This is a genomic window from Nonomuraea sp. SBT364, from assembly GCF_001083785.1.
In the GTDB taxonomy this organism is placed as follows: domain Bacteria; phylum Actinomycetota; class Actinomycetes; order Streptosporangiales; family Streptosporangiaceae; genus Nonomuraea.
In genome coordinates this window covers 1-50,679 of sequence record NZ_LAVL01000053.1, presented here as the reverse complement: position 1 = coordinate 50,679, position 50,679 = coordinate 1, and the positions used below count along the sequence as shown (strand labels likewise).

Annotated in this window: 51 protein-coding genes; 24 read left to right on the top strand and 27 right to left on the bottom strand. The window is 71.7% G+C overall.

The genetic code is table 11. The annotated features are described in order from the left end of the window. The first annotated feature begins 103 nt into the window (after positions 1-103). Entirely contained in the window at positions 104-1,042 is a 939-nt protein-coding gene (locus ADY59_RS23620) for a ribose-phosphate diphosphokinase (protein ID WP_049565608.1), read from the top strand. On the opposite strand, the gene ADY59_RS23615 is transcribed toward ADY59_RS23620, so the two are convergent. The 3 genes from ADY59_RS23615 to ADY59_RS23605 form a co-directional block, all read right to left on the bottom strand. Then, positions 1,043-1,921, bottom strand: a complete 879-nt coding sequence (locus tag ADY59_RS23615; RefSeq protein WP_049565605.1) for a hypothetical protein — start codon at positions 1,919-1,921, stop codon at positions 1,043-1,045. Continuing rightward, a complete protein-coding gene (locus tag ADY59_RS51605; RefSeq protein ID WP_442937712.1) occupies positions 1,918-2,241 on the bottom strand; it encodes an NPCBM/NEW2 domain-containing protein in 324 nt (107 codons plus the stop codon). Before ADY59_RS51605 ends, ADY59_RS23615 begins: the two co-directional genes overlap by 4 nt. Positions 2,242-2,761: 520 nt before the next feature. After that, the gene (locus ADY59_RS23605; protein WP_049565597.1) at positions 2,762-3,517 is read right to left on the bottom strand and encodes an SDR family oxidoreductase; all 756 of its coding nucleotides are present in this window, start codon (positions 3,515-3,517) and stop codon (positions 2,762-2,764) included. Between the two features lie 93 nt (positions 3,518-3,610). On the opposite strand from ADY59_RS23605, the gene ADY59_RS23600 reads away from it, so the two are divergent. From ADY59_RS23600 to ADY59_RS23590, 3 genes are all read left to right on the top strand, one after another. Beyond that, entirely contained in the window at positions 3,611-4,342 is a 732-nt protein-coding gene (locus ADY59_RS23600) for a nucleotidyltransferase domain-containing protein (protein WP_049565594.1), read from the top strand. Positions 4,343-4,382: 40 nt separating this feature from the next. After that, positions 4,383-5,012 (top strand): maleylpyruvate isomerase N-terminal domain-containing protein, encoded by a 630-nt coding sequence (locus ADY59_RS23595; RefSeq protein ID WP_049565593.1) that lies wholly within the window; start codon positions 4,383-4,385, stop codon positions 5,010-5,012. 72 nt (positions 5,013-5,084) lie between these two features. After that, positions 5,085-5,921: an NmrA family NAD(P)-binding protein gene (locus ADY59_RS23590; RefSeq protein ID WP_049565592.1), complete on the top strand. Its 837-nt coding sequence runs from the start codon at positions 5,085-5,087 to the stop codon at positions 5,919-5,921. Here the strand turns inward: ADY59_RS23590 and ADY59_RS23585 are convergent. The 6 genes from ADY59_RS23585 to ADY59_RS23560 form a co-directional block, all read right to left on the bottom strand. Further along, a complete protein-coding gene (locus tag ADY59_RS23585) occupies positions 5,900-6,904 on the bottom strand; it encodes an ABC transporter ATP-binding protein (RefSeq protein ID WP_049565591.1) in 1,005 nt (334 codons plus the stop codon). The two genes, ADY59_RS23590 and ADY59_RS23585, sit on opposite strands and share 22 nt — an antisense overlap. Continuing rightward, on the bottom strand, positions 6,901-7,875 hold the full coding sequence (locus tag ADY59_RS23580) for an ABC transporter ATP-binding protein (protein WP_049565590.1): 975 nt from the start codon (positions 7,873-7,875) through the stop codon (positions 6,901-6,903). The genes ADY59_RS23585 and ADY59_RS23580 overlap by 4 nt, the downstream gene beginning before the upstream one ends. Continuing rightward, the gene (locus ADY59_RS23575) at positions 7,872-8,753 is read right to left on the bottom strand and encodes an ABC transporter permease (RefSeq protein WP_049565589.1); all 882 of its coding nucleotides are present in this window, start codon (positions 8,751-8,753) and stop codon (positions 7,872-7,874) included. The genes ADY59_RS23580 and ADY59_RS23575 overlap by 4 nt, the downstream gene beginning before the upstream one ends. Then, positions 8,750-9,796 (bottom strand): ABC transporter permease, encoded by a 1,047-nt coding sequence (locus ADY59_RS23570; protein WP_082310345.1) that lies wholly within the window; start codon positions 9,794-9,796, stop codon positions 8,750-8,752. The genes ADY59_RS23575 and ADY59_RS23570 overlap by 4 nt, the downstream gene beginning before the upstream one ends. Then, complete coding sequence (locus tag ADY59_RS23565; RefSeq protein ID WP_049565587.1) at positions 9,793-11,598, bottom strand: ABC transporter substrate-binding protein; 1,806 nt, start codon at positions 11,596-11,598, stop codon at positions 9,793-9,795. The genes ADY59_RS23570 and ADY59_RS23565 overlap by 4 nt, the downstream gene beginning before the upstream one ends. Positions 11,599-11,718: 120 nt before the next feature. Further along, on the bottom strand, positions 11,719-13,347 hold the full coding sequence (locus ADY59_RS23560; protein WP_049565586.1) for an ABC-F family ATP-binding cassette domain-containing protein: 1,629 nt from the start codon (positions 13,345-13,347) through the stop codon (positions 11,719-11,721). A 28-nt stretch (positions 13,348-13,375) separates the two neighbouring features. Between ADY59_RS23560 and ADY59_RS23555 the strand changes: the two genes are divergently transcribed. The 3 genes from ADY59_RS23555 to ADY59_RS23545 all read left to right on the top strand — a co-directional run bounded on the left by ADY59_RS23555 (position 13,376) and on the right by ADY59_RS23545 (position 15,901). After that, positions 13,376-13,729: a ribosomal maturation YjgA family protein gene (locus ADY59_RS23555; protein ID WP_197093812.1), complete on the top strand. Its 354-nt coding sequence runs from the start codon at positions 13,376-13,378 to the stop codon at positions 13,727-13,729. 9 nt (positions 13,730-13,738) lie between these two features. Further along, positions 13,739-14,275 (top strand): type 1 glutamine amidotransferase domain-containing protein, encoded by a 537-nt coding sequence (locus tag ADY59_RS23550; RefSeq protein ID WP_049565584.1) that lies wholly within the window; start codon positions 13,739-13,741, stop codon positions 14,273-14,275. A 96-nt stretch (positions 14,276-14,371) separates the two neighbouring features. Next, positions 14,372-15,901, top strand: coding sequence for an amino acid permease (locus ADY59_RS23545; protein WP_049565583.1), 1,530 nt, complete (start codon positions 14,372-14,374; stop codon positions 15,899-15,901). Positions 15,902-15,908: 7 nt separating this feature from the next. On the opposite strand, the gene lipB is transcribed toward ADY59_RS23545, so the two are convergent. From lipB to ADY59_RS23525, 4 genes are all read right to left on the bottom strand, one after another. Beyond that, positions 15,909-16,541, bottom strand: a complete 633-nt coding sequence (lipB, locus tag ADY59_RS23540; protein WP_053175075.1) for a lipoyl(octanoyl) transferase LipB — start codon at positions 16,539-16,541, stop codon at positions 15,909-15,911. A gap of 19 nt (positions 16,542-16,560) precedes the next feature. Then, the gene (locus ADY59_RS23535; protein ID WP_049565582.1) at positions 16,561-16,743 is read right to left on the bottom strand and encodes a PspC domain-containing protein; all 183 of its coding nucleotides are present in this window, start codon (positions 16,741-16,743) and stop codon (positions 16,561-16,563) included. Positions 16,744-16,805: 62 nt separating this feature from the next. Then, complete coding sequence (locus ADY59_RS47625; RefSeq protein WP_063780752.1) at positions 16,806-17,312, bottom strand: HAD domain-containing protein; 507 nt, start codon at positions 17,310-17,312, stop codon at positions 16,806-16,808. Further along, the gene (locus ADY59_RS23525; protein ID WP_049565579.1) at positions 17,309-18,229 is read right to left on the bottom strand and encodes an AraC family transcriptional regulator; all 921 of its coding nucleotides are present in this window, start codon (positions 18,227-18,229) and stop codon (positions 17,309-17,311) included. Before ADY59_RS23525 ends, ADY59_RS47625 begins: the two co-directional genes overlap by 4 nt. A 74-nt stretch (positions 18,230-18,303) precedes the next feature. Here ADY59_RS23525 and ADY59_RS23520 point away from each other — a divergent pair, with 74 nt between their 5' ends. Continuing rightward, a complete protein-coding gene (locus ADY59_RS23520) occupies positions 18,304-19,110 on the top strand; it encodes an NmrA family NAD(P)-binding protein (RefSeq protein WP_049565576.1) in 807 nt (268 codons plus the stop codon). On the opposite strand, the gene ADY59_RS23515 is transcribed toward ADY59_RS23520, so the two are convergent. Together ADY59_RS23515 and ADY59_RS23510 are read right to left on the bottom strand one after the other, a co-directional pair. After that, entirely contained in the window at positions 19,095-19,838 is a 744-nt protein-coding gene (locus ADY59_RS23515; RefSeq protein ID WP_049565573.1) for a hypothetical protein, read from the bottom strand. The genes ADY59_RS23520 and ADY59_RS23515 overlap by 16 nt on opposite strands. After that, entirely contained in the window at positions 19,835-20,323 is a 489-nt protein-coding gene (locus ADY59_RS23510) for a SigE family RNA polymerase sigma factor (protein ID WP_049565571.1), read from the bottom strand. The genes ADY59_RS23515 and ADY59_RS23510 overlap by 4 nt, the downstream gene beginning before the upstream one ends. 208 nt (positions 20,324-20,531) lie before the next feature. On the opposite strand from ADY59_RS23510, the gene ADY59_RS23505 reads away from it, so the two are divergent. Beyond that, positions 20,532-21,362, top strand: a complete 831-nt coding sequence (locus ADY59_RS23505) for an undecaprenyl-diphosphate phosphatase (RefSeq protein ID WP_082310343.1) — start codon at positions 20,532-20,534, stop codon at positions 21,360-21,362. Positions 21,363-21,457: 95 nt separating this feature from the next. Here the strand turns inward: ADY59_RS23505 and ADY59_RS23500 are convergent, their stop codons facing one another. After that, entirely contained in the window at positions 21,458-21,865 is a 408-nt protein-coding gene (locus tag ADY59_RS23500; RefSeq protein ID WP_156325681.1) for a hypothetical protein, read from the bottom strand. Positions 21,866-21,882: 17 nt separating this feature from the next. Continuing rightward, entirely contained in the window at positions 21,883-23,010 is a 1,128-nt protein-coding gene (locus ADY59_RS23495) for an MFS transporter (RefSeq protein ID WP_049565565.1), read from the bottom strand. Positions 23,011-23,093: 83 nt separating this feature from the next. On the opposite strand from ADY59_RS23495, the gene ADY59_RS23490 reads away from it, so the two are divergent. The 3 genes from ADY59_RS23490 to ADY59_RS23480 are packed head-to-tail and all read left to right on the top strand — an operon-like array spanning position 23,094 to position 26,417. Next, complete coding sequence (locus ADY59_RS23490) at positions 23,094-23,417, top strand: ArsR/SmtB family transcription factor (protein WP_049565563.1); 324 nt, start codon at positions 23,094-23,096, stop codon at positions 23,415-23,417. Then, positions 23,410-25,773 carry an ATP-dependent helicase HrpB gene (hrpB, locus tag ADY59_RS23485; protein ID WP_049565560.1) on the top strand — a complete coding sequence of 788 codons (2,364 nt, stop codon included), beginning with the start codon at positions 23,410-23,412 and terminating at the stop codon, positions 25,771-25,773. The genes ADY59_RS23490 and hrpB overlap by 8 nt, the downstream gene beginning before the upstream one ends. Further along, positions 25,770-26,417, top strand: a complete 648-nt coding sequence (locus ADY59_RS23480; RefSeq protein ID WP_049565555.1) for a hypothetical protein — start codon at positions 25,770-25,772, stop codon at positions 26,415-26,417. Before hrpB ends, ADY59_RS23480 begins: the two co-directional genes overlap by 4 nt. Here ADY59_RS23480 and ADY59_RS23475 read toward each other — a convergent pair. Beyond that, positions 26,394-27,542: a threonine synthase gene (locus ADY59_RS23475; RefSeq protein ID WP_049565553.1), complete on the bottom strand. Its 1,149-nt coding sequence runs from the start codon at positions 27,540-27,542 to the stop codon at positions 26,394-26,396. The two genes, ADY59_RS23480 and ADY59_RS23475, sit on opposite strands and share 24 nt — an antisense overlap. A gap of 56 nt (positions 27,543-27,598) precedes the next feature. On the opposite strand from ADY59_RS23475, the gene ADY59_RS23470 reads away from it, so the two are divergent. Genes ADY59_RS23470 through ADY59_RS23465 form a run of 3 tightly spaced genes read left to right on the top strand, consistent with a single transcriptional unit; the run spans position 27,599 to position 30,121 of the window. Continuing rightward, complete coding sequence (locus tag ADY59_RS23470) at positions 27,599-28,450, top strand: SPFH domain-containing protein (protein ID WP_049565551.1); 852 nt, start codon at positions 27,599-27,601, stop codon at positions 28,448-28,450. Further along, positions 28,443-28,610, top strand: a complete 168-nt coding sequence (locus tag ADY59_RS51600; protein ID WP_197093811.1) for a hypothetical protein — start codon at positions 28,443-28,445, stop codon at positions 28,608-28,610. The genes ADY59_RS23470 and ADY59_RS51600 overlap by 8 nt, the downstream gene beginning before the upstream one ends. 20 nt (positions 28,611-28,630) lie before the next feature. Next, on the top strand, positions 28,631-30,121 hold the full coding sequence (locus ADY59_RS23465) for an amidase (RefSeq protein WP_049565548.1): 1,491 nt from the start codon (positions 28,631-28,633) through the stop codon (positions 30,119-30,121). Between the two features lie 18 nt (positions 30,122-30,139). Here the strand turns inward: ADY59_RS23465 and ADY59_RS23460 are convergent, their stop codons facing one another. From ADY59_RS23460 to ADY59_RS23445, 4 genes are all read right to left on the bottom strand, one after another. Beyond that, positions 30,140-30,985: an aldehyde dehydrogenase family protein gene (locus ADY59_RS23460; RefSeq protein ID WP_049565545.1), complete on the bottom strand. Its 846-nt coding sequence runs from the start codon at positions 30,983-30,985 to the stop codon at positions 30,140-30,142. Further along, positions 30,978-31,175 carry a hypothetical protein gene (locus ADY59_RS23455; RefSeq protein WP_049565542.1) on the bottom strand — a complete coding sequence of 66 codons (198 nt, stop codon included), beginning with the start codon at positions 31,173-31,175 and terminating at the stop codon, positions 30,978-30,980. The genes ADY59_RS23460 and ADY59_RS23455 overlap by 8 nt, the downstream gene beginning before the upstream one ends. Continuing rightward, a complete protein-coding gene (locus ADY59_RS23450; RefSeq protein WP_049565539.1) occupies positions 31,165-32,625 on the bottom strand; it encodes an aldehyde dehydrogenase family protein in 1,461 nt (486 codons plus the stop codon). The genes ADY59_RS23455 and ADY59_RS23450 overlap by 11 nt, the downstream gene beginning before the upstream one ends. 96 nt (positions 32,626-32,721) lie before the next feature. Then, positions 32,722-35,133 carry a family 20 glycosylhydrolase gene (locus ADY59_RS23445; RefSeq protein ID WP_082310342.1) on the bottom strand — a complete coding sequence of 804 codons (2,412 nt, stop codon included), beginning with the start codon at positions 35,131-35,133 and terminating at the stop codon, positions 32,722-32,724. A gap of 168 nt (positions 35,134-35,301) precedes the next feature. Between ADY59_RS23445 and ADY59_RS23440 the strand changes: the two genes are divergently transcribed. The 6 genes from ADY59_RS23440 (at position 35,302) to ADY59_RS23415 (ending at position 41,993) form a co-directional block, all read left to right on the top strand. Continuing rightward, positions 35,302-36,498, top strand: a complete 1,197-nt coding sequence (locus ADY59_RS23440) for an ROK family transcriptional regulator (RefSeq protein WP_049565535.1) — start codon at positions 35,302-35,304, stop codon at positions 36,496-36,498. Further along, positions 36,499-37,983, top strand: a complete 1,485-nt coding sequence (locus ADY59_RS23435) for a sulfatase-like hydrolase/transferase (protein WP_231618850.1) — start codon at positions 36,499-36,501, stop codon at positions 37,981-37,983. It begins immediately after the preceding gene. A 47-nt stretch (positions 37,984-38,030) separates the two neighbouring features. Then, positions 38,031-39,032 carry an aliphatic sulfonate ABC transporter substrate-binding protein gene (locus ADY59_RS23430; RefSeq protein ID WP_049565529.1) on the top strand — a complete coding sequence of 334 codons (1,002 nt, stop codon included), beginning with the start codon at positions 38,031-38,033 and terminating at the stop codon, positions 39,030-39,032. Positions 39,033-39,075: 43 nt separating this feature from the next. Then, positions 39,076-40,242 (top strand): ROK family transcriptional regulator, encoded by a 1,167-nt coding sequence (locus ADY59_RS23425; protein ID WP_049565526.1) that lies wholly within the window; start codon positions 39,076-39,078, stop codon positions 40,240-40,242. Between the two features lie 165 nt (positions 40,243-40,407). Further along, positions 40,408-41,220 carry an ABC transporter permease gene (locus ADY59_RS23420; RefSeq protein ID WP_049565524.1) on the top strand — a complete coding sequence of 271 codons (813 nt, stop codon included), beginning with the start codon at positions 40,408-40,410 and terminating at the stop codon, positions 41,218-41,220. Further along, positions 41,217-41,993 carry an ABC transporter ATP-binding protein gene (locus ADY59_RS23415; RefSeq protein WP_049565521.1) on the top strand — a complete coding sequence of 259 codons (777 nt, stop codon included), beginning with the start codon at positions 41,217-41,219 and terminating at the stop codon, positions 41,991-41,993. Before ADY59_RS23420 ends, ADY59_RS23415 begins: the two co-directional genes overlap by 4 nt. A 15-nt stretch (positions 41,994-42,008) precedes the next feature. On the opposite strand, the gene ADY59_RS23410 is transcribed toward ADY59_RS23415, so the two are convergent. Then, entirely contained in the window at positions 42,009-42,992 is a 984-nt protein-coding gene (locus ADY59_RS23410; RefSeq protein WP_442937711.1) for an NADP-dependent oxidoreductase, read from the bottom strand. A gap of 121 nt (positions 42,993-43,113) precedes the next feature. Here ADY59_RS23410 and ADY59_RS23405 point away from each other — a divergent pair, with 121 nt between their 5' ends. Then, positions 43,114-44,100 (top strand): GlxA family transcriptional regulator, encoded by a 987-nt coding sequence (locus ADY59_RS23405; RefSeq protein ID WP_049565517.1) that lies wholly within the window; start codon positions 43,114-43,116, stop codon positions 44,098-44,100. Here ADY59_RS23405 and deoC read toward each other — a convergent pair whose 3' ends face one another. Further along, on the bottom strand, positions 44,101-45,030 hold the full coding sequence (deoC, locus tag ADY59_RS23400) for a deoxyribose-phosphate aldolase (RefSeq protein WP_156325680.1): 930 nt from the start codon (positions 45,028-45,030) through the stop codon (positions 44,101-44,103). It lies immediately after the preceding gene. Positions 45,031-45,306: 276 nt separating this feature from the next. Here deoC and ADY59_RS51595 point away from each other — a divergent pair, with 276 nt between their 5' ends. Both ADY59_RS51595 and ADY59_RS23395 read left to right on the top strand, forming a co-directional pair. Then, a complete protein-coding gene (locus tag ADY59_RS51595; protein ID WP_197093810.1) occupies positions 45,307-45,453 on the top strand; it encodes a hypothetical protein in 147 nt (48 codons plus the stop codon). Between the two features lie 115 nt (positions 45,454-45,568). Then, on the top strand, positions 45,569-48,424 hold the full coding sequence (locus ADY59_RS23395) for a helix-turn-helix transcriptional regulator (RefSeq protein WP_231618849.1): 2,856 nt from the start codon (positions 45,569-45,571) through the stop codon (positions 48,422-48,424). Here ADY59_RS23395 and ADY59_RS23390 read toward each other — a convergent pair. The 3 genes from ADY59_RS23390 to ADY59_RS52670 form a co-directional block, all read right to left on the bottom strand. Beyond that, on the bottom strand, positions 48,413-48,988 hold the full coding sequence (locus ADY59_RS23390) for a TMEM165/GDT1 family protein (protein WP_049565512.1): 576 nt from the start codon (positions 48,986-48,988) through the stop codon (positions 48,413-48,415). The two genes, ADY59_RS23395 and ADY59_RS23390, sit on opposite strands and share 12 nt — an antisense overlap. A 240-nt stretch (positions 48,989-49,228) precedes the next feature. Continuing rightward, positions 49,229-50,254: a UDP-N-acetylmuramate dehydrogenase gene (locus ADY59_RS23385; RefSeq protein ID WP_082310346.1), complete on the bottom strand. Its 1,026-nt coding sequence runs from the start codon at positions 50,252-50,254 to the stop codon at positions 49,229-49,231. 17 nt (positions 50,255-50,271) lie between these two features. Next, positions 50,272-50,679 (bottom strand): hypothetical protein (locus ADY59_RS52670; RefSeq protein WP_049565504.1); only part of this gene is annotated, 408 nt, incomplete at its 5' end.

The window sequence follows — 50,679 nt, the reverse complement described above, 5'->3', positions numbered from 1 at the left end:
CTACCCGCCCGCCCCCGACGCGCTGGCCCTGGCCTGGCGCGTCGTCGACGACCTGGGCTCGCTCACCCCGGACCTCCTGGCCTGACGATAGGGTCTGGGAATCGTGCGAGACATCACGGTATTCAGCGGCAGCGCCCACCCCCAGCTGGCCGAGGAGATCTGCGCCCAGCTCGGCACTCCCCTCCACCCCGTCAAGATCGACCGCTTCGCCAACGACGTCATCGAGGTCCAGCTCCAGGCCAACTGCCGCGAGCGTGACGTCTTCCTGATCCAGCCACTCGTGCCGCCCACCCAGGAGCACCTGGTCGAGCTGCTGCTCATGCTCGACGCCGCCCGGGGCGCCTCCGCTGCCAGGACGACCGTGGTGATGCCGCACTACGCCTACGCGCGCTCCGACAAGAAGGACGCGCCACGCATCTCCATCGGCGCGCGGCTGGTCGCCGACCTGATGGTGGCCGCCGGCGCCGGCCGGGTGCTGGCGATGACGCTGCACTCCCCGCAGGTGCACGGCTTCTTCAGCGTCCCCGTCGACCACCTGCACGCGCTGCGCGAACTGGCCGCGCACTTCCGGCAGTACGACCTGTCCAACACCGTCGTGGTCTCCCCCGACCTGGGCAACGCCAAGGAGGCCGCGCACTTCGCCCGCCTGCTGGGCGCCGACGTGGCGATGGGCGCCAAGCAGCGCTTCCCCGACGACCGGGTGGTGATCAGCTCCGTCATCGGCGACGTCGCCGGCAAGGACGTGATCATCCTGGACGACGAGATCGCCAAGGGCAGCACGGTCATCGAACTGCTCGACCGCCTCCGCGAGCGGGGCGTCAACTCGGTGCGCGTCGCCTGCACCCACGGCCTGTTCGCGGACGGCTCGATCGAGCGGCTCAGCGCGCTGCCGGAGGTGGAGGAGATCGTCTGCACCAACACGGTCCCGCCGCCCAAGCCGAGCGACAAGCTCACCGTCCTGTCGGTCGCCCCCGCCCTGGCCGAGGCCATGCGCCGCATCCACTACGGCGAATCGGTCAGCGCCCTGTTCAGCACATCCTGACTATCTCACCGCTCCGAAGTCGACCCGCATGGCCTTGGAGTCCTCCAGGACGAAGGCCCGCATCTCGTTCCTGGTCCATCCGGCGGGCAGGATCACCCATTTCTTCGGCGGCCGGGCGAGCAGGCGCAGCCCCGTGTACCGGTAGTGGTACGCGGCGTTCTTGTATTTCAGCTGATCCAGGTTGAACGCCTGCACGCCGGGACCGGAGATCTGCAACTCCTTCTCGCTGTAGACAGTGACGTACGGCATCTTGGCGGTGTTCGCCAGGAAGTCCCGGGCGAGCTCCTGCCCTTGTCTCTTGGCCACGTCGGCGCTCATCACGAGCAGGAGCACCGCCACGACCAGCGCCGCCAGCCCTCTTCTGATGCCGAGAGGAAACCCGATGAAGAATCGATACTTGCCGACTTTCGCCCGATAGGTATCGATCATCGCCGCCAGATACTCCAGGAGCACCAGCCCGATGGCGATCAGCGGGAACTGCAGGTAGAGGGGCCACGGCAGCACGATCGCCGCCAGGACCAGGCTCGCGGAGACGGTCCCCACTCCCACGATCCGCTTCATCATGGTCCCGCTGGACACGGTGTCGTCGGTGGCCACCCGGTTGAACCCGGCATGGATGATCAGGAGCGCCAGCGTCGCCCCACCGAAGATGATGAGTGGACTGGCGAGCACGTCGATGCTCTGCCTGACGTAGTCGACGGTGGTGAACCCGAGGGCGGATTCCTCCACCCCGAAATAGGCATAGAACGACGCCGAGCGCATCAGGCCGAAGTAGTAGAGGAGGGCGATGGCCAGGGATAACGGCGCGACGATCGTCGCGATCAGCTCAAGGGTGGCGAGCCTGTTGCCGGGCTCCTGCCCCGGCGCCGGTGCCGTCACGTCAGCACCGGGTCGGCCAGCCCCACGGAAACGCAGCAGTCCGCACCGGGCGCCTTGGCGGTGATCTCCAGGCGGGCGCCTCCGGTGATCGCGATGCTCACCGGCACGGTCTGCCCGACCCCGATCCTTCTTTCCATGACGGTCTTGCCGTCCACCGCCAGGCTCAGGGTCACGACCGTGTCCGTCGGCGCCTCGTCGCCCAGCCCGGCCGTGGCCAACAGCCGCGTGTAGCGGCCGCCGAGGTCGTAGCGGAGGGAAGTGCCGCCCGCCTTGTTCCCCACCTGCAAGATCACGGCGTCCCTGTAGCGGGTGCTCCCCATCGTGATGGGCCCCACGGAGTGGAAGGGATCACTGTCTCCGAGCGGAACCAGGACGGTCAGGGGGAGGGCGGGAAACGCGGTCGGTACGGCGGAGCTGGTAGGAGGGGTCGACGTTCCGGTCCGGGGCACGTTCGCCGCGACATAGGAGGCCACCAGTGTCGCAACCAGCGAGAGGATCGCGCCCACGACGGACGCGATCATCATCAGCGCCGCGCGCCTGGACTGCCTAGGAGGCTCGAACACAGCCGATCAACGCCCCAACCGTCGCAGAGCCACACCGTGATCGCCTCAGGAGGCGATCCTCCCGGCAAGCTACACCTCCCGGACGGCCACCACTACGGCGAATCGGTGAGCGCCCTGTTCAGTACATCCTGAGGATCTGGCCGGTGACGTCGTGCCTGTCGGCGCCGACCCGCCGCATCGGGCGGCCGATCGCCTCGGCGGTGGACGCGCGCGGTGTCGCAGGCGTCGGGATGGGCCGGACGGCTGATCGGCTCCAGCCGTTCGATACGCGGACCTATCACGCGATGCCCCCGTTGCTCATCAGGAGCTGGCCGTTGATCCACCCGCCCTGCGGCGAGCAGAGGAAGTCCACCAGGTGCCCGGTGTCCTGCGGGGTGCCCAGGCGGCCGAGCGGCGTGGCACGCAGGCAGGTGTCGCGTACCTCGTCCGGCATCCAGCCGGTGTCGACCGGGCCGGGGTTGATGACGTTGGCGGTGATCCCGAGGTGGGCGAATTCGTGCGTGGCGGCCAGCGTGATGCGGTCGAGCGCCGCCTTGCTCGCGCCGTAGGGCAGGTTGTGCACCGTGTGGTCGCTGGTCAGGCTGACGATCCGGCCCGTGCCGTGCGCGCCGCGGAAGCGGCGGCCGTACTCGCGGATGAGCAGCCAGGTGGCACGGGCGTTGACGGCGAAGTGCCGGTCGAAGCTCTCGACGGTGGTGTCGAGCAGGCTGGAGTCGACCGATTCGCAGTGGCACATCACCAGGGCGGTGACCGGGCCCAGGCGTTCGGCCGCGTCGAAGATCCGGCCGGGGGCCTCGGGGTCCGTGAGGTCGGCCTCGATCGCCACGGTGGCCGCGCCGCGCATGGTCAGCGCCCGGTCGATCTCCTCGGTCGCGCCCGGCTCGACGCCCCAGGCCATGCGCTCGTCGTACGGCTGCCAATAGGTGAAGGCGAGGTCCCAGCCGGACGCGGCCAGGCGCAGGGCGATGCCGGCGCCGATGCCGACGGTGCGCCCCACCCCGGTCACCAGAGCGAGCGGGCGATCAACAGTCATGCGTCCGATCGTTTCGGGGGCACTCGGGGCTGGGCAACCGGTTTTACCGGCGGCCGTATGGATGGGCGGGGACTGATCGTTCAGAGTGGCAGCATGCACACTTCCACGGAGCTTCTGCTGACGCGCTTTCTGGCGGAGATCGGGCCGGTCGTGCCGCTGGTGGCGCTGTGGGCCCATGGATCGCTGGCCAAGGGCGACTACCAGCCGGGCCGGAGCGACCTCGACCTGATCGCCGTGCTGGAGAGGCCGCTCACCGGTGCCGAACGGGCCCGCCTGGAATCGCTCCACCAGGGGCTCGACCTGCCGCTGGCCGAGCATCTGCACTGTTCCTACCTGCCGGCGGCCCGGCTGGCCGACCCCGGCGAGGAGCACGTGACGTGGGCCATGGAGGAGCTGTTCGAGCGGCCGGTCACCGCCGTCACCCGCCGCGAGCTGCTCACGGGCGCCCTGGAGCTGTACGGTGAGCCGCCGGAGAAGCTGATCCCGCCGGTGTCCGACGACGAGCTGGCCGACTTCGTCCGTACGGATCTGCGTGACTTCTGGATGGTCAAGCTCGGCGGGCGGCGGCGCTGGCTGCGCGAGGTGTGGGTGGACCTCGGCATGGTGACGGTGGCGCGGGCCACGGTGACGCTGCGGGAGGGCCGGCTGATCACCAAGCGGGAGGCGCTCGACGTGCTGGCCGAGCTCGGCGCGCCGGCCGTGGTGGTGGCCGACATCCGCGCCAGGCGCTACGGGACGCCGTCGCCGGCGCTGAGCCGGTTCCGCAGGGCGAAGCTGGCCAGGCGCTTCATCCGGGACGCGATCAGGCGGACCGCCCACGGATAATGTGGGCGAAACAACACCCGAAGAGGGGATATATCCGCTTATGGGCGAGATCAGGAACGCGTACGTGACGGCAGCCGCGTCGGCGGTGGCGCTGCTGAGGAACCCTGCCGTCGCGGCGGCCTGGGACAAGCCGAGCGCGCTGACCGAGTTCAGCGTCGCGGGGCTGGCCGGGCACCTGGCGCAACAGCTCGTCCGGGTCGCCGACGCGCTGGCGAGCGAGGCGGCCCGGGAGCCGGTCCCGCTGCTGGAGCACTACACGCGCTCGGCGTGGGTGCAGGAGGGCCTCGACCACGAGAGCAACGTGAGCATCAGGCGCGGCGGCGAGGTGGCCGCCGCCGGTGGCCCCGACGCGCTCGCCGCCGCGACCGAGGAACTGCTCGGCAGGCAGCGGGCCGTCCTCCCGGCGGAGCCGGCGGACCGGGTGATCGAGCTGCCGCAGTGGTCGCTGCGGCTGGACGACTTCCTGCTCACCCGGCTGATGGAGCTGGTCGTGCACGCCGACGACCTCGCCTCCAGCGTCGGGGTGCCGACGCCCGAGCTGCCGCCGGAGGTCATCGAGCCGGTCGTCGAGCTGCTGGCGCGGCTGGCCGTGCACCGGCACGGCGCGACCGCGGTGATCCGCACGCTGAGCAGGACCGAGCGGGCGCCGGCGACGATCAGCGCCTTCTAGTGGAATGAAGCGTTCTGTTCTGCTACAGTAAGAGCAGAACGTTCCGTTCCGCACTGCTAGAAGGAGTACCCCATGACTTTCCTCGTCACCGGAGCCACCGGGACCGTCGGCCGCCTCGTCGTCGAGGAGCTGCTGCGCGCCGGACACAGCGTGCGCGCGCTGACCAGGGACGCCGCCAAGGCGGACCTGCCCGAAGGCGTCGAGGTCGTCGAGGGCGACCTGGCCGACCCCGCCACGCTGACCGCCGCGTTCGAGGGCGTGCGGGCCGCGCATCTGATCAACTTCGCCGGCGACGACTACGCGCCGCTCCAGCACGGCGAGCGGATCGCCGCGCTGGCGGCGCGGGCCGGCGTGAAGCGGGTGACCGTGCTCGGCGGGCGCGCCGACGGCGAGCTCGCGCAGGCGCTGGCCGCCACCGGCATGGAGTGGACGCTGCTGCACCCTGTCGAGTTCATGTCCAACACGCTCAAGTGGTGGACGCACTCCGTCAGGAGCGAGGGCGTCGTCCGGGAGCCGTTCGGCGACCGGCTGAGCGCCATGGTGCACGAGCGCGACATCGCCGCGGTGGCCGCGACCGTGCTGGCCGAAGGCGGCCACGACGGCGAGAGCCTGACGCTGACCGGCCCCGCCGCCGTGACCACCGCCGAGAAGGTCCGCCTGCTGGGCGAGGCCCTGGGCACCGAGATCCGGTTCGTCGAGCTGACCGAGGCCGAGGCCCGCGCCCAGTGGCAGTCGTTCGGCATGGGTGAGGAGACGATCGAGTTCCTCATCGACGCCCTCGGCAACACCCCGGACGTCGGCAAGACGGTGGTCCCGACCGTTGAGCAGGTCACCGGCCGGGCACCGCGCGGCTTCGCCCAGTGGGCCGCCGAGAACGCGGCCGCTTTTCAGCCGGTGGCGTCCGCGTAGTAGCAGGCCGCCTGCGCCCCGGCCGAGGCCGGCAGGATGTCGAGCAGCTCACCCCTGCACCTGGCGTCCACGCCCGCCTCGGCCGCCTTGCCGGAGGCGAGCACCTGGCAGCGGGCGTGGAAGCGGCAGCCGCCGGGGATCCGGGTCGGGTCCGGCGGCTCCCCCGTCAGCACCACCCGTTCGGGCGACTCGGGCAGCACCGACAGCAGCGCCTGCGTGTAGGGGTGGCGCGGCGCGGTCAGCACCTGCTCGACCGGACCCGACTCGACGATCCGGCCCAGGTACATCACCGCCACCCGGTCGGCGATGTTCCACGCCAGGCCGAGGTCGTGCGTGACGACCAGCGCCGACAGCCCCAGCTCGTCGCGGAGCTTGAGCATCAGCGCCAGGATCTCGCCGCGCACGGAGGCGTCCAGCGAGGCCACCGGCTCGTCGGCGATGAGCACCTTCGGGTTCAGCGCCAGCGCCCCGGCGATCACCACGCGCTGCCGCTGGCCACCGGACAGCTCGTGCGGGTAGCGCAGCAGGAACCGCTCCGGCGGCCGCAGCCCGGCCCTGGACAGCGCCGAGTTCACGATCTCTTCCTCGTCGGGCAGGCCGTGGATGCGCGGCCCCTCGGCCACCGCCTCGTAGACGGTGTGCCGCGGGTTGAGCGAGCCCGTCGGATCCTGGAGGACGAGTTGCACCTGTTTGCGGTAGTTCTTGAGCGCCTTCGAGCCGTACTTCAGCGGCTCGCCGTCGAAGTGGACGGTGCCCGCGGTCGGCCGCTCCAGGCCCAGCAGAGTGCGGGCGAGCGTCGTCTTGCCGCAGCCGGACTCGCCGACCAGCGCCACGATCTCGCCCTCGCCGACCGCGAGGTTCACGCCGTCGACCGCACGCGCCCGCCGTCCGCGCGAGGCGAACTCCACGCGCAGGTCACGGGCTTCGAGCAGGGTACGGCGGTCCGTCGCCACCGTCTCGGCCGGTGCTTCGGTCTCGGTCATGAGGCCTCCTCCTTCGCCCGTACGTGCACGCAGGCGGCGGTGCGGCGGTCACCGGCGGGCCAGAGCTCGACGTCGAGCGACGAGCACTCCTCCAGCGCGATCGGGCAGCGCGGATGGAAGGAGCACCCGGACGGCAGGTGCATGGGGTCGGGCGGGTCGCCGCCGAGCCCCTTGGGCGCGAGCCGGGAGGCCGGGTCGCCCACCGTGGGGAACGCCGCCGCCAGCGCCCTGCTGTAGGGGTGCTTGGCGTCGTGGAACACCTCGTGCGACGGGCCGTGCTCTACGACGCGGCCCGCGTACATGACCGCGAGCTGCCCGCACACGTCGGCGAGCACCGACAGGTCGTGCGAGATCATGATCAGGGAGATGTCGTGCTCGGCGACCAGCTCCTTGATCAGCGTCAGGACCTGGGCCTGGACCATCACGTCGAGCGCGGTCGTCGGCTCGTCGGCGATGATCAGCTTCGGCGAGCAGGCGAGCGCCATCGCGATCATCACGCGCTGGCGCTGCCCGCCGGACAGCTCGTGCGGGTAGCTCTGGGCCCGCCACGCGGGCATGCCGACCTGGCCGAGCAGCTCGGCCACCCGCTTGCCGGCCTGGTCGGGCTTGGCCAGGCCGTGCACCAGCATCGGCTCGGCGATCTGCTCGCCGATCCGGCGCACCGGGTTGAGCCCGTGCTGCGCGCCCTGGAACACGATCGAGGCCTCCGCCCAGCGCACCGCACGCAGCCGGCCCCACTTCATGGCCAGCACGTCCTCGCCGCCGAGCAGGATCCGGCCGTCGACGCGGGCGTCGCGCGGCAGCAGCCGCAGCAGCGCCATGGCCAGCGTCGACTTGCCGGACCCCGACTCGCCGGCGACCCCGAGCGCCGCGCCGCTGTCGAGCGACAGCGACACGCCGCGCACGGCGGGCACCTCGCCGGAGGCGATCCGGTACGTCACCGAGACGTCGTCCAGTTCGAGGAGGGTCATGCGCCCGCCTTCCGCAGTCGCGGGTTGAGCACGGCCTCCAGCGCCCGGCCGCACAGCGTGAACGCCATGACGACCGCGACGATGCACAGGCCGGGGATGAGGATGTACCACCAGGCGCCCGCGGTGGCCGCGCCCCAGTCGTAGGAGCCGCGCAGCATCGTGCCCCACGAGGTCTTGTTCGCGCTGACGCCGAGGAAGGCCAGCGTGGACTCGGTGACGATGGCGCTGGCGACCTCCAGCGTGGTGCTGGCCAGCAGCAGCGGCGCCACGTTCGGCAGCACGTGCCGGGTGGTGACGTGCCAGTGGCCGGCGCCGAGCGCCTTGGAGCGCTCGATGTACGGTCTGGCCTCCACGGCCAGCGTCTGGGCCCTGATCAGGCGGGCGGTCGACGGCCAGGTGGTGACGCCGATCGCCATGATGATCGTGAACGTGCTGCCGCCCATGATGGCCGCCAGCACCAGGGCCGTGACCAGCGATGGCAGGACCAGGAACCAGTCGGTCACCCGCAGGATGACAGCGCTGATCCAGCCGCGGAAGTGCCCTGCGGCGATGCCGAGCACGGTGCCGATCAGCATGCTGACCAGCGCCGCGAGGAAGCCGATGAGCAGCGACGTGCGCGAGCCCCACCACACCATGAGCAGGATCGAGCGGCCCGACTCGTCGGTGCCGAACGGGTAGTCCAGGCTGGGCGGCGCCATCTTGGGCCCGCCGGCGGTGACGACGTTGGTGACGCTCTCGTCGATGAACAGCGGCGCGATGACGGCGAGCACGGCGGCGCCGACCAGGATCGCCAGGCCGACGACGCCGGTGCGCTGCCTGCCGAAGTCCTTCCAGAACCGGCTCAGCGCCTGCCGCCTGCGTGCCGACGCGACGCTCATGCCGACCTCACCCTCGGGTCGAGGATGTGGTAGACCACGTCGGCCAGCGTGTTCATGATGATCACGGCGACCGTGATGAGCATGAACGTGCCCTGCATCAGCGTGAAGTCAGGCACCCTGACCGCCTCGTAGAAAAGCTGCCCGAGGCCGGGCCAGCTGAAGATGGTCTCCACCGTGACCGCGCCGCCCACGACGAAGCCCACGCGCATGAACACCAGCGTGACCGTCGGGAGCAGCGCGTTGGGCACCGCGTGCCGCCGCCGTACGTCGTCGTCGCGCAGCCCCTTGGCCCGGGCGGTCGTCACGTAGTCCTGGCCCACCTCGTCGAGCAGCGACGAGCGCATGACCAGCAGATACTGCGCGTAGACCACGCCGACGAGGGTGATGACGGGCAGCACCATGTGGTGCGCCACGTCGAGCACGTAGGCGAAGCCGTCGGGCGCGTCGACGCTCTGGATGCCCCGCGACGGGAAGATCTTGAAGTAGGCACCGAACACCAGCAGCAGGAGCAGCCCCAGCCAGAACGTCGGCACCGACCAGAGCACCAGCGAGGTGCCGGTGGAGAACTTGTCGAACCGGCTGCCGTGCCGCCACCCGGCCCGCATCCCCTGCCAGATGCCGAGGCTGACCGCGACCGCCAGCCCGACGCCGGCCAGCAGCAACGTGGCGCCGATCCGGTCGCCGATGAGGTCGAGCACCGGCCGCTTGTACTCGTAGGACATGCCGAAGTCGAAGCGCAGCGTGTCGCCGACGAAGTCGAAGAACTGGTTGATCAGCGGCTGGTCCAGGCCGAGCTTGCGGCGTTCGAGGTCGAGCTGTTCCGGGGTCATGTTGCGCCCCTGGGCCAGGGCCCGTACGGGATCTCCCGGCAGCAGGCGGAACAGGAAGAACGTCCCGACGATCACCATGGCGATGCTGAACAACGCCCCGCCGGCCTTCGACAGCGCGTAGCGCAGGATGCCGCGGCGGGCGGGGCGGTCGTCACCGGCGGGGCCCGCCGCCTGGGTGGCGGCGGGCTCCACAGCTTCGAGAGGTGCTGTCATTCTCGATCGTCCGCGACGCTCTTGCGCCGCCTGGTCAGGAAGAAGGCTCCGAGGCCGATGACCACCACGGCCCCGACCACGCCGGCGATCAGGCCGGTGTTGGAGCCGCCCTCGGCCTGGGCGGGCGCCGACTCGACGGCCTCCAGCGAGTAGAACGGCCAGAAGCTGCTGGCGCCGTACAGGATGCCGTCGGCCTCGGGCACGGACGTGATGGACTTGATCCGGTCCTTGCGGTAGCCCTCGAGGTCGTTGGTGTAGTAAATCGTGATCACCGGGGCGTCGGTGTAGAGGCGCTCCTGCATCTGCTTGATCAGCTCGGCCCGCTTCGGCCGGTCGAGCTCCTTGAGCTGCTCCTGGTAGAGCTTCTCGAAGGTCTCGTCGCAGTAGAACGACTCGGTGCCGCCGCCCTCGCCGGCCGGGGTGGGCCGGCGGCTGCACAGGTGCGTCGCCAGGACCTCCTCGGGGTCGGGGTTGACCGACCAGCCGCTGATCGCGATGTCGAACAGGCCGGTGACGCCGGTCTCCTCGGTGAACTTGCTGGAGTCGAGCTTCTTGGTCGTCAGCGTGATGCCGATCTCCTTGAAGAACCCGGTGAGGTATTCGGCGAGCTTGTCCTCGATCGGGGTGTCGGTGTGGATGCTGAAGCGGAACTCCAGCTTCCGGTCGCCGTCGGGCATCGTGCGGATGCCGTCGGCGCCCTTCTTGTAACCGGCGTCGTCGAGGATCTGGTTGGCCTTGGCCGGGTCGTAGGTGACCTTGGTGTCGCCGGTGGCCTCCCAGAAGAAGTCCGTGTACATGGGCGGCACGATCGAGCCGTGGGCGGGCTTGGCGAGGCCGTTCTGCACCTCGGCGACCAGCTTGTCCTTGTCGATGGCCCAGTGCAGCGCCTGGCGGACCTTCTGGTCCTTCAGCGCCGGGTGGCCGTCGCCGACGGGCTTGTCGTCGGTGGTGGTGGCGCCGTGGTTGATCTGCAGGTAGGCGCCGCGCCGGCCCTGCTGGTTCCACTGCACGATGTTCGGGTCGCCCTTGAGCGCCTCGAACTCCGGCGGGTTGAGCCGGCCGATCAGGTCGATCTCGCCGTTCTTCAGGCCCACGACCGAGGCCGCCGGGTTGTCGTAGAAGACGACCTGAAGCTCGTCGATCTTGGGGGCGCCGCGCCAGTAGTCCGGGTTGGCCTTGAGCTTGACGTACTGGTCCTTCTTGTGCTCGACGGCGATGTACGGGCCGCTGGTCACGGACGGGTACTCGTCGCCGGAGAACTCACCGATGTTGGTGACCTTCTCCCACACATGCTTGGGCATGATCGGGATCGGGTTCTCCAGGATCGACGCCTGCGGCGCCTTGAGCTTGATGATCAGGTCCTGGCCGTTGGCCGTGACGCTCTCGAAGTTCTCGACGGCGGGGCCGTTGGCGGTCTTGGCCGCGTCGTCGGACATGATCTTGTTGAACGTCCACGCGGCGTCCTCGGCCGTGACCGGCCGGCCGTCGGACCACTTGGTCTGGCGGATCTTGAACGTCCAGGTGAGCCCGTCCTCGGACGGGGTCCAGGACTCGGCCAGGTCGGGGCTGGGCTTCAGCGTCTTGGAGTCGGGCACCGTGAGGAACCCGTACATCCAGCGGTGGATCGAGGTCGAGACGAGGCGGACCGCTTGGAAGGGATTCATCGAGTCGACGGCCTGTGTGGCGCCGACGCGTACGATCTTCTTCCCCGCCGCAGGGTCCTGCGCCAGGGCCGCTTGGCCCTGGCCGGCTACCAAGAGCGCGACACCTAGCACAGCCAGGCGCGCGAGCCATTTCCTCATGAGTGCCTCACCTTCAGGCGGGGGGTTATCTGTGTAGAGCACGGCACACCATAGGAACGTCGCATGTCAACGAGTGGCGGAGAATTGTTTCATCTTCGTTTCCTTGCGCGGTGTAAATTTTCAGCGAGCCTCGGTGACCCTGCCCGAGTCCACCCGCAGACGACGGTCGACGTGGACCGCGTCGAGCATCCGGCGGTCGTGCGTGACCAGCAGCAGAGTGCCCGGATAGCCCGCCAGCGCCGACTCCAGCTGCTCGATCGCGGGCAGGTCGAGATGGTTGGTCGGCTCGTCGAGCACGAGCAGGTTAACACCTCTGGCCTGCAGCAACGCCAGCGCGGCCCGGGTGCGCTCACCGGGTGACAGCGTGGCCGCCGAACGCAGCACATGCCCCGCCCGCAGCCCGAACTTGGCCAGCATGGTCCGCACGTCGGCCGGCGTGAGCTCCGGCACGTGCGTGGCGAACGCGTCGATCAGCGCCTCCTCGCCCTCGAACAGCCCGCGCGCCTGGTCCACCTCGCCCACCACGACGCCGGGGCCGAGCGCGCCGTGCCCCTCGTCCAGCTCGGTGCGGCCGAGCAGGGCGCTCAGCAGCGTGGTCTTGCCCGCGCCGTTGGGCCCGGTGATGGCCACCCGCTCCGCCCAGCCGACCTCCAGGTCGACGGGGCCGAGCGTGAACGTGCCGCGCCGGACCACCGCGCCGCGCAGCGTCGCCACGACCGCGCCCGAGCGGGGCGCGGCGGCGATCTCCATCCGCAGTTCCCACTCCTTGCGCGGCTCCTCCACGACCTCCAGCCGCTCGATCATCTTGTCGGTCTGGCGGGCCTTGGCGGCCTGCTTCTCGGTGGCCTCGACGCGGGCGTTGCGGCCGATCTTGTCGTTGTCGGGCATCTTGCGCCGGGCGTTCTTGACGCCCTTCTCCATCCAGGCGCGCTGGGTGCGGGCCCGTGACTCCAGCTGGGCGCGGGTGTCGGCGTACTCCTCGTACTGCTCCCTGGCGTGCCGCCTGGCCACCTCGCGCTCCTCCAGGTACGCCTGGTAGCCGCCGCCGTAGAGGTGGATTCGCTGCTGGGCGAGGTCGAGCTCCAGGACCTTGGTGACGGTCCTGGCCAGGAACTCGCGGTCGTGGCTGACCAGCACGGTCCCGGCGCGCAGCCCGTTGACGAACCCCTCCAGCCGGTCGAGGCCGTCGAGGTCCAGGTCGTTGGTCGGCTCGTCGAGCAGGAACAGGTCGTAGCGGCTGAGCAGCAGCGAGGCCAGCCCGGCGCGGGCCGCCTGGCCGCCGGACAGCGAGGTCATCTCCTGGTCCAGGCCGACGGTCAGCCCGATCGTCTCGGTGCGTTCCTCCAGGTCGGCGCCGCCGAGCGACAGCCACCGCTCCAGCGCGACGCTGTAGGCGTCGTCGGCCCCCGGCGCCTGCTCGACCAGGCCCTGCGTGGCGGCGTCGAGCTCCCGCTGCGCCTGGGCAACACCGGTGCGCCGGGCCAGGAACTCCCTGACCGTCTCGCCCGGTCTGCGGTCGGGCTCCTGCGGCAGATGGCCGACGGTGGCCGTGGCCGGGCTGAGCCGGATCGTGCCCTGCTCGGGCTGATCGATCCCGGCCAGCATGCGCAGCAGCGTGGACTTGCCCGCGCCGTTGGCCCCCACGAGCCCGATCACGTCGCCGGGCGCCACCACCAGATCCAGCCCCGAGAACAGGACGCGCTCCCCGTGCCCGGCCGCCAGATCCCGCACCACCATGGTCGCACTCATGAGGGCCGATGCTACTAGTGTGTGCCCGGTGTCCCGTTTGCCCGTTGGCGTCGCCGCGCTGGTCACCGTGTGCCTGGGCCTCGGCGTGCGCGCCCTGTGGGACGGCCCGGTGCCGAAGTACGCCGGCGACGCGCTCTACACGGTGCTGATCCACCTGCTCGTGGTGCTGGTCCTGCCGCGCGTCCGCCCGTGGGTGGCCGCGCTGACGTCGGCCGGGCTGAGCTGGGCGATCGAGTTCGCCCAGCTCGCGGGCATCCCCGCGGTGCTGCGCCCGCTGCTGGGCAGCACCTTCAACCCGCCCGACCTGCTCTGGTACGCGATCGGCGCGGCCCTGGCGTGGGCCGGGCACGCCCGGGCGTATAGATCGCGGCCTGCGGGATAGGGGGCAGGCATGGACAAGACCATCGCGTTCCTGGTAGCACCCGAAGGCGTCGAGCAGGTGGAGCTCACCGAGCCGTGGAAGGCCGTCAAGCAGGCCGGCGGCACGCCGAAGCTGGTCTCCACCGGCGCGGGCCAGGTCCAGGGCTTCAACCACCTCGACAGGGCCGACACCTTCGCCGTGGACGCCACGGTGGACCAGGTGTCCGCCGCCGACTTCGACGGGCTCGTGCTGCCCGGCGGCGTCGCCAACCCCGACTTCCTGCGCACCGTGCCGCAGGCCGTGGCGTTCGCCAAGGGCTTCTTCGACGCCGGCAAGCCGGTGGCCGCCATCTGCCACGCGCCGTGGACGCTCATCGAGGCCGACGTGGTGCGCGGCCGTACGGTCACCTCCTGGCCGAGCCTGCGCACCGACCTGCGCAACGCGGGCGCGACCTGGGAAGACCGGGAGGTGGTCGTGTGCACCGGCGGCCCTAACAAGCTGGTCACCAGCCGTAAGCCGGACGATCTGAAGGCGTTCTGCCAGGCCACGGTCGACGCGTTCGGCTGACGAGATCGAAACTCTCCTGTAACTCCTTGCTCGCGCGAAGGAAATGGTCTAGACGTAGACCAAAGAGCGTCCTCCGCGCCCCCCAGGGAGACCTCAGTGACCACAGAAGAGGATTCCAGGCGACTCGCCGAGCTCGGCTACAAGCAGGAGCTGGCCCGGACCTGGAGCGGTTTCTCCAACTTCGCGATCTCCTTCTCCATCATCTCGATCCTCGCCGGCTGCTTCACGACCTTCGGACAGGCCTGGAACAACGGCGGCCCCATCGCCATCTCGTGGGGCTGGCCGCTGATCTCCCTGTTCATCCTGATCATCGGCTTCTGCATGGCCGAGCTGGTATCGGCGTACCCGACCGCGGGCGGCATCTACTGGTGGGCCGCCAAGCTCGGCAAGCCGATCCACGGCTGGTTCACCGGCTGGCTCAACCTCATCGGCCTCATCGCCGTCACCGCCTCCGTCGACTACGGCTGCGCGACGTTCCTCAACATCACCCTGACCCGGCTGACCGGCGGGGCCTGGGAAGGCACGCTGCCGCAGGCGTTCCTGCTGTTCGTGATCGTCCTGGCGCTGCACGCGCTGATCAACATCTACAGCCACCGGCTGATCTCGCTGCTGCAGAACATCTCCGTCTGGTGGCACGTGGCCGGCGCCGCGATCGTGGTCGCCATCCTCGTCCTCGCCCCCGCCCAGCACCAGTCCGTCGGCTTCGTCTTCACCGAGACGATCAACAACTCCGGGTTCGGCGACGGTGACGGCGGCCTGCCGTTCTGGCTGTACGTGCTGCCGCTCGGCTTCCTGCTGACCCAGTACACGATCACCGGCTTCGACGCGTGCGCGCACGTGTCGGAGGAGACCCAGGGCGCCTCCAAGGCCGCCGCCCGAGGACTCTGGCAGTCGATCTTCTACTCGGCGATCGGCGGCTGGATCCTGCTGCTGGCGTTCCTGTTCGCGGCCACCAACGTGGACGAGATCAACGCGCAGGGCGGCTTCGTCGGCGCGATCTTCACCACCGCGCTCTCCTCACCGCTGGCCACCGCGGTCTTCGCGATCTCCACGATCGGCCAGTTCTTCTGCGGCATGAGCTGCGTGACGTCGATGTCGCGGATGACCTACGCCTTCTCGCGCGACGGCGCAGTGCCCGGCTGGCGGCTGTGGTCCAAGGTCGACCGCAACCGCACCCCGGTCAACGCCATCCTGGCCGGCTGCGCGGTGGCCGCGCTCATCACCCTGCCCGCCCTCTACGCCCCGGCCGGGCTCACCACCCCGGTCGCCTTCTACGCCGTCGTGTCGATCGCGGTCATCGGCCTCTACCTGGCGTTCCTCATCCCGATCTGGCTCCGGCTGCGGATGGGCGACCGCTTCGAACCCGGCCCGTGGACGCTAGGCCGGCGCTACAAGGTGCTGTGCTGGATCGCCTGCGTCGAGATCGCCATCGTCTGCGTCTACTTCGTCATGCCCTTCTCACCCGCCGGCGTCCCGGGCAGCCCCGACTTCACCTGGACCTCGGTCAACTACGCGCCGATCGCCGTCGGCGTCGTGCTGGTCGGCATCGCCCTGTGGTGGGCCCTGTCGGCCAAGCACTGGTTCACCGGGCCCCGCCGCACCGTCGACGAGGTCCCGGCCGAGTGACGTACGGTCAGGCCGCCTCGAAGGAGGCGGCCACGGCCGCGCGGACCTTGTCCATGGTGGTGTCGCCGAGCTCTCGCTTGAGCGAGGTCATGTCGACCTCCGGCATGCCGCAGGCGACCGCCCAGTCCCAGGGGGTCAGGTCGCCGTCGACGTTGAGGGCGAAGCCGTGGCTGGTGACGCCACGGCTCTGCCGCATGCCGATCGACACGATCTTGCGGCCGGTCTCCGACGTCCACACGCCGGTGAGCAACTCGGAGCCCGGCGGGGTGTCGCGGCGCTCGGCGGGCAGGCCGAGCGCGCCCAGCGCGTCGACGAGCCGCAGCTCCACCTCGCGCACGTAGTCGACGATGCCCTCGTCCTCGCCGAGCTTGACGACGAGGTAGCCGACGAGCTGCCCGGGCCCGTGGTAGGTGAGCTGCCCGCCGCGCCCGGTCTCGACGACCGGGATGCCGCGCGACGGGTCGGGCAGGTGGGCCACGGGGGTCCGGCGTCCGATGGTGTAGACGGACGGGTGACTGAGCAGCCAGAGCGTGTCCGGCCGCTCGTCCCGTTGGCGCTCGCCGACCAGGTCGGCCATGCGCTCCATCGCCTTGTCGTAATCGACGAGCTCGTCCTGGATGAGTGTCAGCGGCCTTGCCATGCTTCGAGCATAGGCGGGGCTAGTACTTCTTCGGCTCCTCGGGCACGAGGATCCACATGATCGCGTAGACGACCCACATCGGTCCGGGGAAGAGCGAGAGGATCAGCCAGATGATGCGGACGAGCGTGGGCGGCAGGCCCATCTTGTCGGCGAGACCGCCGCAGACGCCGGCCAGGATCCTGTGCTCTCGTGAGCGGTACATCGTGTCCTCCGTGTGGTTACGTTCTGCCTGGTCCAACGGACGGCCCGGCGCCACGTATCCCGTCAGGACCCCTGAGAAAACCCTGTAAGGGTCAGCCACTCACGGGCCAGCGCCAGATGTTCGCTGGTCAGGCCGCGTCCGGGAGGCACGTGGACGAGCAGGAAGTCGTCCAGACCCTGATGCGCCCTGAGATACTCCTCGTCCTCCTTGTAGACCTGGTCGTCGAACCAGACGAAGGGCCGTCTGCCCACGTATTCGGCCACGTAACGGGTCTTGAACATCTCGCCGTGCTCACTGCCCCGGTCGGGCCCCAGCGGGACCACCGGCAGCAGCGGCAGCCCGAGCCGGGGCGCGATCCAGTCGTTGGCGTGCCGCTCCCAGGTCGTCGCCCAGGCCAGCTCGGAGCCGGTGCGCAGGGCCAGCTCCATGAGCCGGGGCCCGTGGCGGGGGTTGAGATGCACCGTGTAGACGGTGCCGTCGATCGTGCACCGGTAGCGCCGGAAGTCGGGCGTGGCTGGCCCCGTGGGGTTGAGCACGCCGTCGACGTCCAGGAGCACCAGTGGTTTCACGTGGCGGCCCCGACCCGGTGTTCCTGGGGGCTGATGCCGCGCACCCGTTTGAAGGCGGCGCTGAGCGCGAACGGGCTGCCGTAGCCGACCTTGCGCGCCACCGAGCCGATCGTCGCGTCGGGCTCGCGCAGCAGGTCGGCGGCCAGGGCGAGCCGCCAGTCGGTGAGGAAGGCCATCGGCGGCTCCCCCACCAGCTCGGTGAACCGCCTGGCCAGCGAGGCACGCGAGACCCCCACCTCGGCGGCCAGCGAGGCGACGGTCCACGGATGGGCGGGGTTGTTGTGCAGCATGCGCATGGCCCGGCCCACGATAGGGTCACCGCTCGCCCGATACCAGGCCGGGGCCTCATGAGTGCTGAACCAGGACCGCAGCGTCGAGATGAGCAGCAGGTCGAGCAGCCGGTCGAGCACCGCCTCCTGGCCGGGCTCGTCCCTGACCACCTCGGCGCCGAGCAGCGGGATGAGCGGCTCGCCCGGCTGCACCAGCAGCGGCGGCAGCGCGTCCAGCAGCCGCTTGCTGATCTCCCCCTCCATCAGGTAGGTGCCGGTGATCATCATGGTGGCGCCGTCGAGATTGTTCCCCCAGGTGCGCACGCCCAGGTCCATGGCCTGGTAGAGGGATTCGCCGTCGAGGGTGGTGCACTCCTGGCCGGGGTGGATGACGATCTGCGGCGGGGTGCCGGGATCGTCGGCGACCGTGTACGGTTCGGGCCCGCGGACGATCGCCACGTCGCCGGGATCCATCCGCACGCGCTCACCCCGTGACGGCACGATCCAGGCGGTGCCGCGCACCAGCGCGACCAGGGTGAGCGGGGCCTCGTCCTGGATGCGGACCGACCAGGGCGGGTCGAGGATCGAGCGGAGCAGGAACGCGCCGCGGGCGCGCGGGCCGTCGAGCAGCGCTGCCAAATGGTCCATGAATTAGACGATCGCATATGGCAATGCGCTTCTCAACCATGGATAGTCTCACGCCTGCCCGGCTTAATAGAGGCATGACAATTTTGGTGACGGGCGGCACCGGCAAGACCGGCCGCCGGGTCGCAGACAAGCTGACCGCTCTCGGCCACACCGTCCGGGTCGGCTCCCGCTCGGGCACGCCGCCGTTCGCCTGGACCGACCGCGACACCTGGGCGCCCGCCCTGTCGGGGGTACGGGCCGCGTACATCGCCTATCAGCCGGACCTGATCGTCCCGGGCTCGCTCGACGACATCCGCGCCTTCACCGAGCTGGCCGTGCGGTCCGGCGTGCGGCGGCTGGTGCTGCTGTCCGGCCGCAACGAGCCCGAGGCGCAGGCGTGCGAGCGGGTCGTGCGGGAGTCCGGCCTGGAGTGGACCGTCGTCACGTGCGGCTGGTTCATGCAGAACTTCACCGAGGGCTACCTGCTGGAGCCGGTGCTGGAGGGCGCCATCGCGCTGCCGGCGCGGGACGTGGCCGAGCCGTTCGTGGACGCGGACGACATCGCCGACGTGGCGGTGGCCGCGCTCACCGAGGACGGCCACCTGGGCAGGACCTACGAACTGACGGGGCCGAGGCTGCTCACGTTCGCCGACGCGGCGGCCGAGCTGTCCAAGGCGACGGGAAGGGAGATCGTCTACATTCCTCTCACGATGGAGCAGTACGCGGCGGGCGCCGCCGAGCACGGGGTGCCGGACGAGGTCGTCGGGATGCTGAACACGCTGTTCACCGAGGTGCTCGACGGGCGCAACGCCTACCTGGCCGACGGCGTGCGCGAGGCGCTGGGCAGGCCGGCGCGGGATTTCACCGACTTCGCCGAGTCCTGGGCTCACTCCTCGTCGTAGACGCCGACCATCCACGCCCCCGGCTGGGTCCCCAGGTCACCGGCGAGCTGCAGGGCGACGTCATAGCGGACGAGCTCGCCGGCGGCGTACCGGCCGTCGCACATGCCCTTGTCCTTCTCCGGCAGGGCGCAGCCGGCCAGCGTGGCCTCCGTGACCAAAGGCGTGTCGGGGAACACCCAGACGCGGATGGACTGCTCCTTCTTCGTCCAGTCGCGCGGCAGCTCGCTCTTGCGGAAGGTGTGCCGGGCCTGCCCGTCGGCGCACCTGCTCACCTGGCCGGCGCCGTCCACCGACGAGACCACCCAGCTCGCCCGGCCCTCGCAGGTGAAGGCCACGGTGGTGGCGAAACTGGCGGGCCTGACCTTCAGGTCGTTGCCGACGGCCGACCGGTCGGACGCCATGCCGCCGATCCTGGTCAGCGGGCCGAGCCGGGCGGGCGGGTCGTCCCGCCCCACCTCCAGGTTCCCGGCGGGCGCCTCGGGCCCGTCGCCGCGGGCGGTGGCGGACGGCTGCGCGGCCGGCGCCGGGGCGCGGGTCTCCAGCGGTCCCGGCAGCAGCCACAGGGCGGTGGCCGCGGCGGCCCCGGTCAGCGCCACGCCCACCCCCCAGCGCAGCATCAGCATCCGCCTGCCCCGCCGTACGATCCTGGTCACGTCGCTCGCCTTCCCCGGCATGTACGCCGTCCGCTCGGCCAGCAGGCCTCGCAGGTCGTCCTCGGTGTAGGTCATGGTTCCGTCCTCGCGAGCCGTATCTCCGGATGGACGCGCAGCCGGGTCAGGGCGCGGCCGAGCTGGGTCTTGACGGTGCCGAGCGAGCAGCCGAGCAGGCCGGCGCACTGCGGCAGCGTCAGTCCCTCGAAGTAGTGCAGGACGATCACCGCCCGCTGCCGGTCCGACAGTCCCCGGACGGCCGCCCACAGCGCGTCCTTCTCCGTCACGTCGCGGGTGAAGTCGCCCGGCGCCGCCGCCTCCGGCACCCGCTCCACCGGCACCTCGCCCCGTGACCGCCTGCGCCACCAGGAGGCGTGCGTGTTGGTGAGGATGCGGTACACGTACGGATCCGGATCGCCCTCGATGCGCCGCCAGGCCACCCAGGCCCGGGCGAGTGCCGTCTGCACCAGGTCCTCGGCCGTGGCCCAGTCGCCGACGAGCAGGTAGGCCGTGCGGCGCAACCGCACGGACCGCTGCGTCACGTACTCGGCGAAGGAGTCCATCACAGATCATTACTCGGCGACGGCCCCGATCGGCCGACACCCTTCGTCATGAATTTTCGTGCGACACCCTTCGTCATGAATTTTCGTGATCTGAGGGGTGAACATGGGCTGTCCTCGTCGTCCGGACGTTCCGCGGGGCCCTCCGGCGGTCCCCGTTTCCGCTAGCCTCACCTCGTTCACTCCGGTGTTTCCTGGGGAAGGTGCGCACGTGATCGGCTGGATGGAAGCGGTGGTGCTGGGTCTGCTGCAGGGGCTCACGGAGTTCCTGCCGATCTCCTCCAGCGCGCACATCCGCGTCGTCTCCGCGTTCCTCGGCTGGAACGACCCCGGAGCGGCCTTCACCGCCGTGATCCAGCTCGGCACCGAGGCCGCCGTGCTGATCTACTTCAGGAAAGAGCTCTGGGAGATCATCTCCACCTGGACGCGCTCCCTGTTCAAACCCGAGCTGCGCAGCCACTACGCCGCCCGCATGGGCTGGTACGTCATCGTCGGCACCATCCCGATCGCCGTGCTCGGCCTGGTGCTCAAGGACCAGATCGAAGGCGCCTTCCGCGACCTGCGCCTGGTCGGCACCACGCTCATCGTCTTCGGGATCATCCTGTGGTTCGCCGACCGCACCGCGCGCAACAAGCTCACGCTGGAGAAGCACCTCAACGTGACGCACGCGGTCGTCTACGGCTTCGCCCAGTCGCTGGCCCTCATCCCCGGCGTCTCCCGCTCCGGCGGCACCATCACGGCCGGTCTGCTGCTCGACTACCGGCGCGAGGCCGCGGCCAAATACTCCTTCCTGCTGGCCATCCCGGCCGTCCTGGCGTCGGGCTTCCTGGAGCTGGCCGAGATCGGCAACGGCCAGGCGCCCGCCTGGGGGCCGACGATCCTGGCCACGGTGATCTCGTTCATCGTCGGCTACGCGGCGGTGTCCTGGTTCCTGCGCTACATCAGCACCCATCGCTTCACCGGCTTCGTGATCTACCGCATCGTGCTCGGCGTCTTCGTCATCCTCGCGGTCACCCTGGGCCTGATCCCGGCCCAGGGATAGCGCCCCGGGACCAACGGCCTTTCAGGTCCCCTCCGTGGACCAGCCCGGCACCCTCCGCTCACTCAGCACGCTGTCGTCGTCGCCAGGTGAGGGTCTCAAGGCCGGGCCCGCTGGGCGGTGAAGTCGGTGCGCGGGTAGCGGCTGGCCAGGCAGAAGACGACGGCGAACAGGACCCAGGCCGTGACGAAGGCCAGCGGGTGGGCCCAGGTGTCGCCGATGAGGTCGGCCAGCATGGCGCGCCCCTCGAAGTAGGTCACCAGCCCGGCGATCGCCCCCGGGACGGCCCCCCACCAGCGCTTCCACCACACCTCGTGCACCAGGACCTCGTACCCGACCAGCATGATCGGCCCGAGGAGCAGCGGCCGCAGGCTGGTCGAGCCGGAGAAGAAGGTGACGAGGACGATGATCGCCAGGGCGCTGCCGCCGGTGAGGAGCACCATCAGCCCGAGTGGCGCGGGCTCGTCGCGGGGGTCGGTGGGTTGGTAGTCGGAGGTATCAGACACTGGGACATTCTGGCCCATCACCGCACGGGTTGCGGGGCGCTTTCCGCGGCGGGGACGGGCCTGTAGGTCGCCAGCGTGAACAGCACCGAGACCAGCCCGAGCCCGGTGGCCAGCACGATCACGCCGGCCCTGCCGTACCCGTCGAGCGCGAGGCCGCCGGCGATGCCCGCCACGACGAGGCCCGCGTACTGGGCGGAGGAGAGCAGCCCGAGCCCGACCGGCACGTTGTCCGGCAGGACGGCCACGATCCGATACTGCTGGGCGGGGGCGATCAGCCAGCCGAGCGCGCCCCAGAGCAGCGCCCACAGCAGCGCGACCGGCAGCGCCAGGTTCGCGACGGGGATGAGCGCCAGGAACACGGTGGACGCGGCCAGCCCGATCAGCACCATGCGGCGCGGCCCGTACGCGTCGGTGAGGCGGCCGCCGAGCTGGTTGCCGACGATGGCGCCCACGCCCCACGCCCACAGCACGGCGGGCAGCGGCAGGTCCATCAGCGACCCGATGTAGGTGTAGGCGGTGAACCCGGCGCCGAACATCAGCAACTGCGTCGCCAGCACGGCCAGCACCCGCCGGTCGGCCAGCGGCGCGAACCGCTCGCCCAGCCGCCCGGAGACGGCCATCCGCACGTCGGGCACCAGGGCCGCCACCCCGGCGAACCCCAGCACGCCCAGCCCGGTCACCAGCCAGATCGTGGTGCGCCACCCGGACGCCGTGCCCAGCCAGGTGCCGAGCGGCACCCCGATCGCGGACGACACGCTCAGCCCGCCCATCACCAGGGCCAGCGCCCGCCCGCGATGCTCGGGCCTGGCCAGCGCGTTGGCCACGCCGGACGCGGTCGGCGTGAACATGGCGGCCCCCGCCGCCGCGAGCACCCGGGTGGCCATGAGCAGCGGGTAGTTCGGCGCGAGCGCCGTCAGCGCGTTGCCGAGCACGAACACACCCATCGCCACCAGCAGGAGCGTCCTGCGCGGCAGCCGCGCGGTCACGGCGGCGAGGATGGGCGACAGGATCGCGTACGCCAGCGCGAACACCGTCATCAACTGCCCGGCCGCCGCCGTGGAGACGTCCAGGTCGCTGGAGATGGGCGGCAACAGCCCGGCGGTGACGAACATGCCGGTGCCGACGGCGAAGTTGCCGGCAGCCAAGGGATAAAGAGGACGATTCACTCCCCACACGCTGACGCATTGTTGGATGGTTGTCAAACAATAAAATTGGGTATCGTGTCGGTATGCGCCTGCTCCCGCACCCGGCCACCGAGGACATCCAGCTCACCGAGGTCCTTCGCGCGTTGTCCGACCCGATCCGGCTGGAGATCGTCGCCCGGCTGGCCGCGTACGGCGAGATGACGTGCACCGTCGCGGGCGACTCGCTCGGCGTGCACAAGTCCACCGCCTCGCACCACTACCGCACGTTGCGCGAGGCGGGCGTCGTCGTCACCAAGCAGGAGGGCCGGCTCAAGTACATGAGCCTGCGCCGCGACGACCTGGAGACGCGCTTCCCCGGCCTACTCGACTCGGTGCTCCTCGCGACGCCCGTGGGCGGGCATGTCTGACCTGCCCATCCATCACGTCCTGCCCGACCTGCTCGGCGCGCTCGACAGCGCCGGCAGCGCCGTGCTCACCGCCCCGCCGGGCACCGGCAAGACCACCGTCGTCCCGCTCGCGCTCGCCCGGGCCGGGCTGCGCGTCCTCGTCGCCGAGCCCAGACGCCTCGCCGTACGCGCCGCCGCCCGGCGCATGGGCGTCAGCTACGCCATCCGAGGCGAGCGCCACACCGGCGCGAACCCCATGGTCGAGGTCGTCACCACCGGCGTCCTGCTCCAGCGCCTCCAGCGCGACCAGGAGCTGCCCGGCGTCGACGCGGTCATGCTGGACGAATGCCACGAGCGGCACCTCGACGCCGACACGGCGCTGGCGTTCCTGCTGGACGTGCGCGACACCCTCCGGCCCGAGCTGCGCCTCATCGCCACCTCGGCCACCGCCGACGCCGGCCAGTGGTCCCGCCTGCTCGGCGACGCGCCCGTGGTGCGGGCGACCGGCGCCGCCCACCCCGTCGAGACGGTGTGGGCGCCGCCGCCCCGCCCGGTCTCCCCGCCGCACGGGCTGCGCGTCGACCCCGCCCTGCTGTCCCACGTCGCCCAGGTGGTACGGCGCGCGCTCGGCGAACGGGAGGGCGACGTGCTGTGCTTCCTGCCGGGCGTCGGGGAGATCGCCAGGGTGGCCGCGATGCTCGACGGCGTCGAGGTGCTCCAGGTGCACGGCCAGGCCCCGGCACGCGTCCAGGACGCCGTCCTGTCGCCGGGATCGGGGCGCCGGGTGGTGCTGGCCACCTCGGTGGCCGAATCGAGCCTGACGGTGCCCGGGGTCCGCGTCGTGGTGGACTCCGGCCTGGCCCGGGAGCCGCGCACCGACCACGCCCGCGGCCTCGGGTCCCTGACCACGGTCCGGGTGTCCAGGTCGTCGGCCGGTCAGCGGGCCGGGCGGGCCGGCCGGGAGGCTCCCGGGGCCGTCTACCGGTGCTGGTCCGCCGCCGAGCACGAACGGCTGGCCGAGCATCCGCGGCCCGAGATCGCGCTCGCCGACCTCACCGCCTTCGCCCTCCAGGCCGCCTGCTGGGGCACCACCGACCTCGCCCTCCTCGACCCGCCGCCCCCGGCGGCCCTGTCGGCGGCCCTCCGGACGCTCCAGACGCTGGGCGCCGTCGAGCCCGGCCTCCGCGTGACCGCTCGCGGACGGCGGATGGCCCTGGCCGGGGTCGAGCCCCGGCTGGCCAGGGCCCTCCTCGACCTGGGCCCCCGGGCCGCCGAGGTGGTCGCGCTGCTGTCCGAGCAGCTCCCCCGCGACGCCGGTGACGACCTCGTCGAGGTCTGGCGCGCCGCCCGCCGAGGCTCCGACGCCTTCAGCTCCCGCTGGCGCAGGGAGACCCGCCGCCTGACCCGCGGCTCCACCCCCGGCGCGGCGGTGGAGCCGCGGAGCGAGGACGAGGTGGCCGGGGTGGCGGTGGCGCTGGCGTTTCCCGAGAGGGTGGCGCGGCGGCGGGGCGGCGCTTATCTGATGGCGTCCGGGACCGAGGCCCAGCTCCGCGAGGGGTCGAAGCTGGCGACCGCGCAGTGGCTGGCCATCGCGGTGGCCGACCGGCCCACCGGGGCGGCCGCCGCGCGGATCCGCCAGGCCGTGGCCATCGACGAGGAGATCGCCCGCGGCGCGCACCCGGTGACGACCGAGGAGGAGGTCGTCTGGAAGGTGCCGCCGGGCAGCCGGCGCGGCGACGTGTCGGCCCGGGTGGTCGAACGGCTGGGCGCCATCGAGCTGTCCAGCGCCCCGCTGCCCGACGCCGACGTGCGCGAGGCCCTCCTGCACGGCCTGCGTACCGAAGAGGTGCTGACCTGGACGAAGGCGGCACGGGCGCTGCGCGACCGGCTGGCGTTCTGCCATCGGGCCGTCGGCGCGCCGTGGCCGCCGATGGACCGGCTGATCGACCTGGCCGACCGCTGGCTGGAGCCGGAGTTGTCCAGGGCGCGGCGGCGGGCCGACCTGGAGCGGATCGACGTGGCGTCGGCACTGCGCCGGCTGGTTCCGTGGAGCGAACGCCTGGACGTGACGGCGCCCGAACGGGTCGAGGTGCCGAGCGGGTCTCAGGTGCGCCTCGACTACTCGGGCGAGCAGCCGGTGCTGGCGGTCAAGCTGCAGGAGCTGTTCGGTTGGCAGGAGACGCCGCGGATCGCGGGAGTCCCGCTGCTGGTGCACCTGCTGTCACCGGCGGGCCGGCCGCTGGCGGTGACAGCGGATCTGGCGTCGTTCTGGCGCGACGGCTACCGTTCGGTGCGCGCCGAGATGCGCGGCCGCTACCCCAAGCATCCGTGGCCGGAAGACCCGCTCACGGCAACCCCGACGAAACGGACCCGATGAACAGCGGAGCCGCGGCCCTGAACAACGCCGAGTGGTGCGACGCCCTGTGCCGCGCCCACGGCCTGCCCGGCGTCTTCACGGAGACCGCCTGGACGAACCCGTCCCGGACGCCGATCTTCTACCCGGACGCCGTCACCCTCTCCCCCTCGGCGACGGCCGGCGACATCCTGCCCGCCGTCGACGCCGGGCCCGGCGCGTCGGTCAAGGACAGCTTCGCCACCCTGGACCTGGGGCCCGCGGGGTTCGAGGTGCTGTTCGAAGCCACCTGGATCCACCTCGCGGCCCCTGCCGCAGGTGACGCCGCCGGCTGGGCGGTCGTGCGCGCCGAGGAGGAGCTGGCGGCCTGGGCGGACGCCTGCTTCGACGGCGAGCGGCCGGGGTTGTTCCCGCCGTCCCTGCTCGCCGACGAGACCGTGGCGGTCCTCCGGGGTGAGGAGGGCGGCGCGGTGCTCAACGTGACGAGGCGCGCGCCCGTCGTCGGCGTCTCCAACGTGTTCGGCGACGCCGCCTGGCCCGGCGTGATCGCGATGGCGGCGGCGCTGTTCCCGGGCCGTCCGCTGGTCGGGTACGAGACCGACCCGGGGCCGGCGATCACGCACGGTTTCGTCCCGGCCGGGCCGCTACGCGTCTGGCTGAAGCGCTGACCCGACGCCCAGATCCTTGAACCCGCTCGACGTGCCGACGCACACCACCGGCCCGTCGAACTCCTGCCCCAGCCCGCGGTATCCGGCCAGCCCGGCAGCCCCCGAGAGCTCCTGCCACAGCCCCTGGCGGCCCAGGTCCCGCTGCGCGGCGCGGAGCTCGTCGTCGGTCACCACCAGCGCGCCGCCGCCGCTGTCGCGGACGGCCCGGACGCCCCGGTGCCCGCTGACCGAGCAGTTGATCGCGTACGCGTCCGTGGCGGCCAGCTCGACGATCGCGGCCGGTGCGCCGGTGGCGACGGCACGGGCGTTGGGCCCGCCGGCGGCCGGCTCGCAGGAGAACATGCGCGGCGCGGCCGGGGCCACCCCGAGCCGCACCAGCTCCGCGAACCCCTTCCACACTCCGTACAGCAGTTCCCCGTAGCCGGTCGGCGTGAACACGGCGGCCGGCACCCGGCCGAGCTGAACGAACAGCTCGTAGGCGATCGTCTTGTAGCCCTCGGCGCCGTAGGGGTGCCCGGTGTGCGTGACGGTCTGGTTGCTGACCGGGTGGTAGCCGAGCCGGTCGACGATGTCGCGCAGCATCGGCCAGCGCTCCTCGATGGCCACGGTGCGCACGGTGGCCCCGTACGCGCGGACGAACGACTGCACGGCGGGCGGCGACTCGGCGGAGGCGATCACGATGGCGGGCAGCCCGGCGCGGGCGGCGTAGGCGGCGGCCGCGGCGCCGTGGTTGCCGGAGGAGGCGACGACCACGCCGGGCGCGTTCTCGGCGAGGGCGGCGCTGACGGCGACGCGGTTCAGGCGGTCCTTGTGCGACCAGGTCGGGTTGCGGGATTCGTCCTTCAGGTAGACGCCGCAGACCTCCAGCAGCGGCGTGCCGCCCTCGCCGAGCGTGGGCGCGAGCAGGGGCGGCAGCAGCGGCTGCCACCGGGCGATGTCGGGCAGGGCCGGCTGGTCGAACAGCCCTTCGGGCACCCGGGCGTAGTCGTAGTCCACCTCGACCGGGTAGGCCAGCTCGGCGGTGCTGGTCTCGGGGCAGCCCCGGGTGAGCGGTGGGCGGAGCGGATAGCTGATCGACGGGTCGCCGAGGGAGCGCTGACTCGTGGCCAGGGATTGCGCGTTCACGGCACGAGACTAAATGAGCTATCGTGGTGATATCACTTCGATAGCAAGGGGACGCGATGGAACGACGTGCTTTCCGCATCAACGGTTTCGTGGTGCTGCTCGCCCTGCTGCTGATCGGCGGCATCGTGGCGGTCGTCCGGCTGCCGGACGGCCCGGAGGCGGTCCTGGTGCCCGGCATCGCCTGGGCCGTGCTGGCCGTGCTCGTCTCCACCGGTTTCACGGTGGTCAACCCGAACGAGTCCAGGGTCGTGCAGTTCCTCGGGCGCTATGTCGGGTCGGTGTCGGAGGCGGGGTTCCAGTGGGTGCTGCCGTTCACCACCAAGCGCATGGTCACACTGCGGGTGCGTAACTTCGAGACGACCAAGCTCAAGGTCAACGACGCCGACGGCAACCCGGTGGAGATCGCCGCCGTCGTCGTCTACCGGGCCGTCGACACGGCCAAGGCGGTGTTCGCCGTCGACGACTACGAGGAGTACGTGGCCATCCAGTCCGAGGCCGCCGTGCGCCACCTGGCCACCAGCCACCCGTACGACTCGCACGAGCCCGAGCGCACCAGCCTGCGCGACGGCGCGGAGGTCGCCACCGAGCTCACCGCCGAGCTGCGCGACCGCACCGAGCTGGCCGGCATCGAGGTGCTGGAGGCCCGCATCACCCACCTCGCCTACGCCCCCGAGATCGCCCAGGCGATGCTGGTCCGCCAGCAGGCCGGTCAGGTGGTCGCGGCGCGCACCCGGATCGTCGAGGGCGCGGTCGGCATGGTCCAGCTCGCGCTCGACCGGCTCGCCTCCGAGGGGGTCGTCGACCTCGACGAGGAGCGCAAGGCGCAGATGGTGTCCAACCTCCTGGTCGTGCTGTGCGGCGACCGGGCGACACAGCCGGTGGTGAACGCCGGCAGCTTGTATGCCTGAGCGCAAGAAGCTCCTGCTGCGCCTGGACCCGGCCGTGTACGACGCGATCGCCAAGTGGGCGGCCGACGATCTCCGCAGCGTCAACGCGCAGATCGAGTACGCGTTGCGGCTCGCTCTCAAACAGGCGAGCAGGGAGCCGAAGTCTCGCAACGAAGAGTAGAAACCGCCACACTCTAGAACATGTTGTGGGCAGGCAGATCCGCCATGGAGATCGCGGCGGCCGTACGACAGGGCGAGGTCGCGGCCACCGCGGTCATCGAGGAGCATTTCGAGGTGATCGCCGAGCGCGACCCCCGTGTGGGCGCGTTCCGGCGGGTGCGCGAGCAGGCGGTGGAGGAGGCGCGGGCCGTCCAGGAACGGCGCGACCTGTCGGAGCTGCCGCTCGCCGGGGTGCCCGTGGCGGTCAAGGACAACCTGGAGGTCGCGGGCGAGGCGACCCGCCTGGGCTCGGCCGTGACCGCCGACGCCCCCGCCTCCCGGGACCACGAGACCGTGGCCCGGCTGCGCGCGGCCGGCGCGGTGGTGATCGGCCTGACGAACCTTCCCGAGCTCGCCCTGGTCGCCTTCGGCGACAGCCCGTACGGCACCGTCCGCAACCCCTGGGACCGGTCCCGCACGGCGGGCGGGTCGTCGTCCGGGAGCGCGGCGGCGGTCGCGGCGGTGATGGCGCCGATCGCGCTCGGCAACGACGGCATGGGCTCGCTGCGCATCCCGGCGGCGTGCTGCGGCGTCCTGGCGCTCAAGCCGGGCGCCGGGCTCGTACCGCCGCCCACGGACGACTGGCGTGGCCTGTCGGCGAACGGCCCGATCGCCGTGCACGCCGCCGACCTGGCGCTGATGCTCTCAGTGCTCGCCGCGGACCCGTCGCTGGCCGAGGCGTGGCGCAGCGGCCGGCGGATCGAGGCGCGCCGGCCGATGCTCCGCTCGGTGTGGGCGGGCGACGACGGCGTGTGGGAGCCGCCCCCGCCGCACGACAGCCCGGAGCCGTTCGACCTGCGGGTGGCGTACGCGCCGCAGCCGCTGCCGGCCGGGCTGCCGATGGACAGCGAGTTCCGGGCGGCGGTGCGCGGCGCCGCCGAGACGCTCCGGGTGGCCGGGCACACGATCGTCGAACGCGACGGCCGCTTACCCGCCTGGCTGGGCCCGGCCACGATCGCCACCTGGCTCTGCCGCGCCGCCGACACCGTCACCACCCTCACCTCGCCGGACGGAACGCCACCGGCCGGGACCGCCGGGTCGCCGCCGGCGGGAGAGGCGCGATTGGAGAGGCGTACCCGGGCGCTCGCGCGTGCCGGCCGGGTGCTGGCCCGGCTGGGCCTGGACGGCCGCCGGGGGCGCGACCGCTGGGCCGGCTACGGCGCGGACCGGTGGTTCGGCGACGCCGACGTCCTCATCACGCCCACCCTCGCCGCGATCCCGCCGCGCGCCGACCGCTGGGGCGAGCGCGGCCTGGCCCGCAACCTGCTGGCCAACGTCGGCTACGCCCCCGCGACCGGACCGTGGAACATGTGCGGCTGGCCCGCCATGACGGTGCCCGTCGCCACCCACTCCAGCGGCCTGCCGATCGGAGTCCAGCTCGTCGCCCCGCCGGGCGGCGAGCCGCACCTGCTCGGCCTCGCCGCCCAGCTCCAGGCGGCCCACCCCCCGATCCGCCCCCCGGGCTTCTCCTGAACCTGCCCCTCGCGGGCGTCAGACCCCCAGCGGGTGCCAGACGGTCTTGGTCTCCAGGAAGCGGGTCATCCGGCGCAGCCCCGGGTCCGCGCGCCAGTCAGCGGTGACGGGCCGCTGGACGCGCTTGAGGTTCGCGGCAGCCTCCTCCTCGCAGCGCAACGCCAGCGCCGGGTCGGCCACGCCGGTGAGGTCCAGGCCGTTGACGTCCATGTGCGCCGCCAGCCAGGGCGCGAGCTCCGCCTGGTGCCCGGTGAGGATGTTGACCACCCCGCCCGGCAGGTCGGACGTGGCCAGCACCTCGGCCAGCGTGATCGCCGGCAGCGGGGCGGGCTCGGAGGCGACGACCACGCACGTGTTGCCGGTGACGATGACCGGCGCGACCACCGACACCAGCCCGAGCAGCGGATCGGCCGGCGCCACGACCGCGACCACGCCGGTGGGCTCCGGTGAGGACAGGTTGAAGTACGGGCCCGCGACAGGGTTGGCGGTGCCGTGCACCGAGCTGATCTTGTCGGACCAGCCGGCGTACCAGACGAGCCGGTCGACCGCGGCGTCGACCGTCTCCAGCGCGGGCTTCCTGGCGCCGCCGAGCTCGTCGGCGAACTGGGCGCGGCGGCCCTCCAGCATCTCGGCGATCCGGTAGAGGATCTGGCCCCGGTTGTAGGCGGTGGCCCCCGACCAGCCGGGGAACGCCTTGCGGGCGGCCGACACCGCGTCCCTGGCGTCCTTGCGGGAGGCGCGCGAGGCATTGGCGAGGAAGTCGCCCTTGGGCGAGGTCACGGGATAGGACCTCCCACTCTCCGAGCGCGGGAACGCCCCGCCGATGAACAGCTTGTAGGTCTTGCGGACGGTCAACCTACTCATCGCCGCGCCCCCTCCACATGATCTCCTGGGACATCTCGACCGGCACGAACACCTGGCCGCACCGGCTCACGCCGCAGCGGTGGGCGTACCAGCCGGTGCGCACGGGGCGCCCGGCGCGGGCGAAGGCGTGTCCGCGGGTGGCCAGGGCGCGGCGGGCCCTGCGCCGGCGGCGCCGGTGTTCACACGTCAAGGTAGGCCTCCAGCCCGAGCAGGCCGCCTTCGCGCCCGTAGCCCGACTCCTTGTAGCCGCCGAACGGCGAGGCCGGGTCGAACCGGTTGAAGGTGTTGGCCCAGACGACTCCGGCCCGGAGCCGGTCGGCCATCCACAGGATGCGCGACCCCTTCTCGGTCCAGATGCCGGCGGACAGGCCGTACGGAGTGTTGTTGGCCTTCTCGACGGCCTCGGCCGGGGTGCGGAAGGTGAGCACGGACAGGACCGGGCCGAAGATCTCCTCGCGGGCGATCCGGTGCGACTGCGCGACGCCGGTGAACAGCGTCGGCGGGAACCAGTAACCCTTGGCGGGCAGCTCGCAGGCGGGCGACCAGCGCTCGGCGCCCTCGGACTCCCCGAGGTCGGACAACCGGCGGATCTTGGCGAGCTGCTCGGCGGAGTTGATGGCGCCGATGTCGGTGTTCTTGTCGAGCGGGTCGCCCAGCCGCAGCGTGCCGAGCCTGCGCTTGAGCGCCGTCAGCAGCTCGTCCTGGATCGACTCCTGCACCAGCAGCCGGGAGCCGGCGCAGCACACGTGGCCCTGGTTGAAGAAGATGCCGTTGACGACGCCCTCGACGGCCTGGTCGAGCGCGGCGTCCTCGAACACGATGTTGGCGGCCTTGCCGCCCAGCTCCAGCGTGAGCTTCTTGCCGGTGCCGGCGACGGAACGGGCGATGATCCGGCCGACCTCGGTGGAGCCGGTGAAGGCGACCTTGGCGACGTCGGGGTGGGAGACGACGGCGGAGCCGGTCTCGCCCGCGCCGGTGACGATGTTGACCACGCCGGGCGGCAGCTCGGCCTGCCGGCAGATCTCCGCGAACAGCAGCGCGGTCAGCGGCGTCGTCTCGGCCGGCTTGAGCACCACCGTGTTGCCGCACGCCAGCGCGGGCGCGATCTTCCAGGCGAGCATGAGCAGCGGGAAGTTCCACGGGATGACCTGGCCGGCCACGCCCAGCGGCCGGGGGTCGGCGCCGAACCCGGCGTGGCCGAGCTTGTCGGCCCAGCCCGCGTAGTAGAAGAAGTGCGCCGCCACCAGCGGCAGGTCCACGTCGCGCGACTCACGGATCGGCTTGCCGTTGTCGAGCGACTCCAGCACGGCCAGCTCCCTGGCGCGCTCCTGGATGATGCGGGCGATGCGGAACAGGTATTTGGCGCGCTCGGAGCCGGGCAGCGCGCTCCAGCCGTCGAACGCCTTGCGCGCGGCCCGCACCGCGCGGTCCACGTCGTCGGCGGAGGCCGTGGCGACCTCCGCCAGCTTCTCCTCCGTCGCCGGGTTGACCGTCTTGAAGGACGGCCCGGAGCCGTCCACGAACTCGCCGTCGATGAACAGCCCGTAGGAGGACTTGAGATCGACGATGTCGCGCGACTCGGGCGCCGGTGCGTAGTCGAAGACCGGCCTTTCGGGCACCGTCTGTTTCGGCGTTGCCATCATCGATCCAGAGTGAAGTATCGGAGCATCACAACTGCCAGCGTAGACGGTCATATGCACTGCTCCGAGGGGCCCGGCGACGGGCCCCCGGGATGGTCAGCGGACGGTCACCGTCACCCGTCCCTCGACCGGCGCCTCACCGGGCACCCGGACCGAGAGCGTGCCCGTGTGGGTTCCGGCCTGGTCGAAGGCACGGAGCGACGTCGCGGTGAACGCGGCGTTGATCCGCATGTCGGGAATGCTCCCTTCGCGGGTGGTGGTCAGCGTGACGTCCTCCCGCTGCCCGTCGCTCCAGACGACGCTCGCCTCCAGGTCCGCTGCGGCGCGGCCGGGGGCGGTGACGGTCCAGGTGGCGCCGGACGGCTGCCCTGCGGCGACCGTCACGGGCTGGGCCAGCGCCTTCATCCGCCAGGACACGTCGGCCGCTGGGAAGAAGTTCGTCCCCTGGACGGTGAGCCGGCCGCCGGCCTCGGACAGGCGGGTGCGGAAGTCGGTGTAGTCACGCTGCGCCTGCGGCGTCCAGCCCACCTCGGCGGTGGCGATCAGCCGGGGGAAGCTGTAGTACTGCGCCTGGCCGATCCGGCGGATGAACTCGCCCCACAGCGCCGACTCCACCCCGAGCACACTGCTCTCCTGGATGCCGGGGATGTACGTGCCCGGGTCCCAGTTGTAGTGCCGGTCCAGGCCGCACGCGCCGCCGCACGCCCAGGTGCCGCCCTGCGGCTGGCGCGGGTCCTGCTTCTGCGGCACGTACGTGTGCGGGGCCGGGGACAGGATCGCCTTGGCGCCCCGGTCGTTCACCGCGTTCGCCACGGCCTGGCGGTTGCCGTTCCAGAACTGGACGACGGCCTTGTCCTGGGGCAGCGCGGTGCCGGCGTACTCGTTCCAGCCGACGACGGTCTTGCCCAGCGCCGCGACCTCCCGGGTGAACGCGTCGACCATCCTCGTGTAGTCGGCGTGGCTGGTGACGTGCGCCTCGTCGCCGCCGATGTGCAGGTACGGGCCGGGGGTCAGCTCGGCGATCTCGGTGAGTACGTGCTTGACGAACTCGTACGTGACCGGGCTGTCCGCGTCGAAGCTGGAGTAGCCGACGGCGCCCGTGCCGTTGTGCGGGACGGTGGTCTGCCCCGGCTGGAGCCTGGGCCGCGCGCCCGGCGTGTTGAGCTGCGGGATGGAGTGCAGGGCGGCGTTCGTGTGGCCCGGCATGTCGATCTCCGGGACGACGGTCATGCCGTTCTGCCCCGCGTAGCGGACGATCTCGGTGTAGTCGGCCTTGGTGTAGTAGCCGGTGATGCCCGGCTCGGTCCCCCGGTCGGTCATCGCGGTGGCGCCGCTGACCTCGGTGAGCAGGCCGTAGTCGATGCCGGACGGGTTGTCCGCCGGGTCGTCGATCGCGATCCGCCAGCCCTGGTCGTCGGTCAGGTGCAGGTGCAGCCGGTTGACCTTGAACTGGGCGGCGGCGTCGATGTAGGTCTTGACCTCGCTCACCGGGTAGAAGCTGCGGGCGACGTCGAGCATCATGCCCCGGTGCGCGAACCTCGGGTAGTCGGTGATCGTCACCGCCGGGATCGTCCACGCGGTCGCGACCGGGGTGTCCGACTCGATCCACTGCGGCAGGAGCTGGCGCAGCGTCTGCACGCCGTTGAGCGCGCCGGCCGCGGTCCCGGCCCGCAGGGTGACCTGCCGGGGCGTGACGGCGAGCGTGTAGCCCTCGGCCTCGTGGCCGCGCGGGCCCTTGCCGTCGCCGACCTCGACGACGATCGGGGCGGGGCCGCGCCCGTTGCGGACGACGGGCAGGCCGAAGCCGGTGGCCGGGCGCAGCGCGCGGGCCAGGTAGCCGGCGGGCGCCTGGGCTCCGGCGCCGGAGGCGAGCACGCGGGTGTTCCGGTGCAGCGTGAACGGCTCGCCGCCGGTCTCCTCGACGGACACCGGCTTGGGGAGCAGGCCGAGCGTGGGGGCGGGCGGCGCGGGCGGCGCGTCCCAGATCTCGAACTCGGAGATCGAGTAACCGAAGGACGACCAGCGCTGACGCCCCTGCATGCGCACGTACGAGACGGGCTCCCCGGCGCGCACCTCGATCACGTCGGTCCTCGGGCAGGTGTCGCGCCGCACCGAGGCGGCGTCCGTCCAGGAGGAGCCGTCCGTGGAGGTCTGCAGGACGAAGTCGCGGGCGCAGGCGTTGGGCCAGGTCAGCTTCACGTGGTCGACGGCGGCCGGCTGGGCCAGCTTGATTTGGACCCAGTTGTCGTCCTGGTACTTCGACGACCAGCGGGTGGCGGTGTCGCCGTCGTTGACGTGCGCGGCCACGAAGTCCGCCCGGTCGAGTTCGACGCTGGACGCGGTGGCGGCGCCGGCGAGCGCGAGGTTGACCGGCGCGGCGGCCGCTTGGACGGGGGGTGGCGCGAGCAGGGAGGCCGCGAGCACGGCCATCAGCACAGGCGGCAGCACAGGGTTCAGCACAGGCTTCAGTGCCGCCGCGATGCGGCGGCGTGGACGGGTGGGGGGCATGAGGCTCCTTTCGGTAGCCCAGAGTGTGAGCCGCCTCACCCAATTACGTCAAGACTCTCGACATTAATAGGCGGTCGGGCTCACTTCACAGGCCCCTGTTCGGGCATATCACCACATATTTAGTCCGAAGATTTGCATTTAATGCCTTGAGGGCCTCATCATGGCCGCATGTCCAAGCCGACCGACGCGCTGCAACGGCTCCGCCGTGCGCACGAGGGCGCCGTCCTCGACGCCCTGCGCTCGTCGGGTGCGCTGAGCCGTACCGACCTGATCCGGATCACCGGCCTGTCACGCACCACGCTGTTCACGATCATTTCGGAGATGATCGAACGGGCCTCGGTCGTCGAGACCGAGGCGCCCGCGACCGCCAGGCGCGGGCGCGGCCGGCCGCCCTCACTCGTCGCGCTCAACCCCGGAGCCGGCCAGCTCATCGGGCTCGACCTGGCCAGAAGGCGCATCCACCTGGCCGTCGCCAACCTGTCGCACCAGATCATCGCCACCGGCATGGCCGACGTCCCCGAGGGCGCCGGCGTGCTGGAACAGGCCGAGGCGGCGGTGCGGCTGGTCAAGCAGGTCAGCGGTGACCGCGCCGTGCGCCTGGACGCCCTGGAGGCGATCGGCGTGGGCCTGATCGGCGGCGCAGGCGACCCCGCGCTGCCGCCCGCCCGCTACGCGCCCGTCAAGGAGCGGCTGTCGCGGGAGTTCGGCGTGCGCGTCGCCGTCGACAACAACGCCCGGCTGGCCGCGCTGGCCGAGAGCACCTGGGGCGCCGCCAGGTCGGCCCGCGACATCGTGTACGCGCGCTGGTCGGTCGGGGTGGGCGGCGGCTTCCTCGTCGGCGGCAGGCTCGTGCGCGGCGCGACCGGCGCGGCGGGCGAGATCGGCCACATCTCGCTCGACCCCGGCGGGCCGCCCTGCCACTGCGGCTCCCGGGGCTGCCTGGAACCGCGCATCAGCGCCCAGGCGCTGCTCGACGCCTGCGCCGCCAAGGGCGTCCGGCTCGACGGCGTCGACGCGCTGGTCGCCGCCGCCCGCGACCGCGTGCCCGCCGTGTGCGAGGTGATCTCCGCCGCCGCTACCGACCTCGGGCGGGTGCTGGCCGACGCGGTGGTCCAGCTCGACCCCCAGCGGGTGGTCGTCGGCGGCGAGCTGGCCGCGCTGGGCAGCCTCGTGCTCGGCCCGATCCGCGAGGCGATCTCCCGCCTGGCCCTCCCCCACGCGCCGGGCACGGTCGAGGTCGTCCCCGCCGACCTGGGCGCCAGGGCATCCGCCATGGGCGCCATCGCCCTCCTGCTCCACGACGAGCCCTCGACGGGCCCGCCCTCCCCCTCCACGACGAGCCCGCACCTGGCGATCGGAGAATGAGTGACCCACCCACGCAACGTCCTGTTCCTGATGACCGACCAGCATCGGGTGGACACCCTCGGCTGCTACGGCAACCCGGTGGTGCGCACCCCGGCGCTGGACGGCCTGGCCGCCGAGGGCACTCGGTTCGACCGCTTCTACACCCCCACCGCGATCTGCACGCCGGCGCGGGCGTCACTGTTCACCGGGCTGCACCCGTTCCGCCACGGCCTGCTGGTCAACCCGGAGCGCAACGGCGGCGCCCGTGACGAGGTCGCCGACGGGCACCCGGTCATGGCCGCGCCGCTGCGGGCCGCGGGCTACAACCTGGGCCACGTCGGCAAGTGGCACATCGGCCGCGAACGCGGCCCGGAGTTCTACGACATGGACGGCGAGCACCTGCCGGGCGCGCTCAACCCCTTCCACCACCCCTCCTACGAGCGGTGGCTGAAGGAGCACGGCCACCCGCCGTTCGCCGTGGAGCAGGCGGTCTTCGGCCGGGCCCAGAACGGCTCCGGCCGAGGTCACCTGATCGCCGGCCGCCTCCGGCAGCCGCCGGAGGCCACGATCGAGGCGTTCCTCACCGACCGGACGCTGGAGCTGCTGGACGGCTACGCGCGCGACTTCCACCGCGACGGCAAGCCGTTCGTCCTCTCCTGCCACTGGTACGGCCCGCACCTGCCGTACCTGATCCCGGACGAGTACTACGACCTGTACGACCCCGCGCTGGTCCCGCTGCCGGAGTCGATGGCCGAGACCTTCGCCGGCAAGCCCGACGTGCAGCGCCGCTACTCCGAGTACTGGTCGGCCGACCACTTCGACGCCGACGCCTGGCGCAAGCTGATCGCGGTCTACTGGGGCTACGTCACGCTGATCGACGATCAGATCGGGCGCCTGATCGCCGCGCTGCGCGAGCACGGGCTCTGGGACGACACCGCCGTGATGTTCACCGCCGACCACGGCGAGTTCACCGGCGCGCACCGGCTCAACGACAAGGGCCCGGCGATGTACGAGGACATCTACCGCATCCCCGGCATCGTCCGCGTCCCCGGCGCCGAGGCGCGGGTGGTGGACGAGTTCGCCACCCTGATCGACCTCAACCCCACGATTCTCGCCCTGGCCGGGCTGCCGCCGCAGGAGCCCTGCGACGGCGGCAGCCTGCTCCCGCTCGTCGAGGGCGAGCCGGATCCCCGGCCGCAGGTGGTCACCGAGTTCCACGGCCACCACTTCCCCTACTCCCAGCGCATGATCCGGGACCGCCGCCACAAGCTGGTGTTCAACCCGGAGAGCGTGCACGAGCTGTACGACCTGGACAGCGATCCGCACGAGTTGCGCAACGTCTACACCGCGCCCGCCTACGCGGCGGTCCGGCGTGACCTGACCGTGCGGCTCTACGCCGAACTGCTGCGCCGCGGCGACCCCGCCTCCAGCTGGATGAGCTACATGGCCGACATCGGCGGGGGCCGCGCCCCCGACGTCGACGGCGTCGCCGACGAGGTGGGCTGAGTGCCACCCGTCCACCCCCTCCACCCATTCCTGAGAAAGGACCTCCGATGAGGCTTCCTCGCAGGCTGGCGGCCTTCACGGCAGCGCTCGCCCTCGTTCTTCCCGTCGCCGCGTGCGGCTCCTCCTCTTCCGGGGACGGGACGAAGACCGTCAAGTTCGGCTACATCGCGGACTTCGCCGGCGCCGCCGTGCTCGCCGCCGCGGACAAGCAGGGGCTGTGGGCCAAGCACGGCCTGGAGCCCGAGCTGAAGGTGTTCACCAACGGGCCGCTGCAGATCCAGGCGCTCGGCTCGGGCGACATCGACTTCGGCTACATCGGCTCCGGCGCGACCTGGCTCCCGGCCAGCGGCAAGGCGAAGATCGTCGCGCCGAACATGCTCGGCCAGGCCGACCGGCTGATCACCCACTCCGACTCCGGCATCACCACGGTCGCCGGGCTGAAGGGCAAGAAGATCGGCGTCCCCGAGGGCACCTCCGGCGACATGATCCTGGAGCTCGCGCTCAAGGAGGCCGGCCTGACGGGCAAGGACGTGCAGAAGGTCAACATGGACCCGAGCACGGTCGTCACCGCCTTCAGCGCCAAGCAGATCGACGCCGCGGCCATCTGGTATCCCCTGATCGACACCATCAAGAAGAACGTCCCCGACCTGGTCGAGCTGACCAAGAGCGAGGACTACTACCCCAAGCTGAGCTTCCCCAGCTCCTTCGTGGCCCGCAACGAGCTGGTCGCCGAGGACGCCGCGACCGTGACCAAGGTGCTCAAGGTGCTGCGTGAGGGCAACGACTGGGTGGCGGCCAACACGGCCGAGGCCGAGACGCTGACGGCGACGTTCCTCAAGGCCCCGGCCGAGCAGTTCAAGGGCGCCTCGGCCGTCACCAAGATCGTGCCCACGGCCGAGCTGGACAAGCTGACCAAGGACGGGTCGGTGGCGAACTGGTACAAGGGCCTGGCCGACATCTTCGTCACCATGGGCAAGCTGCCGGAGTCGCCCGATCCGGCCACCTACTTCACCGCCGACCTCTACCAGGCCGCCGGAGGCGCTATTTAACCCGGGGAGTTGACAAATTTCGACCTCGACCCATCATGGTCCCATGTCGAGCCCCACTGACGCGCTCCAGCGGCTCCGCCGGGTGCACGAGGACGCAGTCCTGTCCGCGTTGCGCTCGGCGGGCGCGCTGAGCCGGGCCCAGCTCACCGAGCGCACCGGGCTTTCGCGCACGACGCTGTTCACCATCATCTCCGACCTGATCGAGCGCGGGGCGGCCATCGAGACCGAGGCCGCGCCCGGCGAGCCGCGCGGACGCGGCCGCCCGGCGTCGCTGGTGGCGCTCAACCCCGCCGCCGGCCTCCTGCTCGGCCTCGACCTGGGCCGGGGGCGGATCCGCCTGGCGATCGCCAACGCCGCCCACCAGGTCGTCACCACGGCGACCCACGACCTCCCCGAGGACGCGACCCCGCCGGCGCGGGCCGAGGCGGCGATCGCGCTGATCCGGCAGGTCGCCGAGGAGCGCGGGGTGCGCCTGGGCGCCCTGGAGGCCGTGGGGCTCGGCCTGGTGGGCGTCGTCGACGACCATCCCGCGCCGGCCGGCCACCTCCCGCTGGCGCGCCGGATCGCCGACGAGTTCGGCGTGCGGGTGGCGGTCGACAACAACGCCAGGCTGGCCGCGCTCGCCGAGGCCACCTGGGGCGCGGCCAGATCCGTCCGCGACGTCGTCTACGTACGCTGGTCGGTGGGCGTGGGCGGCGGCTTCGTCGCCGGCGGCAGGCTGCTGCGCGGCGCGCACGGGGCGAGCGGCGAGCTCGGCCACGTCTCGCTCGACCCGTCGGGCCCGCCCTGCCACTGCGGCAGCCGGGGCTGCCTGGAGGGCCGGATCGGCGGCCAGGCGCTCCTCGACTCCTGCGCGGCGCGCGGGCTCCCGCTGGACAACCTCGACGCGCTCGTCGCCGCCGCCCAGGACAGGGCCGCCGTGGCGTGCGACGTCGTCTCGGCGGCCGCCCGCGACCTGGGCCGCGTCCTGGCCGACACCGTGACCCAGCTCGATCCGGCCCTGGTGGTCGTGGGCGGCGAACTGGCCGGGCTGGGCAGCCTGGTCCTGGGCCCGATCCGCGAGGCGATCTCCCGGCTGGCCCTGCCGAAGTCGCCGCGCGAGATCCGGGTGACCCAGGCCGACCTGGGCGTGAACGCCTCGGCCATGGGCGCCATCGCCCTCCTCCTGCACGAGGAGCCGTCGATCCCGGCCCACCTCCGCCCGGCCTGACCCTCCGCTTTTTTGTACGGAGCACGGATGAAAGTGTGCGCCGACCGTTCGCCGCACCCATGGCCGACCTGCGGTGACAGAGATTAGCCCGCAGCTATTTTTGCCTACCTATTGACGAAAATATCCGGACATCAGCACACTGTCGGGCATGGAGGCACCCCAGCCATGACCGCATTGAGCGTTTCCCAGAGACCCGGCGACCCGCCCGCGCCCCGCCGCCGCCGCGCCAGGCGGCCCGCCCGCGGGATCGTCCTGAACGTGGTGGCCGTCGCGGCCGGGCTGGCCGCCTGGACGGGCCTGTCGGCCTCCGGGATCCAGGGCCTGACCGGCCCCGTCGAGGTCGCCGTGCGCGGCGCCGAGCTGATCGCCGACGGCACCCTGACGGCCGACCTGCTGGCCAGTCTGCGCCGCGTCTTCACCGGCTTCGCGCTGGGCACCGCACTGGCCGTCCCGGTCGGCTTCCTGATGGGCTGGTACGCCACCGCCCGCGCGCTCATAGAGCCCTACGTGCAGTTCTTCCGCACGATCCCGCCGCTGGCCATCATCCCGCTGGCGATCCTGCTCATGGGCATCGGCGAGACGCCGAAGGTGTTCGTCATCTTCCTGGCCGCGTTCCTGTCGAGCGTCGTGGCGACGTTCCAGGGCGTCATGGACGTCGACAAGACCCTCATCAACGCCGCCCGCGTGCTGGGCGCCTCCGACCGGGTCATCTTCCTCAAGGTCGTGGTGCCCGCCTCCACCCCGTTCATCATCGTCGGCATGCGCGTCGGCCTCGGCGCCGCCTGGGGCACCCTGGTCGCCGCCGAGCTCATCGCCGCCCAGGAGGGCCTGGGCTATCGCATGCAGCAGGCCCAGCTCTACTACGACCTGCCCACCATCTTCGTCGGGCTGATCAGCATCGGCGTGCTCGGCCTCGCCATGGACCGCCTGCTCCAGCTGGCCGAACGCCGCCTCACCGGATGGCAGGAACGCCGATGACCACCAAGATCTCCTTCCGCGGCGTGTCCAAGACGTTCGCGCTCAAGGACACCGACTTCCTCGCACTCGACCGCGTCGACCTGGACATCGCCGACCGCGAGTTCGTCACCGTCGTCGGCCCGTCGGGCTGCGGCAAGAGCACGCTGATGAGCATGGCCGCCGGCCTGGTCGAGCCCGGAACCGGCGAGATCCTGCTCGACGGCGCCCCCGTCGCCGGCCCCGGCCCCGACCGCGGCGTCATCTTCCAGCAGTACGCCCTCTTCCCCTGGCTGACCGTGCGCAAGAACGTCGAGTTCGGGCTCAACCTGGCCCCCGTCCCCGCCCAGGAACGCCGCGAACGCGCCCAGCGCGCCATCGACCTGGTCGGCCTCACCGACTTCGCCGACGCCCTGCCCAAGACGCTCTCCGGCGGCATGAAGCAGCGCTGCGCCATCGCCCGCGCCTACGCGGTCAACCCGAAGGTCCTGCTCATGGACGAGCCCTTCGGCGCCCTCGACGCCCTCACCCGGGTCCAGCTCCAGGACCAGCTCCTCGACACCTGGAGCCAGGAACGCCGCACGGTCATGTTCATCACCCACGACGTGGACGAGGCCGTCTACCTGGCCAACCGCGTCATCGTCATGGCCGCCAGACCGGGCCGCGTCCACCGCGTCATCGACGTCGACCTGCCCTACCCGCGCACCGAGGAGCTCCGCCTCTCCCCGGAGTTCGCCCGCATCCGCAACGAGGTCTGGCACTCCGTCTACCACCAGACCTCGGCCCACGCGGAATGAGGCACGGGGCGGCCGTCACGGAGTGACAGTAAGGACGATCTTCCCGGTGCTGTGGCCGGTCTCGCCCAGCGTGTGGGCGGCGGCGGCCTCCTCAAGAGGGAAGACCGCGTCGGCGATCACGCGCAGGCGACCGTCCTCGACCAGGGCGCTGATCTCGCGCAGCCCTGCCTGATCGGGCTCGACGAGCATGAACATCGTTCGCACCCCGGCGGCCTCGGCCTCCTCGTGCGGGAAGGTGTCGTCCAGCGGCAGGAGCGAGATCAGCGTTCCGCCTGGGCGCAGGGTGCGCAGGGAGCGGGCCCAGTACGGGCCGGCGATGCTGTCGATGACCACGTCCACGTCGCGGACGACCTCGGCGAAGTCCCGGGTGCGATAGTCGATGAGTTCGTCCGCCCCGAGCGAGCGCAGCAGGTCGTGCTTGGCGGCGCCGGCGGTGCCGATCACGTGGGCGCCCCGGGCCTTGGCGATCTGGACGGCCAGGTGGCCGACGCCACCTGCGGCGGCATGGATGAGGACACGCTGGCCCGGCCGCACCCGCGCGGTGTCGACCAGAGCCTGCCAGGCGGTGAGCGAGGCCAGCGGCAGGGCGGCGGCCTGGACGTGGTCCACGCCCTGGGGGTGCGGGGCGAAATGACGGGCCGGGGCGGCGACGTACTCGGCGTAGGCGCCGGCCAGGTGCGGGAAGCGCGGCATCCCGAAGACCTTGTCACCGGGCCGGAAGAGGGTCACGCCCTCGCCGATCTCCTCGACCACCCCGGAGACGTCGAACCCCAGGATGAACGGGGGCTTCGCCCCGATGGGGAACGCTCCGCGCTCGCGGGTCTTCCAGTCGGCCGGGTTCACGCCCGCCGCGTGCACCCGGACCAGGATCTCGCCCCAGCCCGGCTGCGGGCGGGTCGTCTCGATGACCTTGAGGACGTCGGGGGCTCCCGGACGGTCCTGGGAGACGGCACGCATGGTCGCGAGGGCTCGATCGGTGTCTGCAAGGGTCATGGTCATGTCCTCTGTCCGGCGGCACTCGTGAGGATCGTGCCGTTTCTCCTGGGAAGCGCCCTCAGCCTGCCGGAGCCACAGGCACCTCAGCAGTGGCCTGATGGTCATCGTCTGAAAGAATCCGGCCATGCATCGCGTCGGCGTTCTGGCCCTGGACGGAGTCATCCCCTTCGAGCTCGGCATCCCCGCCCGAATCTTCGGCGCCGCCCGCGACGCGGAGGGCAACCGGCTCTACAGCGTGACCACGTGCGGCCTGGACGGCCGCCCGGTGCGCACCGAGGCCGATTTCGACCTCAGCGTCGCCCACGACGCTTCGCTGCTGGCCAGGGTCGACACCGTCGTCATCCCGCCCTCCCACGCCCTCGGCCCGATCCGCGAGGAGGGCCGCCTGCCCGGGGCGCTGCGCGACGCCCTGGCCGCCATCCGCCCCGGCACCCGGATCGTGGGCATCTGCACCGCCGCGTACGTCCTGGCCGCCGCCGGGCTGCTCGACCACCGCCCCGCCACCACCCACTGGCGGGAGGCCGACCGGCTGCAGCGGATGTTCCCCACCGCCCGCATCGACCCCGACGTCCTCTTCGTCGACGACGGCGACATCCTCACCTCCGCCGGGGTCGCCGCGGGCATCGACCTGTGCCTGCACATGGTCCGCCGTGACCACGGCAGCGAGATCGCCAACGAGGTCGCCCGCTCCTGCGTCACACCGCCGTGGCGGGACGGAGGCCAGGCCCAGTACATCCAGCGGCCCGTCCCCGGCTCGCGCGCCACGGGCACCGCCCCCACCCAGGCGTGGGCCCTGGAACACCTCGCCGAGCGCCTCACCCTGGCCGACCTGGCCGCCCACGCGAGCATGAGCGTACGGACCTTCACCCGCCGCTTCCGCGACGAGGTCGGCACCACCCCCGGCCGATGGCTCACCCGCCAACGCGTGGACCTCGCGCGTCAGTTGCTGGAGACCACCGACTGGCCCGTGGACCTCGTCGCCCACCGCGCCGGCTTCGGCACCGACGTATCCCTGCGCCAGCACCTCCACGCCGCCATCGGCATCACTCCTCAGGCATACCGCCGCACCTTCCGCCCGGCGGTCACGGCGGTCACGGCCTCGGCCGGCTGATCAGTCGAGGGTGAAGTAGTCGGGTCCCGCGTAGCGGCCGGTGGCCAGCTTCTCGCGCTGCATCAGCAGGTCGTTGAGGAGCGAGGAGGCGCCCAGCCGGAACCAGTCGGACGAGAGCCAGTCGGCGCCCGCGGTCTCGTTGACCAGGACGAGGTTCTTGATGGCGTCCTTGGTGGTGCGGATGCCGCCGGCGGGTTTGACGCCCACCTGACGCCCGGTGCGGTCACGGAAGTCGCGGACCGCCTCCAGCATGATCAGCGTCACCGGCAGCGTGGCCGCCGGGGCGACCTTGCCGGTCGAGGTCTTGATGAAGTCGGCCCCGGCCAGCATCGCCAACCAGGACGCGCGCCGTACGTTGTCGTAGGTCGCGAGCTCGCCCGTCTCCAGGATCACCTTGAGGTGGGCGGTGCCGCAGGCGGCCTTGACGGCGACGATCTCCTCGAAGACCTTGGCGTAGTCGCCCGACAGGAACGCGCCGCGGTCGATCACCATGTCGATCTCGTCGGCGCCGGCGGCGACGGCGAGCGCGGTGTCGCTCACCTTGACCTCCAGCGAGGAGCGGCCGCTGGGGAACGCGGTCGCCACGGAGGCGATCTTGACCCCGGAGCCGGCCAGGGTCTCGGCGGCGACGGCCACCAGGTCGGGGTAGACGCAGACGGCCGCCACGCGGGGCGCGTCGCCGCCGGGGTGCATCGCCTTGGTGCACAGGGCGCGGACCTTGCCCCGGGTGTCGGCGCCTTCGAGCGTGGTGAGGTCGACCATGGAGATGGCCAGGTCGATGGCCTGGGCCTTGGCCGTCGTCTTGATGGAGCGGGTGCCGAGCATCGCCGCCCGCTGGTCGGCGCCGACCCGGTCGACGCCGGGCAGGCCGTGCAGGAAGGCCCGCAGGGTCGCGTCGGAGGCGGCGACGTCGGTGAGCGAAGTAGTCACAGTTGACACCTCCACAGCATCGCCGACCAGGTGCCCCACTTCCAAACCAAACCCGAACCACAACCCCGCAGACCGAACGAGGAAGACGCCCACAACCCTGCGGAACTCGGGTGTAGGGCCATACCTAGGGCACCGGGGGGCCGGTGAGGGGCTTACCTAGGCATCCCGGAACCCCGGTGGGGCCGGAGATAAGGCATCCATCCGATGTGGAGGAGGGGGCCTTAGCGCGACTCTTGAAGATGTCAGGAAGAAAGCACGACATCGCAGGAGAAAACAGTGAACGCGGAAATCGAGTTCCAGCTCATGAAGAGTCACGCCAACGAGCTTCGCGAGGCGGCCGCCAGGCATCGCCGAGTACGCGAGGCGCAGCGGGCCAATAAGTCCGAGCGCCGCTCGGTCTTCGGCAAGCGCCGCTCCTCATGACCACCCCACGAGAGCCCGGCCGCACCCTCCCTCGCGGCCGGGCCTCGCGACCTCCATGACTCACCCCCCATAAAGGCGTCGAAAGCAACAGATAAGGCATGACATGCTGGATGACATGCTGGGACGTTCGGTCAGCCCCGTCTTCGTCGGGCGCGAGGAGGAGCTGGCGACGCTCCGTGAGGCCCTTGACGAGGCCCGCAAGGGAAACGCCACCGCGGTGCTCCTCGGCGGCGAGGCCGGCGTCGGCAAGACCCGGCTCCTCCAGCGTTTCGCCGACCAGGTGGCGGCCGACGGCGCCCGGGTGCTGTTCGGCGGCTGCGTCGAGCTCTCCACCGAGGGCCTGGCGTACGCGCCCTTCACCGCCGCACTCCGCCAGCTCGTCAGGGAACAGGGCGCCGAGCGGATCGCCGCGCTGCTGCCCGAGGGCGCCGCCCGTGATCTGGCCCGCCTGCTGCCCGAATTCGGGGAGCCCAGCGCCGACGGCGAGACCGACACCGGCCGTGCCCGGCTCTTCGAGCAGTTCCTCACCCTCCTCGAACGGCTGGCCGACAGCAGCCCCACCGTGCTCATCGTCGAGGACGTGCACTGGGCCGACCGCTCCAGCCGCGACCTGATCGCCTTCCTCAGCCGTAACCTGCGCGTCCCGCAGGTGCTCATGGTCATGACGTACCGCTCGGACGACCTGCACCGGCAGCATCCGCTGCGCCCGGTGCTCGCCGAGCTCGGCAGGGTCAACGGCGTGCTCAGGCTCGACCTGCCCCGGCTCTCCCGCGACGAGGTCGCCCAGCAGATGGCCGGCATCCTCGGCAGCGCCCCGCTCTACACCAGGGTGCAGAAGGTCTACGAACGCAGCGAGGGCATCCCGCTGTTCGTCGAGGCGATGCTCGAATGCGGCGCCGACGGCACGTTCCCCGAGTCGATGCAGGACCTCATCCTGGGCGCCGTCGAGCGTCTGCCCGAGGAGACGCAGCGGGTGCTGCGCGTCGCCGCCGCGGGCGGCATCCGCGTCGGCCACCCCCTGCTCGCCGCCGTCAGCAACCTCTCCGACCTGGAGCTGGAGGCCGCGCTCCGGCCCGCCATCGCCGGCAACGTGCTGCAGATCGCCGACAATCGGGCGTACGTGTTCCGCCACGCCCTGATCCGCGAGGCCGTGCACGAGGAACTGCTGCCCGGCGAGCACCAGCGCCTGCACGCCCGCTACGCCGAGGAGATCTCCAAGAACCGCAGCCTGGTCCCGCCCGGCCGGGCCGCCGTCGAGCTGGCCCACCACTGGTACGGGGCGCGCGCGGACGTCGAGGCGCTGATCGCCGCCTGGGAGGCGGCCAAGAAGTCGTTCAGGGCGTTCGCGTACACCGAGGCGGTGCCGCTGCTCGAACGCGTGCTCATGCTCTGGGACCGGGTGCCCGACGCCGCCGAGCGGATCGGCGCCGATCACACCGCCGTCCTGGAGAAGGCGGCCAAGGCCGCGCAGGCCGGTGGCGAGGTGGACCGGGCGGTCAAGTTCACCAAGGCGGCCCTGGCGGAGCTGGACGAGTCACGCGAGCCGGGCCGGGTCGCCATGCTCATCGTCCGCTGGGCGCACCTGAAGATCTCCAAGGGCCGTACCGGCGTGGTGGAGGACCTGCGCCGGGCCCTGACGCTGGTGCCCGAACCCGGCACGGCCAGGGCCGAGGTGCTGGTGCCGATGAGCCAGCACCTGATGCTCCGCGGTGAGGCCGCCGAGGGCGCCATGTACATCGAGGAGGGGCTGCGCCTGGCCCGCGAGCTCGGCGACCGGTGCCTGGAAGCCGACCTGCTGATGAACCTGGCGCTCGGCCACTCCCTGGCCGGCGACGTCGAGGCCACGATCGCCACCAACCTGAAGGCGCTGGAGCTCGGCAGGCAGGAGAACTCCGGCCGGGTGATCACCCGGGCGATCGGCAACAACATCGACGCCCTGCTCGAGGCGGGCCGCTCGGACGAGGCGCTCAAGCTGTGCGAGGAGGGCTGGCTGGCCGCCAAGCGCTACGGCAGGATACGGGCCGGCGGCCTGTTCATCCTCAACAACTGGGCCGAGGCGCTGGAGACGACCGGCCGCTGGGACGAGGCCATCGACACCGTCGAGCGCGCCCTCAGCTTCGGCCCCGCGCTGCGCACCCACCACCACCTGATGCGGGTGCGCGCCGACATCGCCCTCGCCCGGGGCGAGGTGGAGCTGGTGGAGAGCATCCTGTCGGAGATCGGCGTGCTCAAGGAGCGCCCGGAGGACTTCGTCCAGGACATCACCAACAGCACCCGCCTGCACATCGGCTGGCACATGCTCAGGGGCGAGCACAGCGCGGCGCTGAAGGTGGCGGAGGGCATGCTCGCCCGTCCCGCGCAGTCGAGCAAGGCGATGCTCGGCTGGCGGCTGCTCGCCCTGCTCCGCACGACCTGCGACGCGGCCGAGGCCACCGAGCCCGGCCGCACCCGTGCCCTGCGCGAACAGGCCGCCGAGGTGGCCGCCCACCTGTCGGTCGTGGGCCCCGTCGCGGAGGCGTACAAGCTCACCTATTCCGGCGACTTCGACGCCTCGGCCGCCGCCTGGGAGCGGCTCGGGCGCCCGCACAGCCAGGCCAAGGCGCTGACGCGGGCGGCCAAGGTGGCCGCGCTGACAGGTGACCGCGACGGCGCGGCGGCCCGCCTGGCCGTCGCGCTGCCGCTGGCGCGGGCGTTGCCCGCCGACCCGCTCATCGACGAGATCGAGACGCTCTCCCGGCGGGTCGGCGGCGTCCAGCGGGCCCAGGAGCCGTCCGAGCTGCTCACGCCGCGCGAGCTGGAGGTGCTGCGCCTGGTGGCACTCGGCCGCACCAACCGGGACATCGCGGCGGAGCTGTTCATCTCGGCCAAGACGGTCTCCGTGCACGTCTCGAACATCCTGGGCAAGCTCGGCGTCACCACCCGGGGCGAGGCGGCGGCCGCCGCGCACCGGCTGTCGCTGCTAACCCCCTGAGACGAGCGCGTCGACGAGCAGGACGACGCCGAAGACGGCGAACGCGGCGGCCGCGCCGTAGCGGATGGCCTTCTCCGGCAGGTGCTTGCCCAGCGTCCGCCCGACCACGATGGCCAGGGCGTCGGCCGCGACCATGCCGACCGTGGAGCCGATCCAGGTGCCCAGCCAGCCGTGCTGCGTCGCCAGCGTGATCGTGGCCAGCATGGTCTTGTCGCCCAGCTCGGCCATGAAGAACGCGACGGTCACCGCGATCACCGCGTTGCGGGTGGTGTGCTGGGCCTTGCGCGACTCCTCGTCGGTCAGCTCGTCACCGCGCAACGTCCACAGGGCGAAGCCGAGGAAGGCGATCCCGGCCACGATCGCGATGGCCGTGGTGGGGAGGGCGTCGCCGATCAGGCCGCCGACGGCCACGCTGACCAGGTGCACCGCCGTGGTGGCGATGGTGATGCCGGCCAGTACAGGCCAGGCTTTGAAACGGGTGGCGAACGTCATCGCCATGAGCTGGCTCTTGTCGCCCAGCTCGGCGATGAAGATCGCGACCAGGCTGATCCAGAACGCTTCCAAACGGTCCTCTTCCGCGCGACCGGACCGTGAGCGTGCGCCAGGGGAAGTTTTCGGGCACGGCTTCGGCCCGGCAGCGTCTTCGTGCGCGACTGCCAGGCCGAAGGTCTCGTCCGCCCGTGAAGGCCCGCGTGACCGGGCGCGGCGAGCCGCGCCAGTGTGTCGATCACGCGATTGGGACTACTCCCCCTCGGTGTTTCCGAACCACCATAACAGCCCCGTCCGGGCGGCTATTCCCCGGGCTCAGAGCGCGACGCCGACCATCACCGGCTCGTTGACCAGCGTCACCCCGAACTTCTCCCGCACCCCGTCACGCACCTCCCTGGCCAGGGCAAGCAGGTCGGCGGTGGTGCCCGAGCCGTCGGGGTTGGTCAGCGCCAGCGTGTGCTTGGACGAGATGCGCACCGGGCCGCGCCGGTAGCCCTTGGGGAAGCCCGCCTGCTCGATCAGCCACGCGGCGGGCACCTTGACGGTGCCGCCGTCGTGCGGCCAGCTCGGGTGCCCGGGCGCGCGCGCCACCAGCTCCCCGGCCTCGGCCGCCGACAGGATCGGGTTGGTGAAGAACGATCCGGCGCTGCGGGTGTCGGGATCGTCCGGGTCGAGCACCATGCCCTTGCCCCGGCGCAGCGCCAGCACGGCCTCACGGGCCCGCGCCAGCGGCACCCGCTCGCCGAGCGGCACGTCCAGCCGTCCGGCCAGTTCCTTGTACGCCACCGCGCCGGACAGTTCCGAGACATCCAGCGCGTACGTCACGGCGAGCACCACATGCCGCGCCAGATCCCGCTTGAAGGCGCTGTCCCGGTAGGAGAACCCGCACTGCCGCGCCTCGATGTCGACGACCTGCCGGGTCAGCCGGTCGTAGGCGCGCACGCACCGGACGGTCTGGGCGACCTCCTGGCCGTAGGCGCCCACGTTCTGGATCGGGGTGGAGCCCACCAGGCCGGGAATGCCCGACATGCACTCGATGCCGGACCAGCCCTCCGCGACCGCCCGCGCCACCAGGGGGTCCCAGTCTTCACCCGCCTCGACCGTGACCACGACCTGTTCGCCGTCGCGCGACACCGCCACGCCCCGGGACGCCACCCGTACGACCAGCCCGTCGAACCCGTCGTCGGACACCACCAGGTTGCTGCCGCCGCCCAGCACCAGCGTCGGCCTGCCCTGCCGATCGGCCTCCGCGATCAGGGAGACGAGCTGCTCCGCCGTGTCGACCTCGACGAACTCGCCGGCGGGACCGCCCAGACCCAGCGTGGTGTACGGCGCGAGCATCTCCATGGGTCACAAGCTTATGAGGGTTGGAGCATATGGAGCACCCTGTCGTAGTTCCGGCGGCCCTCCTCGGTGGCGTAGCGGGCGGGCACGTCGTGCTCGTGGCGCTGCCGTACCGGGAGGTGCTGCTCGGGCACCACCAGCTCGCCGCGCAGGGCCAGTGACAGCACCAGATCGGCGTAGCGGCCATACCGCGCGTCCTCGGGGAAGACCCCCACCGCGGCCGCCCGCCGCGCCGCGGCCAGCCCGCCGCCGAGCGCCCGCACCCTCCCCGGCCCGCCCTGCCGCCACCCGGGCGGCGCCTGGTGGTGCTGGGGGGGGGGCCCCCCCCCGGCCGCTGGGACACCGTGAGCGGCCTGCCCCGCGATCGGCTCCCCCACCGCGACCGACCTTTCGGACCGGATGAGTGGCACGCGGGCGGCGGC

What these genes read in the sequence shown, in the direction of transcription:
- ADY59_RS51605 (WP_442937712.1), bottom strand. Translation starts at nt 2,241, where the DNA reads ATGGGGAGCACCCGCTACAGGGACGCCGTGATCTTGCAGGTGGGGAAC.
- ADY59_RS23605 (WP_049565597.1), bottom strand. Translation starts at nt 3,517, where the DNA reads ATGACTGTTGATCGCCCGCTCGCTCTGGTGACCGGGGTGGGGCGCACC.
- ADY59_RS23600 (WP_049565594.1), top strand. Translation starts at nt 3,611, where the DNA reads ATGCACACTTCCACGGAGCTTCTGCTGACGCGCTTTCTGGCGGAGATC.
- ADY59_RS23595 (WP_049565593.1), top strand. Translation starts at nt 4,383, where the DNA reads ATGGGCGAGATCAGGAACGCGTACGTGACGGCAGCCGCGTCGGCGGTG.
- ADY59_RS23590 (WP_049565592.1), top strand. Translation starts at nt 5,085, where the DNA reads ATGACTTTCCTCGTCACCGGAGCCACCGGGACCGTCGGCCGCCTCGTC.
- ADY59_RS23585 (WP_049565591.1), bottom strand. Translation starts at nt 6,904, where the DNA reads ATGACCGAGACCGAAGCACCGGCCGAGACGGTGGCGACGGACCGCCGT.
- ADY59_RS23580 (WP_049565590.1), bottom strand. Translation starts at nt 7,875, where the DNA reads ATGACCCTCCTCGAACTGGACGACGTCTCGGTGACGTACCGGATCGCC.
- ADY59_RS23575 (WP_049565589.1), bottom strand. Translation starts at nt 8,753, where the DNA reads ATGAGCGTCGCGTCGGCACGCAGGCGGCAGGCGCTGAGCCGGTTCTGG.
- ADY59_RS23570 (WP_082310345.1), bottom strand. Translation starts at nt 9,796, where the DNA reads ATGACAGCACCTCTCGAAGCTGTGGAGCCCGCCGCCACCCAGGCGGCG.
- ADY59_RS23565 (WP_049565587.1), bottom strand. Translation starts at nt 11,598, where the DNA reads ATGAGGAAATGGCTCGCGCGCCTGGCTGTGCTAGGTGTCGCGCTCTTG.
- ADY59_RS23560 (WP_049565586.1), bottom strand. Translation starts at nt 13,347, where the DNA reads ATGAGTGCGACCATGGTGGTGCGGGATCTGGCGGCCGGGCACGGGGAG.
- ADY59_RS23550 (WP_049565584.1), top strand. Translation starts at nt 13,739, where the DNA reads ATGGACAAGACCATCGCGTTCCTGGTAGCACCCGAAGGCGTCGAGCAG.
- lipB (WP_053175075.1), bottom strand. Translation starts at nt 16,541, where the DNA reads ATGGCAAGGCCGCTGACACTCATCCAGGACGAGCTCGTCGATTACGAC.
- ADY59_RS23535 (WP_049565582.1), bottom strand. Translation starts at nt 16,743, where the DNA reads ATGTACCGCTCACGAGAGCACAGGATCCTGGCCGGCGTCTGCGGCGGT.
- ADY59_RS23525 (WP_049565579.1), bottom strand. Translation starts at nt 18,229, where the DNA reads ATGGACCATTTGGCAGCGCTGCTCGACGGCCCGCGCGCCCGCGGCGCG.
- ADY59_RS23520 (WP_049565576.1), top strand. Translation starts at nt 18,304, where the DNA reads ATGACAATTTTGGTGACGGGCGGCACCGGCAAGACCGGCCGCCGGGTC.
- ADY59_RS23515 (WP_049565573.1), bottom strand. Translation starts at nt 19,838, where the DNA reads ATGACCTACACCGAGGACGACCTGCGAGGCCTGCTGGCCGAGCGGACG.
- ADY59_RS23510 (WP_049565571.1), bottom strand. Translation starts at nt 20,323, where the DNA reads ATGGACTCCTTCGCCGAGTACGTGACGCAGCGGTCCGTGCGGTTGCGC.
- ADY59_RS23490 (WP_049565563.1), top strand. Translation starts at nt 23,094, where the DNA reads ATGCGCCTGCTCCCGCACCCGGCCACCGAGGACATCCAGCTCACCGAG.
- hrpB (WP_049565560.1), top strand. Translation starts at nt 23,410, where the DNA reads ATGTCTGACCTGCCCATCCATCACGTCCTGCCCGACCTGCTCGGCGCG.
- ADY59_RS23480 (WP_049565555.1), top strand. Translation starts at nt 25,770, where the DNA reads ATGAACAGCGGAGCCGCGGCCCTGAACAACGCCGAGTGGTGCGACGCC.
- ADY59_RS23470 (WP_049565551.1), top strand. Translation starts at nt 27,599, where the DNA reads ATGGAACGACGTGCTTTCCGCATCAACGGTTTCGTGGTGCTGCTCGCC.
- ADY59_RS51600 (WP_197093811.1), top strand. Translation starts at nt 28,443, where the DNA reads ATGCCTGAGCGCAAGAAGCTCCTGCTGCGCCTGGACCCGGCCGTGTAC.
- ADY59_RS23465 (WP_049565548.1), top strand. Translation starts at nt 28,631, where the DNA reads ATGTTGTGGGCAGGCAGATCCGCCATGGAGATCGCGGCGGCCGTACGA.
- ADY59_RS23460 (WP_049565545.1), bottom strand. Translation starts at nt 30,985, where the DNA reads ATGAGTAGGTTGACCGTCCGCAAGACCTACAAGCTGTTCATCGGCGGG.
- ADY59_RS23450 (WP_049565539.1), bottom strand. Translation starts at nt 32,625, where the DNA reads ATGGCAACGCCGAAACAGACGGTGCCCGAAAGGCCGGTCTTCGACTAC.
- ADY59_RS23445 (WP_082310342.1), bottom strand. Translation starts at nt 35,133, where the DNA reads ATGCCCCCCACCCGTCCACGCCGCCGCATCGCGGCGGCACTGAAGCCT.
- ADY59_RS23440 (WP_049565535.1), top strand. Translation starts at nt 35,302, where the DNA reads ATGTCCAAGCCGACCGACGCGCTGCAACGGCTCCGCCGTGCGCACGAG.
- ADY59_RS23430 (WP_049565529.1), top strand. Translation starts at nt 38,031, where the DNA reads ATGAGGCTTCCTCGCAGGCTGGCGGCCTTCACGGCAGCGCTCGCCCTC.
- ADY59_RS23425 (WP_049565526.1), top strand. Translation starts at nt 39,076, where the DNA reads ATGTCGAGCCCCACTGACGCGCTCCAGCGGCTCCGCCGGGTGCACGAG.
- ADY59_RS23420 (WP_049565524.1), top strand. Translation starts at nt 40,408, where the DNA reads ATGACCGCATTGAGCGTTTCCCAGAGACCCGGCGACCCGCCCGCGCCC.
- ADY59_RS23415 (WP_049565521.1), top strand. Translation starts at nt 41,217, where the DNA reads ATGACCACCAAGATCTCCTTCCGCGGCGTGTCCAAGACGTTCGCGCTC.
- ADY59_RS23410 (WP_442937711.1), bottom strand. Translation starts at nt 42,992, where the DNA reads ATGACCATGACCCTTGCAGACACCGATCGAGCCCTCGCGACCATGCGT.
- ADY59_RS23405 (WP_049565517.1), top strand. Translation starts at nt 43,114, where the DNA reads ATGCATCGCGTCGGCGTTCTGGCCCTGGACGGAGTCATCCCCTTCGAG.
- ADY59_RS23395 (WP_231618849.1), top strand. Translation starts at nt 45,569, where the DNA reads ATGCTGGGACGTTCGGTCAGCCCCGTCTTCGTCGGGCGCGAGGAGGAG.
- ADY59_RS23385 (WP_082310346.1), bottom strand. Translation starts at nt 50,254, where the DNA reads ATGCTCGCGCCGTACACCACGCTGGGTCTGGGCGGTCCCGCCGGCGAG.